Here is a 57,671-nt window from a genome sequence, read left to right as displayed (position 1 = left end):
TTTGCTCTTTATTCTGAATAAAATAAGTTGACTTCACCTGTGAAGTCAAGGATCTAATACGATTTAAACTCCTATTATTATGCCTCTTCTCCATACTATTCTTACCGGGTGCCATTTTATAGCTTAATAAATCAGAATAATATCTATTAATTAGTTTATAAACCTCTTGGGATTTTCTGTCATAATTAACCTTTTTATTTCCTTTAAGGATAGATACTGGTTGTTCTATAAAATCCTTAATCGAATTAGCCCCTTTAATATTGAGCTCTATAAGTGAATCATATTCCATTCGAACCTGAAAATACTTATCTTTTTTTTCGATAATGGTATCCATTTGCAGAACAACATCATTTAGCTCATTATACTTTAACTTGGTAATTCTAGACTTAGATTTAGTAGTTCTTTGAACGTGAGCCAACAAATTAGTAATTTTCTTTTTTTGACTTTCAGCTCCTCTCACCGAAAACACCTCACTAGTTCGAGCAACATCTAAAATCTCAGCTGCCGCTCTGTTTAAGTCTGATTGTAAAATTGCTCGCCTATTATTCTCATTAATAGTTTTTATAGCAACTAAACCAATAACAACAAAGAATATAAAAATTAAAACATAACCGATTGTCAATCTCAGCCCAACCTTAAGGTCTGTATGTCTAAGCTTAAATTTCATTTTAAAACCTTTTAATTTACTAAAAATCAATCATCACACCCCCAAATTATACGGAGATTAAACTAAATATATCCATCTAATTAAAAGCATTAATTTTGTTATGTTTTTCATCTATAGGTATCCCATCCTTTTATAGCAAAATGGCAGTATTTCCTATAAATAAACCAACAATAAAATTTGATAATATAAAATTACCAATGAATCTTCTCTTTATATTAAAACATTAGTCCTAATAATTGAAAAATAGAATCAAAACTGAAATGTATCCTCTTTATGATGTATTTATTCAATTGATAATAATTCTAAAAATAAGCTTATTACCAACTTGAGAGCAAAACTAGTATCGCAAATTTTATTTAACACCAAAAGAAAAAGCACCACCTAAATGCTTTCAACAAGCTCTTCAGATACTGCTAAATAAGAGGAAACCTAAATTACCAAAGGAAATTAATACTATCCCAGAGATTACAACTCATTCACAATTAGCGTATTTTCATATCTATTGCGAACATATAGTTTATGCAAAGTGGAAATTAGTCATTAGTATTTTTCATCTTTAGCTTATAACCTAGTTATGGTTTACTTGAGAAATAAATACCGAATTCAGCAATCGTTGATTTATCCTTTGATTGATGAATAAGCACTCTACATTTGGTTGCAGTAATTGTTTCAAAGGTATGTTCTTTATTGCTTCCACATGTTTCATTCAAAACCAAATCCTTCCATGAAGCACCATCCCAATATTGAATTTTATACTTATTTATATTCACACCTACTTCATTAATAAGCACCTTGTTAAAAGTCTGCGGTTTTAACCAAGCCACTTCCAACCATTCATCATTTAACCCATTGGCTTTCCATGCAGTTCCTTTATCACCATCATTTGCATTAAAAGCCTCAAAACCTGGATTTTTTTCGTTTACAATATGCATTGATGATGCACTCATACGACCAATGCTTGATAAATTATCAATTGAGCCAATAGGGTCAGGAAATTCCGTTGTTGGCATTTGATTTACAGTAAAGTTATACTCGCCTGATTCTACCTGATAAACCATATAGTTTCCCACAGCTTTACTCTTTTCCTCACCGATAAAAGTGATACCCTCTGGTTTATCAGCAGGAATGCCACCTTCTAAAACATCCTTATCATCTGCGGCTGGAATATAAACTTTTGCTGTAGAATTAACAGGAATTTCGATATGGTAGGTGGCGTTGATTTCTGAACGTTCCCAATTCACTGCAATTTTTCCATACATGGAGTTGAATTCTGTATTGGCGAAAGTAAGATCGCCAACAGGGCTAGGCTTAATGATAAAGTTCTGCATCCCATAGTTATCTTTATCTGGACGAATTCCTCCGAAACCTTTGATAAAATAAGCTCCAATACCCGTGTAACAAGTATGAATTTGGCTATTACCCACTGCCGACCATCGCTCAGGCCAAACCGTTTTTCCTTCTCTCACAAAGTAACCATAACTTGGGTGACGGGTATCTTGTAATAATTCATAGATTAAATCCATACGCTCACCATACTCTGCAAAATAACGCGTATAAAGGGCCTGACCCGAACTACCGGTATCGTAATATGGAAATTTATAAAGTACATTATCTTCCAATCGTGCAATCACTTTTTCTTTTTCTGATTCTGGGGTTACACCTGAAAGTAAGGCAAATGCCTGATCGACTTGTTTTCCATCAAGGTATTTTCCCGTAACATAATCATAAGATAACTCATGCGTCGCTTTTTGTTGCACTTTCAAGCGATTAGCATACATTTTTGCATCTTCAATCTTTCTTAAAGCCTGGGCCGTTTTTTGCGCACAAGCTAACATATAAGCATAAGCACAGTTGTTAAAATGTGCGGCATCTGGCGAGTTGCTACTGTCCCAAAACTTGCCTTTGGGTGTACACCAATCACCTAAACCAGGCATTTCACGTTTGCCACGTGTGCCAATTTTAAGCGCACCACCCGTTTCTGAATCAGACGCATTATGCATCCAAGTCAACCATTTTTGCATTGAGTCATAATTATCCTGAAGGATTTTCTCATCGCCCATCATTTTATAGGTTTCCCAAATGGTAATAGGACTATTGGCTTTCCACATTAAGAATGGTCGATCTTCTTCATTTAATACCGCTCTAGCTCTACCATCAGGAAACTGGGCATCACGCATGTATTGTGAATACTGATCCATATAAGCACCTGTTTCAAAATTAGGAAAGGCATCGCCATACATGGCCGCCACGGTAACTTCACCCCAGCCGCGTCTTTCTCGGTGCGGACAGTCCACCAAAATACCATCCATAGTATTGGCAATGTAGGTATTTAGGTTAATTTGATAAATTTGATTCATCAACTCACTAGAAGACTCAAACTGGCTAATTTGCTTGCGATTATTTGTAATCACATAGCCTTTAATATCTTCCAATTTAGGCGTGTAATTTAATCCATAAACGGTAATCCATCGTCCAGCCCCTACATTAAAACGGTTAGTAAATTTTCCCTTGCCCGATTTTCCAAAAATGTATTTACTCTTCTGTTTCCAATTCATCACAAGCTCTGTCTGGTCAGAAATTTCAAATAAAACAGAATCTCCTTCTGTTCCATTGAATAAATTCATTTCGAAAAAGCCGGTATAATTCTCACCCATATCAATGCGATACGTGCCATCTTTATTATCCTTAATTGCAATTGGCTTCACTTCCTTAAATCGCACCTGAGGCTCAACCATTTGAGCACTTAACTTTGCTTTTATGGGTGCATATTCAACTCTTAATGTCTTATCCTTACGCCCATTAAGTGCAAACGAAATATTATGACCCTCTGGTAGTTTTGCATTTAAAGCTGTAGGATCATAAACCACTGCACTCACCCACTCACTATCATCATAAGCAGCCGTATTCCAATCCTCTTCTTTTATTCGATCATCAATAGTTTCCCCACCAAAGCGTAGAATATCCCAATCGCCATAATATTCGCTATAGCTTTTTTTACACTTCCAGCTTGTATCAGTACCCATACTTAAACGCTCCTCTCCCAACACAATTTCAGCTTGAGCTTTAAATACAAACGGTATATTTCTATACTCCCTAATTCGTCTCCAACGCGCCCAACCTGCCGCATGCCACACCGCAATAACATTATCACCTTTTTTTAGATAATCCTTGATATCATACGTTAAATAAGGAATACGTTTTTTCATGTAAGATGAAACTGGATTCATAACATTCTCACTTACTTTGTGACCATTTACATACAATTCATGATATCCGAATGAACCCACATAAACATAGGCCAAAGAAGCTTCTTTTGCCAGTTCAAAATTCTTACGATACCAGTTATGGTCCGTTTTTTTCTGGTCTTCTTTTAGAATCCATTCGCCCTTCCAATCCTTGGCATCTAAAATACCGATGGTAAATTTAGCAGCCTCACTCCAATCTGAAACTTCGCCATTCATATCCCAAACACGTACCTTCCAATAGCATTCCTGGTTCGACATTAAGACTTTACCAGCGTAAACATTATTTACCGATTTCGAATCTTCTGCCTTGCCAGAATCCCATAGGTCACCCCTATCACTGTTCAATATTTTAGGGCTGCTAGCCACTAAAATCTGATAAGCCGTTTGTTTTTGTCCTCGGGTTTTATTGGCATCAATTATTTTCCAGCTTAAGCGCGGATTTACATTATCGATACCTAAGGGGTTGATGCGGTATTCGCAACGTAGATCGAATACTTTTATCGAACTTTTACATCCACTAAGCAACACGACAAATAATATAGACAAAAATAGATTTAGATATTGTTTAACGTGAGTTGAATATGACTTTTTCATTTTTTTTAGAAATTATAAATTAAAACAAGCTTTCGGAACATCGACCTATTTAAGCAAATTATATTTAACAGATTTTCACCACCTCTAAATCAAGTATATGACCAAGTTTATCAATCTTATCAGCAATATGTCCTACTCCAATGGCACAATGGTGAGCTGGTCCTTGCTTCGACCATTGATTCATGAATTTTTTGGCGCCTATAGAAAAACGATAACGGCTATTGGTGTTACCAATTTGAAGAATAGGTCCCTCAACAGACTCACCTTCTGCTACCAATAAGAAAACCGTTTCCTTATCTTCAACAACTGAAAGTATAGTTACTGGTCCATGCTGCACCGTCATTTGAATGGATAAGCCTTTACCAGGTTTTCCGTGATAAATAGGTAATGGCACCAATTGCACGTTTCCTTCAGCAATGGCAAAATGAGCAGGGCCGTCATGGCCTAACATCACAATATCATCATTAAAATCCATAGCATAGAATTCAGAGAACGAACCTCCAACACCGAATAAATCCATAATTTTCATGGCTTGTGCATTCTTCACTTCACACTCGCCAGCAACGGGAATATTTTTACCCGTTAATAAAGTATTACCAGCAATTACAGAAGTCACAATATCCTCATAATCATTACCCGCTTCACCTTCGTAATAGTAGGCCATAGAACCAAGTTTATGAGCTTCTACCAACTTATCCAAAGCAACAGAAGTTCGCGCAGCACGCGTAATTTCATCTTGCTCGCAAGCTTCAACAACTTCAAATGTGCTATGAAATTCTTTAATCTTTGCATCAACTTCGGCGTCAGTAGCTTCATCGCGATACTTTTTCACCTCACACATCTCAACCAACTCAATGTGCGTTCCAAAGGCTGCCGCTTGTTTAGTTAAATCGGTATAAACATCTAACATACCACAGTAGTAATGTCCAAGTACACCCAATCGATTTGTGCGCATGGCAGCAGCTACTTTTGCAGCATCAATCCAATCTTGCATTTCATCCCATACAGCTTGCTCGCCTAAATAACCTGTAATAAACTCATAGCCAATACCTGCTCTATTAAATACATTAGCTAATTCAGGTACCGAACAGGCCTGACAATGTGCTAACCATTCGCCAGTCATTGCACCACGATCACCCATTTTGTTGAAACTCTCATAATCAATAGCAGCTACAGGCTGTATATTTAAAATGACAATAGGGCAATTTAATTTCTGCGCTACAGGCAATACTGTTGATGAAAGAGCATAAGTAGAGACGTATAAAAAGACGATATCTACATCATTCTTCTTTAGGTAATCACCTGCTTCAACAGCCTTTTCAGGACAATCAACTAAACCAGCATCAATCACATCGGCACCAAAACTTTCCATTTTATTAGCAATCTCTTTTTGGTAACCTTTTAATCTTTCTAATAATCCTTCAAACTGATCCCAGTATGTATCTAAGCCAATTCCAAACATTCCAACTTTAGTCATTTTGTATCTTTTAATTTATATTTTTTCGCTTATGCTATCCGTAAAGTAAGTTTCGATTAAAACTCATTTCTTCACTCACATTATTAAGACTTTAAACTCAATCAAAAATCAGTTAATTATCCTCCTTTATCAAGAGACAATCTGATATTAAAATAGTACAATATGATATTGATTTTTCACTAAATAACGAGAAGGCAGATTACCAAAAACTAAAAAACCCGCTTTATACCCTTATAAAAGAAGCATAAAACGGGTAACAGTAATAGCTCGGTATACTATGGAAACGATCCGAACTATCCTATAAGGTTATCCTCTAATAAGCAAAAGCATATGTTCCTGAACCTAATTCTAAAACCACAGAATTACCAGAAGTACTTTGCTTAATCTTAGCACATAACTTTTTACCATTAAGGGTAATGATTTTTCCTTTCGCATTTGGCAGAGTGACAGTACCTGTTGAATTTGCAGGAATAGTTACATCGTATACAAATTGCTCATCATTAATTTTCCAAGCCGACTTAACCTCACCATAAACGGTATTTAACTCATATTTAGCATTGGTTAATCCTCCACCTGGGTGCGGGTGAAACAAAATATGCTTATAACCTGGATTCTTCACATCGATACTAATACCAGCGACATGACTATACAACCACTCACCAATGGCTCCATAGGCATAATGGTTAAAGCTATTCATTCCATCAATAATAGTTCCATCAGGCTTTTGAGTATCCCAACGTTCCCAAATGGTAGTTGCACCCATGGTAACAGGATATAACCAACCGGGATACTCTTTACGGTTTAACAACATAAATGCTAAATCATCGCGACCAATGGCAGATAAACTGCTATTTAAAATTGGTGTTCCTAAAAAGCCAGTTGTTAAATGTTTGAACTTTTTCACATCCTCAGCAAAATAGTGAGCTGATTTTTCCTTCAACTCCTCAGGAATTAAATCAAAAGTTATAGCCAAAGCATAAGCAGTTTGGGTATGAGATACCAAACGACCATTTGGCGTGATATATTCTTGAGCAAAAGCAGCTTTAATTTTCTTTGCTAAATCAGTATACTTTTTAGCATCTTCTGATTTACCTAAAATTTCTGCTACTTGACTCATAATCGTTGTTGAATGACAGAAATAAGCTGTTGCAATTAAGTCTGTCTCAGTATAAGCACCTGAGTATGCAGGTTTATCTGAATGAAAAGCTAACCAATCGCCCCAATGGAAATGCTTTTCGTTCCAAAGGCCATCACCTTTTGATTTCTTATCCATATAGCCAATCCAAGCTTGCATACTTTTATATTGCTGCTCTAGGATACGTACATCACCATATGCTTTATAAACTGTCCAAGGAACAATTACCGAAGCATCGGCCCAGCCAGTAGCTCCTCCTAATTTATTATTCCACATATCTGGAATAATATTAGGTACCTGACCATTGGGTTGTTGATCAAGTGCTAAATCTTTTAACCACTTATCGTAAAATGGAGCTACTCCAAAGTTATACGAAGCAGTCATACTAAAGGCTTGCGTATCTCCTGTCCAACCTACACGTTCATCACGCTGCGGACAATCGGTTGGAATATCTAGGAAATTATCTCTTTGTCCCCAAAGAATATTACTTTGCAATTGGTTTATTAAGGAATCAGAACAAGAAAAATTACCCGTTTGCTTCATATCTGAATGAATAACAATACCTGTAATTGCATCCTTAGTTACCTCACCCGGGTAATTCACTAATTTCACATAACGGAAACCATGGAAAGTAAAATGGGGCTCATAAACTTCTTCTGCCCCACCTTTCAAGGTATAAATATCTGTAGCTTCAGCAGAACGAAGATTAGTGGTAAAAAAGTTCCCTTCCTTATCTAATACCTCAGCAAACTGAAGAGTTACTTGATCTCCTTTTTTACCTTTTACTTTAAGGCGTGTCCATCCTACCATATTCTGACCTAAATCAAGAACAGTTTCTCCTTTTGGAGTAGTAATTATTTCAATAGGTTTAAGCTCTTCAATGGCACGAACAGGTAATCCGTTAGAAGCAACTAAAATATCTTTAGAATGATCTAGTATTTCTACCTTCTCCCAATTACTAGCATCAAACCCTTTTTTTGCCCAGCCATCCATCTCTTTGGTGGCATCGTATTTTTCACCATTATAAATATCCGATTCAATAATAGCTCCATAGGAAGTTCTCCAATTTTTATCAGTAACAATAAGCTCGCTAGATCCATCGGCATAAGAAATTTTGAGCTGAGCTAGAAGTGCAAGTTGATCGCCATAATAAGCTCTTTCTCCATCCCAACCCAGATAACCACGATACCATCCATCACCAAGCATAGCTCCAATCGCATTATCTTTTTGAAGCATATCAGTTACATCATATACTTGATATTGCAAACGCTTTTTGTAACTCGTAAAACCTGGTGTAAAAAGTTGATCGCCTACTTTATTACCATTTATAAAAAGTTGATATAGACCAAGAGATGTTACATAAACCCTTGCAGATTTCACTTCCTTGGTTGTAGAAAACTCACTTCTATAATACTGACTCGGAAGAGACTTATCTGACTTCAACTCTGCTTTGGTAATCCATGATGCACTCCACTCACTTGGCGAAAGAATTCCCATTTCCCAATATGATGGCGCACTCCAGTCACTTGCTTTTCCTTTATTATCCCAAACTCTCACTTGCCAATAAACACGCTGCGATGATTTTAAAGCAGGACCAGCATATTCAATATTTACGGACTGATCACTCTTCACCTCTCCTGAAGTCCAGATTAACTGATCTTTCTTGGTTAAGTTAGCAGAAGACGACGCTAGCTTAATTTCGTAAGCTGTCTGCATCACATTTTGTTTATCCGAAAACAATTTCCAACTAAGTCTTGGTTTTTCAACATCAATACCTATTGGATTAACATGATACTCACAAACCATTTCACCCACTTTTGTTTTGGCGGAAACAGCTGTTACAATCGTAGTAAACAACAGAATGCTGAATAATTTAAATGCTAATTTCATTTGGTTATTTTTTAATTAAACTACGCAAGTTTAACTTACGCAGTTATTTAAATAATTCACAATGAATTACTCTACAACAGTTAGAGTAACTGTTTTCAAATCTTCTGTTCTTGACGAAGCTCCAACAGAAATTGTAAAAGTTCCGGGTTCAACTACTTTTTTCATGTCTTGTGTTAAAACAGCCAGATTTTCTGAATTTAATTCAAACTCTACTGTTTTTGTTTCTCCTGGCTGAAGGCTTATACGCTCAAATCCTTTTAACATTTTAAGGTAACGACCAACCGATGCATAATCATCACGCACATACATTTGCACTACCTCGTCTCCAGCACGTGTACCTGTATTGGTAATATCAACAGATACTTTGGTGGCATCCCCCACTTTAACCGCAGTCTTCACTAATCTTGGTGTACCATATTCAAAAGTGGTATAACTTAAACCATACCCAAATGCAAATAATGGTGACTTATCACTAAATCTATATTTACCTTTACCTGAACCAATAAAGTCTGGGCGCTCAAGATACGTCACAGGAACCTGCCCTACCGAGCGTGGGAAAGACATTGTTAGTTTACCTCCTGGGTTTACATCACCAAAAATAACATTGGCAACCGCATCTCCTGCTCGCATACCACCATACCACGTTTCAAGTAGAGATGGGATATTTTCAGCAATGTAGTTAATACTTAATGGACGACCATTAATCAGAACAACAATAACAGGTTTTCCTGTTTTATGGATGGCTTCTACCAATTCTTTTTGAACGCCATACAAATCAAGATCTGCACGATCTCCACCTTCTCCACACGTTTTATGAGAACTACCCACAACCAAAACAACAGCATCCGACTTTTTTGCAGCAGAAATAGCTTCTGGAAATCCTTCTTTTGAAAAACTATTAATATCGCAGCCTTTGGCGTAGTTTATTTTTACTTTATCCCCTACTTTTTTCTTAAAACCATCTAAAACTGAAACATAGTATGGTGGTAATCCTGAATATCCTCCCAGTAATTTATAGGTTCCTTTTTGGGGTCTTTTTTCGTGGGCGTTAGGTCCAATAACAGCTAATGATTTAATTTTTGATAAATCAAGAGGTAAAAGATTATTATCATTCTTCAACATGATAATAGATTTTTCTGCTATTTCCAAGGCGAACTCACGATGTTCTTCACGACCCGCATTTACAGTTTCCTCATCAATCTCTAATGGTTCAGCATCAAATAACCCTAATTTATATTTGGCGCTCAAAATACGTGATGTGGCTATGTCTATATACTTCAATAATGAAGGATCCTGCTCCACTGTATCCTTTAATATATTTGAGTGATATGTTGAAAGTTTAACGCTCTTACCAATAACCAAGTCCATATCAACACCAGCTTTTAATCCTGCGATAGCTGCTTTAGTCCTAGTTTCAGGAATAAAATGCATGGTTTCTAATCTACCTACATCATTATTATCAGAAACAATAAAACCGTCGAAACCCAACTCATCTCGTAATATATCCTTTAATAACCAAGTATTCATATGACAAGGAACTCCGTTAAAATCTTGGTGACCTGGCATAACAGAACCTACTTTAGCTTCTTTTACAGCCGCCTCAAACGATGGAAGATAAACCTCGCGCAAACGACGCTCAGACATATCACTAAATCCACCATTGATCCCTCGACGATTTTCAGGATACCCAACAAAATGTTTGGCCGTTGCAATAACATGGTTTTCATCAAATTGCTCATCTCCCGTACCCTGTAAACCCTGTATAAATGCAACTCCCATTCGAGAAACCAAATAAGGATCTTCACCATAAGATTCTTCAACACGACCATAACGAGCGTCTCCTGCATAAACATCTAAATTAGGAGAGTAACAATGAGTTACACCTAAAGCACGAGCTTCTAGCGCCGTTTGAGAAGCCATTTTTTCAATTAACTCAGGTTCCCAAGTTGAGGCACAGGCTACCGCTTGCGGATAAACAGTAGTATTACCATAATAGTCAAGAACAAGCCATAATCCATGTAGTGCTTCTCCATATTTCATAATAGGGATACCCAGTCTGTCATTGGCAGGTGCATCCTGAGTCAACTCGGCTATTTTTTCCTCTAATGTCATTTGACTTAAAAGTTTCTCAACTTTAACTGCAATTTCTGCATCTTTTTTGCTCAACTGCTTTGTTGGCTTTTGCTGACATCCAATAAATAGGATAACTGCCATCAAAAAAATTATACTTTTTTTCATTATTCTATATTTAAATATTATTCAATCTTTATTTTATTAATCCACAAATAATTCATCTATATAAGGTCCACTTTGTCCTGTAGTCTCCAGCTTTATGCTATTGGCTCCTGATTTAAAATTGACTATCGTATTCACAAACTTCCATTCTTTTTCCCAGCCTCCTGTTGGCTTAAACTCGAAGGTTCTAACATATTCATCATTGACAAATAATTTCATAGGATGTAGTTTCCCTTCGTTATTGTGCATATACCTAAAGCGAATACTAAAATCTCCAGCCTCTCCATCATTTTCCTTGTACCAGGTAATCGCACCTTCTTGTCCATCAAAAACTACAAAACCACTACCCTTATAACGATGTGCTTTGTTACTTACTTTTATATCACCCTCCAGTAATGCATCTTCAGCAGAAATATTAACACCTCTTCCTTTCCACATATCTGCCGAATTTTCATCACCCCAGAACAAGCCTTCCTTTTCACTAAAAGTTTCACTCATACTTAGAACTACTTTATTATTCTGCAGAACAACAGCCTTCACTGTAGTACCATTTGAAACTTGAAAAGGTGCGCTATACGTTTTACCATTCGTTACTGGGTCGGAACCATCAATGGTATACTTAATGTTCAGTTTGGAGAAGCTTGATTTACCTATTATTTGAATTTGTTGTGCATCTATCGCAATTTTATTAGATAGATACAAGGCTTTATCTCCAAGTATGGAAGCCATAATAACAGAAGCCTCAGCAGAATTATCATTTTCTTCTAGAAATAACCTTGTTTTCCCAAAGAACATTTTCCTAAAATCCGATTTTGTTCGACTTGTTGGATCAATAGGATCTCCATTTTCCATGGATACCTTTAAGATATCTCCTTGCAGATTATAATACACTCTGTTTTCTGCATAGGGAAATAAATTTCCTTCACTATCTAATCCCTCAGAAGATAAAATATAACTAGCAGAGAAACCATCTTCCGCTTCTAATGCTTCAACGCAATGTTTTAGTTTAGATACTTGTCTACTAGTGTTTATTTCAATATGTTTTACTTCTTTGCCATTTACATAGGCGATAGCTTCTAATTTCCCTTCCTCGTATGGCACCATCCAGTCACACTGCATCTCATCCCAAACTGTACCTGGCTTATCTTTTCTTAAGGACTTTCCGTTTAAAAACAATTCTACTTCATCTGCATTGGAATAAACCCAAACAGGTATCACAGTTCCTTTTTTCATGCGAGGATGCGTCCAATGAGGAAGCATATGCAATACTGTTTCATTAGTCCACTGGCTTTGGTAGAAATAATACAGATCTTTTTTAAAACCTGCCACATCCAGTGCCCCTCCCATAAATAAATTAAAAGGTAAACCGCCATGAACTAAACCGGCCTCTCCGTAATAATCAAAACCTGTCCAACGAAAATGACCGCTATGCCATGGATTATCACGCATCTGCTCCCAATTTTTTCGGGCACAAATCCTAACCGTAGCATTATCATACGACGAGTTAAAACGTTGCTTTCTGTTCTTCCACTGTTTTGGATCAATACCTTCGTAAAAGAAAATCTCTTTTTCCGTTAAATTTGGCAGTGGGTAAGTATTGGGTAATTCGTTATCACGCCACCATGTATGCGTACGATAATATCCTCTGGTTTGCCATGTATGAGGTGCTTCTGTAGATATAAATGGCTTATCAAAACGTTTGTTCTCTATAAAAGATTGATTTTCGGAACCTCCATTCACACCTATAATATCCATATCTTCGCTATTACCAGCACCAGAAGTATATAAACGGGTATTATCAATACTTCTGCTATACTTTACCAATTCAGGTGCAATATCACTATGCGTTTCATTACCCAAACTATAAACAAAAATACTTGGGTGGTTACGGTCTCTGGTTATCCACTCCTTGATGTCACGTTGCCACCACTCATCAAAAGCCTGCTTTCCATAATCTTGAGGAGCTTTTTTGTGCCAGCCATCAAATATTTCATCCATTACGAGCAAACCAATTTCATCGCAAATATCATAAAACATAGGAGGTGTTGGGTTATGAGAAGGACGTATTGCGTTCAAGCCCATATCTTTTAATAGTTGCAATTTCCAACGTAGCATAGGTTTTGTCCATGCTCCTCCAACTGGGCCACCTTCCCAATGTTCACAGGCTCCTTTTAGCTTAATATTCTCACCATTTAACCAAAAACCTGTGGCCTGATCCCATTTTATCGTTCTAAATCCAAAGTTAGTTTTAACTTCATCAATTACTTTTTTCCCTACCAACACCTGACTAATAGCGGTATACAAAGTTGGTATTTCCGGGCTCCACAACTGAGGTTTATGTACTTCCGTTTTTAAACTCAACAGTTTAGTTGTACTTGTTACTTCTTGTTGTGTTGTTTCTAGCACTTTTCCTTCTGGGGAGAATATGGAAGTTTTAACCCATGTTCTTTTAGCCAATTTAGTTGTGACATTTAGGTTTATCTCCACATTAACTTCAGCTTTTTCGTCAGTAATTTTAGGCGTTGTAACGAAAACACCATTAGGTGAAATATGCAAAGGGTTTACCTCTATTAAATTTACAGGTGCGTAAATTCCACATGGGTGATACCAACGCGCTGAAGGCTCTAAACTATTATCCACCCTAACCGCAATCGTGTTTTCACCTTCTTTTAAATATTTTGAAATATCGTAACGAAAACTAATATAACCATAAGGTCTTTTACCTAATAAGGTACCATTAATCCATACTTCACTGTTCATATATACACCATCAAAGCTGATATAAGTGATATTTGAAAGACTTTCTTTTTTTACAAGAAACATTTTACGATACCATCCAATTCCTCCATCGTGGTATCCTCCACCTTGCCCTTGTGCTCCTTTTTGCTGAACGCCTTTTTCAAAGGACCAATCATGAGGTACATCCACACCAGACCACGCAGAATCATCGTAACTTACTTCTGAAAAAGCTAGCTCATCTTTATCAAGAACAAATTTCCATTGTCTATTAAAACTAACTTCTTTGCGTTGAGCAGAAGCACTTAGTGCGAAGATTAATAAAAGTGTAATCAACGTTAAGTAATTTTTTATAGTACAATTCATTGTTTATAATTCTATAGTTTTATATGCCTTACTTTGAGAACTTGCTATTACTTTATTTCCTTTATAGTTGAGTTCTTTACCCTCACCTATGTATAGGCTAATAGTCGTTTTCTCATTATTATCTTTGGTTCGAACAATTGCAAACCGTCCTTTAAATTTTAGTTTCAACTTTTTATTTATATAAATCTCATCAGTATTGTCTTGAGAAATTATATAATCGGTAATCACAGCAATGCCCACTTTAGAAACTACTTTAGCTCCAACAATCTTGTCACCATCTTTCAGTGGCTCTATGCTTTGAACACTTGAACTGGATCCAACAGAAGGCTCAAAAACAGCAACGAATGGTCTGTTCCAAGCCTCGCCTTGCTGACGAATAGCCAATACTTGTGTTTCCCTTTTTAAATATCCATTTCGTGCTTCACGGGTAGGAGGCGCCAATGCCGTTGTATATTCACGTTCAACTCCATTTGGAACGAACATGTGCATATAACGATTGTCGTATTCAATATCAAAACGAATCTTAACAGCATCCTTTATTGGAGAAGTAACTACCGTATTTTTAAAATATCGCCAGCCTGGAGAATGGACAACATCACCTATATCGTTTTGGTATCGATCAGTTTGCTTAAAATCCTGTGCCTTACCATTTTTATTAGTCAGTTGTGTTTTGTCGCCAATATTGTGATATATATAATCGTGAAATTTGTTTATATCGTTAGACTTTGAACGAAACATATCGAAGTAATATGCTGTACTATCACTCGTTCTAATCGTACTGAGTGTACGTTGTTGATTGCAGTTATTTACCTTATCATCCAAGTGCTGCATGGCAAAACTAAATTCATTAGAAATTGACTCTTGTAAATGGGCTGGTTCTGCAGCAATATTTACACATTTATTTTGCCATACATGCGCTTTACCTTTCCATGAGCCTTCATCTAAACCATGTGAAGCTCCATTAACAATAACCGTATTATTTCCAGCATATAATCTAAAATAATGCTCGTGTAATGGAATTTTTCGTTCTCTCACTGTAGCTGGCAAACCTGCGTTTGGAGCCATAACATAACCTGCGCCATATAACTCCATTGCTATACCGGTTAAATGTGAGTGTACGTAATGAGCTCCTCCAATAATTCCGCATAAGCCAAAATTTTCATTTTCGTTGACAACGGTATTACGTTGCAAAGCAACTCCTGCATGTTCTACAATTACGGTTGGTCTATTAAAGTTTATATCTCCAGTAATAGTATTTGGAATAGGTAAGCCCCATAACAATTCAAGCGCTTGAAAATTGTTGAAGATATGATTGGGGTTGATGGTAGGATTATAACCTCCTTTTGCATCATAAGAGCTTCGCAGGGCTAGTTCTGCTTTTTTCTTTAATTCAGGATAGCCTTTTCTATCTGCAATGGATAAGGTGTATCTATATAAATCACCTGTGCTGTCATTATTCCTTTTTGAATCGCCGTAGCGAACAAAAGTTCTATTTGGATTTCTTAAATAATCAAACAAAAAGTTACCTTCAAATACATGTTGATAATCAACCGTTACATTCATATTGGGATAGACTCTATCTACAATATTTAATACCATGGTAACAATAGGCATAAAGCTATAACTCAAAGATTCTGGCCAAATACCTTGTCCCGAAAACATAGGTAGAATGGTATGTTTAAATGAATTTTGATGCCAGGTACCTGTTTCCCAGAAGACATTAAACAGGCGTTCGCGCTCCACATCATCATCAATACATAAAATCCCAAACAAAGCTCCAGAAGCCGTTAAAATTGGATGATTAGAAATTTTTCGACCATGTTTATCAGGCCTACCATATTCCTGTAGCACATTACCCACCATATTAGCAATGGCTTTTTGAGCTTTTGCATTATCAAAGGCTACTTGTTTTCCTGTTGCCTTTTCATACACAGTAACGCCTGGTTTAGTTAAATAGTTATGAATAAAATCATAAGTTATGGCAAATGGTCCATAGGTTGTTCGTGGATCGAAAAATTCATACCCACAAATAGTAGTTGTTTCAGGTGTTCGAGGAGCAATTTCATCTATATACGCGACTAAAATATCAGCTGCAAAAGATGCATATTTCTCATCCTCTGTTAAATAATACAATACTCCAGCATCAGAGGCCAGAGCCAGTACTTTATTATGTTTTGCGGCCAAAGGACTAGCCTTGCGCTCTTTGTTTTCACGATCGTGCTTAGCAAACTCAGGAATCATATTAAGCACTACACTAGGATCTAATTGATGCTTTGCCAAAGGACCATCTACGTGTTTATGCAATTGATCAACAATACTTTTGGCCCAATCATATTTTTCAATATTATTTAATATTTGCACCTTCTCTTCTGAGGTAGCCCAAATCACAGGTCGCTGTAATGTCTGAGCAGAACTTAGTAAACTCCCACATATAGCAAAAGTAAATATGATAGCTTTCTTTAAATGTAAATTCATAGATTAAGTCCTACTACTTTAAATAAGGGTTTAAATATTAAAGGCACTGCAGCAAATTAATTACTGCAGTACTATAGAAAACAAACTAAGTTGTGTTACTTAATTATAAGCTTTTGAACTTCTTTACCGCGTTTGGTAATTACTTCTAACATAAACATCCCCTTTACATTAGTTTCAACACTTACTTTAGTTTCTGAATAGAAATCTCCATTAGATATTAGAGCACCATTTAAACTATAAAGGTTGTATGTAGCCTCCTCATTATTAATTAATTTAATGATAAACGTACCATTAGATGGGTTAGGACTTATCTTTAATATATTTTCTACCTGCGACTTTACACTAGTAGTATTCCTATAATTAGCAGTAATATTTAAAGCTGAAACTACTGTTATAGTCAATGGATTTTCTGTTCCAGTATAATCTCCAGACCACGATTTAAATTCATAGTCAGTATCTGGCGTAGCAGTTAAGGTAACTTGCGTATAAGGATCATACTCGTCTAACTCTGGACTGAAGCTTACTGTACCATGGTCAGAAATAACAGAGATGGTATATGTTTTTGCTTTCCAAGTAGCCGTTACCTCCATATTTTCGGTAACCACAGTTGTTTCATCAAACACACTTCCTGTACCTGTTACCCAGTTTACAAAAAGCTCTTCTACACGAGTTGGTGTTGTAGGCAATTTACAAGTACCATCATTACCTGAATAAACATTAATCAACTTCTCGCCATCATTAAATGTTACTTTATAAGCATCTGAAGTTTTAGTCAACTCAAAATAATCTACCTTAAAACCATATTCTAAGAAATTAAACTTTAGTACATGAGTACCTGCTTCTAAATAAAAGTTTCCCACTTTTTTTACTTCATAGTTTGAGCCTGTATACCCTAGCATAAAGTTACTGATCAAAGTAGTATTTTCTTCTGGTAGAGATACCGTAAGTTGATTTACTTCTGCATTACGCGTTGTTTGGTGACGCACATCTAAATCATAATTTCCTGATGTTGCAACATCAATGGTAAACTCTAACCATTCTCCCGTTTTAATATCTGATACAAGCCCACTAGAAGTAAGATCTACCTGGTCATCGCCTCTATAAATATAGCTGGCATTAGTTCCTGTTTTATCCCAATAAGCAATATCCTTACCTCCATTATCGTAATGTTCAAACTCCACCTTACCTGGTATTGTGTGAGGCTTATTATCACTTGTATAAGCCCATTGATTTGGAGTAAGAACAGTAAGACTGCGCTCCTCCACTTCTCCTTGAGCATCCTTCGCTACTATTTTAATTAAATAAGATAGATTGTTCATGTTAGTCAGTTCTGGAACCGATGACCATGCATAAGGAGCTTCCGTTAGAGTACTAATACTTACACCATCTACAAAAAGTGTTGCTTCAGTAAAGTCGGTTCCTATAATAGCTTCAACCGATAAATCTGAGCCCTTCGCTATTTCTTGATTATTTTCCAAATCCTTGAAGCCAATCACTCGACTCATATCTGCAGCAACTTCAATTACCTTTTGGCCTTTTTTGTCATTATCCGCATCTAAGCTATGCTCACCATAAACTAAACTGGTTCCTTCGCCAATATATAAGGTAACGTAAGCTTTATCCAATTTTTGCTCTTTACGAACTACTGCAAATCTCCCTGTAAAAGTTATACCCTCTTCAGCCAAAGCAAATACTTGAGATGCATCTTCTTGACAAATTATAAAATCAGTTACTACCTTATCTCCAACCTGACTATACACTTTTGCACCAACAATTACATCACCTGTATATAAGTGCTCTACTGATTTAACACTTGTATTAGCTGATTTTGATGGCTCAAAAATATGTACGTATGGTTTATTCCATGCTTCTCCTTGTTGTCTTACTGCAATTATTTGGGTCTTTTTATCCTCGTAACCACCTTTTGCTTCTCGTGTTCCTGGCCCCAAAGCTTTGGTATACTCACGTGCTACACCTGCAGGTGCAAACATGGTCATATAAGTATTGGTTTCATTTAAATCAAAACGTACTTTGGTTGCTGCATCAACAAACTCTGTTACTTTGGTTTCTTCAAAAAAGCGCCAACCTGGAGATGCATGTGTATCTCCAATATCATTTTGATATCTGGTAGTTGCACTCACAGACAATTCCTGCTCATCACTATTGAAAATATGCATTTCATCACCTAAATTGTGATAGATGTAATCATGAAAATTATTTGTTCCTAAAGATTTAGATCGGAACATATCAAAATAATATGCTGTTGTTTCGCTAGTTCTGATTGTACTTAAAGTACGTTGTTGCTGATCATCATTTACATGATCATCTAAAAATTGAGTAGCAAAACTAAAATTTGGATTTATTGCATCTTCTAGGTGTTTAGGTTCTGCGGCAACATTGACTGTAGTAGGCATCCATAACTGAGAATCTGAATTCCAAGCACCAGTTTGAATACCATGAGAGGTTCCGTTTACAATCATAGTGTTATTGCCTGCGTGACGCCAGAAGTATGTTGTATGTACAGGGTCACTTCTTTCGGCTAATGTATGAGGCAAACCACCATTTGCAGCCATAACATAACCAGCTCCATATAACTCCATGGTAATACCTGTTACATGTGAATGCACATAATGGGCTCCTCCAATAATTCCACAAAGGCCGTAATCCTCATTGTCTTCCTCAACATAATTACGCTGAAGCGCTACACCAGCGTGTTTTACTAGTACGGTTGGTTTTTGAAAGTCGATACCTTCTTCTATAATATTAGGAACATCTATTCCCCAAAACAACTGATCAAATGCCCTGTAATTACCAAAGGTTGTAATTGGTACGATAGGATCATAACCACCGTCGGCATCATAGCCTTGTCTTAGAGCAATCTTTGCTTTTTCTACATAATCAGTTAATCCTCTTCTTTTACTAAGATTTAAGGTATACCTATATATTTCTCCTGTTTTATCTATATCTCTATGAGAATCTCCATATCGAACAAATCTTCTGTTAGGCATCCTAAGGTTATCAAACAAAAAGTTTCCATCCAGAATATGGGTATTATCATCCATTACATTTAGTTCTGGTTTTAAGCGATCCACAATATTTAGCACCAAAGTAACATTCTGCATAAAACTATAACTTACTGCTTCTGGCCAAATACCTTGTTCTCCGAACATTGGTAAAATAGTTTTTGTGAATGAGTTTTGTTCTTTTGTACCTACGTTCCAAAACACATCAAACATTCTTTCTCGTTCCGTATCATCGTCCACACATAAAATACTAAATAGTACGCCAGGAGATCTTAATATAGGATGATTACTAACCATCTTACCATATTTTGTATCAGCGCCACCATGCTCATGTAAAGCATTCATCGCAATATTATAAACAGCCTTTTGTGCTTTAGTATGATCATAAGCCACTTTACTTGCTGAAGATAACGTGTAGACTTGTCTGCCAGATTCCTTTAAATAATTATATAAAAAGTCATAGGCTATAGAAAACTGAGCATAACCAGCCCTAGGGTCATAAAAATCACTACCACTCATGGCGGTATTATGAGGACTTCTTGTTTCGAGCTCTTCTATATAATTCCAAAGAATATCTGCGGCGAACTGCGCATACTTTTCTTCTCCTGTTACATAATATACCATAGATGCATACGAGGCATAATTTAACACTTTAGAATGCCCTGCGTTAGCCGAACTTGCCTCCGCTTCTGATAAATTATCATCTGAAGCAAATTCAGGAATAGTATTAAGAATTGTAGCAGGATTTGATAAGTGAGTATCTACTTTATCCTCTACTGCAGCTTTTGCTTTAGCAACAACACTTGCCGCCCAACTATAATTTTCAATCTTTGCTAAAATAGCAGTTTTGTCTGCTGGAGTAGTCCAAATTGCAGGATGTTGTAGGGATTGAGCAAAAGAAGAAACTGCCAATACACATAAACATAATACCCACCCAACTTTTAAATTCACTGTTTTCATATGTTACCTTTTACCACACATAACGCTAGCTAACTTTACTTCCCCACAGCAACATTAAGCCAATTCGTTATATTATATTAATATATAGTCAATAATACTCTTGTTTTCTTATTTAGTCACTGTATAAAAAGTACTCCTATTACTAGGAAATTGCTTTTCTAACAACTTTTTCATTCTTTCTTCAACCCTTTTATATTCTGGGTTTCCTGAAAAATTTTCTTTGGCTACCTTTAGGTTTGCTTTATAATGATATAATTCAGCACCCTGTAATTCTTGAGTTTCGCCATTTCGCCATTCTGTATAACGCCACTCATTGTCTGTACAGGTTAATCCCATCGTTTTACCTCTAGCGTATAAACTGTAAGCTCCTTTATTCCATTTCAGTTTTGGATTATCTACTAATGGCATTAAGCTTTTTCCTTCCAGCGTATGGGTTTCTAATCCACAAAAATCGGCAGCTGTCGCAAATAAGTCTACATTCTCCACTAAAGCATCTGTTGTAGCATCAGTTACTCTGTTTTTATAACTTGTTTCTCTGCTAATGATCATAGGCACATGCACATCTATTTCAAAATTAGTATGCTTACACCATGCCCCGTACTCACCAAGTTTCCAACCGTGATCACTCATGAGTACAATCATCGTATTTTCGCGTAAATCCAATTCTTCCAAGGTCTTCATCACACGCCCCACCTGCGCATCTATATAACTTACACAAGCATAATAACCATGTTTTAAGTCTTTAGATAATTCATCATCTAAAAGTCCCTCTTTAGGAATGCCATGATAGTTGCGTAACTCTCCCCATTTGGTCAATGCAAGCCTATGCATACCTTCTGGGGTGTTTTTATTTGGAACAACTAAATCTGACTTATTATATAAATCCCAATACTTTTTAGGTGCATTAAATGGAAGATGCGGTTTAGTTAAACCTACAAACATTAAAAACTTATCATCTTTAATTTGCTGAAGCGTTTTAATTGCCTGAGTAACTGCGCGACCATCTTTATATGCATCATCGCCAACATCTGCACATTCAAAAGCAGGACCATTCCCTTTTATACCAGCTTTTTTCAAACTATCGATAATGGCTAAACTTTCTGGTTTTATCCAAGAATTAGTTTCTTTTGGATGATGGATACTCCAACTTTTTACATCATCGTTACCATGATGATATACTTTTCCTACACTAACTGTTGTGTAACCTTTTTCTTTAAAAAACTGAGGCATAGTAACCATATCCTTATGTACAGAACGTAGCTTTGTGAATATGGAATAAATACCAATAGATTCTGGACGCAAGCCCGTTAATATACTCATGCGCGAAGGTGCACAGATCGCTTGTTGGCAGTATGCTTTGTTAAACATAACCCCATCTTTAGCTAAGGCATCTATATTTGGACTTTTAACAACTTCGCTACCATAACACCCTAATTCAGCACGTAAATCATCTACTAAAAAAACAAGTACGTTGGGTTGTTTTTGAGCGAAGCTAGCCACAACACTAAAAGCGATTAAAACGTGTATTATAATTACTCTCTTCATTTAAATTTTGTAATTAATTTATGGAAGAATAACGCTTTGATAGAACAATTTATATAAGCTAATTATCCACTCCTTACCAATTACCAAATTTATTACTGCATCACCTCAAGTTGTTGAAAGAATAACCCAAATACTTTAAATGTGGCATCATATATGAATTTATATATCACTATGACGTATAAATTCAACTCTAACATCATGTAAACCCATGAGTCCTACAAGGAGAATAATGTTTTCTGCAATGCTTTTTATTGGTTTTCTTCAAACTCACTTTTATCGGTGCAATCACTCAAAACCATCGCTATTGAACTACAACTAACTTTTTACTTATGGTTTTATTCTGGCAATCTGCCAATAGAATATATAACCCTGCTTGTGCTATTTCAATGCGCGTATTATGGCAAAAACTTCCAGAAGTAACTTGTTTTCCATCCATTGAAAAAACGCTGTATTGCACTTCCCCTACTTCACTTGTTTCTAAACTAAAGAATCCAGATGATGGATTTGGATAAACCTTTAGGGATAAATAATCTTTTATTTTAACAGAGGTACTTTTCCTAAACACAGCTTTTATAAGCATATCTTCAGTTATTGTAATCGTTAAAGGATTATCTAAACTAACTACATCCCCTGCCCATGAATCAAAAACCCAACCATCATACGCGGTGGCTTGCAAGGTAAATGCTTGCCCATTATAACAGGCACCACTACTATAGTTTAAAAACCCTTCGCCTTCCACCTGAAAATCAACATTCAACAAATTAGACGAAGCATGAGGAATAAATTCAATACTATTTATTGTTACAATCCCAGTACCAACTTTATTACCTGTTTCAATTTGAAAATTACTAATCACGCCACTCCAATTAGCATTAGCACCTAAATTTACGGTATACGTGCTAAAGTCTGTTTGATTTATACTTGGCGAAAAACGGATTTGATACTTTTGTGAATTCTTATAAAAAGCAAAATAAAAAATATCACTTTCGCTTTCGTTTTTTAGTTCAATGCTAATTTGATCATACAAAGCGGCTGAAACAGATTGACTATAAACAACCTTTGGGTAGTTACCATCGAGATTAAGTGTTAAGAGATCATTTGCAATCATAGGATTTGCTTGCGAGAATGTAAAATCCTGAAAATCGGTATCTGAAGTCCACTTTAGTTCGGCAGGTGTTATTTCTTGAGCTAATTCAGATGCAAACCGGAACTCAAACTTTTTAAATGCAAAAGAACCTAGGCTCGTTACCAACTTAATCATAGAGCCTTGCTTACCATCCGTGCGCTCAACACTGGTGATGGTTTGCCATTGACCAAAGGCAGGATCATTACTAAACTCAAACTGATCATAAGCAGCCACACCCTCTTCATTAAGTGTGCGGGTCGGATCTCCATAGCGGTTAAAACCACTTTTAATCCATCCCGATGCAGGCTCATTGGCTAAAAACGACTGCAATTGATTATTTGTCTTATCATACGACAAACTTCGGTAAGCCAGATCTGTTCCTACGGGTTGATCAATCGTAAAACAAAGCACCACATCTTCGGTGGATTCATCATCCATAGATATTGGGTTATAGTTATAAATTAATGCATCAAAGGCATCATTATTTATACTCTTACCAAAAAAAGCATTCAGTTTATTATTTGAATTTTTAGGTGTCCCGCTAAGCTGTGTTTCATACCTAAGCTGACCAATCATGGCATTAAGCATTTCAATATTTGCCGGATCAGCGCTGCCTGGTCGGTTGCCCCATCGGTATATCGACTCAAGCCCTTTGTCGGCATATTTATAAAACTGCTGAGCAAATTCCAACTCCATTATCTCTCTATGAGCCGACATACAATTAATTAAACCATTACCATCCTTACCATTCATAGTAGTAATGGTACCGTACTCCATCACCTCAAGTTTGGCGTCAGTATTCCATTTAGGATGATTCACCAAAGGAGCAAATAGTATTTCATATTTTTGAGACACTAGTCTATCCTCATCCCTTGTAGTAACCAAATAATCCGACACTCCCCAATAATCATAGCGTATATCATTATCGTAACAGTAATCTATAAGGTCATTGGCAAACGATTTAATGGCCTCGCCCTTATAATTAAGTACCGTACCCTCCTTATATACAAAATCAGGTTTGCGCGTATGAACCACCACTTTAGCCTCAGGCAACACGGCACGTATGGCACGTTCGGTATTGGCAAAATGAGCTATAAAATCTTGTTCACTTCCCTTCCAATGATCAGGCGTTTCAATTTCAGAGCCTACCCTAAAATGCCATGACAGCACCAATTCTTTCCCGTAAGTATCAATTAACTTCGTCATCATCGCCTTAACAAAGGCATGGTAAGCCTCTTTATCAGCCGGTGGCAGCGAATTACCATAGTGTGTCACACGCTCATCTTCACGAAAGTGAATACCATCCGTTGTCCCAGTTGGTATAAATGTATAACCATGCTGAAACGCCCAAGGTGGCTGATCAACCACGATCTGATGAATGCCGACTTGCGAATGAACTATTTTATCAAGACGCGAAATTAAACGCTCCCAATGATATATGTAAGTATCCGTAGAAGCATCGTAAGTACAAGGATCAAAATCCAAGTTGGGTACATTTTCACCATCTACCACCTTATTTATACCACCAATCATACGTACCAAGTTCACCTTTAGGTCAGGGCGCACATTGGCCCCATTCTTTGGGCTGATGCGATTGGCCACCGTCCAAATAGGATAAAACGCTGGTTTTTCTAGATCGTCATTCGTAAAATCAGTCGACACGGTAAGCTGCGCAGATAATGCTATGCTTACAATAAACATACTTAGGGCAATCATTAATTTCTTCATATATATCCTTAATTATTTACATAAGGGGTTTTGGTTTGATGGCTATATACAGGCCAATAGATCGTTAGTTTTTAGATTAGAGATAACAGGCTGACTTACAAAATACTTAAAATCAACAAATTAAACACGACCTCAAGCAACTCCTTATGTTTTAAAGATCATCATCTTAAGAAGCTTAACGAAGTACTACAGGCCATACGCGATGAAAAAGTAGAGGTTTCAGAATTCGTGGAGGATCGTTGTTAAACTCGAGATATGTATTAAACATAGAGTAATATTGTAACAAAAAAATGGCGCCCAAAAACAGGACGCCATTCTATTATTTACTTAATTCTTTGTGAAAGATTAACGTTTAACTTTTTTTGTTACGCCATCAAATTTAATGATATATAATCCTTTTGAGAAAGCAGAAAGGTCAATATTATAACCATTTCCTGAAGCAACAACCGTACCCGAAATTGAATATGCTGTCCATTCTGTACTCTCAACTAACTTAAACACACCTGCGTTTCCTGCCACTGGATAAACATTGTTACTTGAAACTCTAACATTTTCATCAGCACTTAATGGTAGACCTACATATCTAAATGCAAGTTTTCCAATAGCCGAGCCATCCAAACCAAATTGAACAGGGTCACCTGCTGCGCTTGGAGCTGTAACATATCTTGAATTAGTGCCCCATGGTGTTTTTATAAACAATGCATCGTTGCCACCTTGATTAGAAGTCGTTTTTCTCCTTTGAAACTGGTCTAGACCTGAATAATCAAAATCTAGAGGTGTTACACTTACCGGCTCACCTGGTCTAGCAATAAGCGTATAATTTGGATGATCTCCTTCAACTCCATTTGTAGCCATGGTAAACGTTCCAACGCCAGGAACATAAGCAGTAATCTCCAACAATCCATTGTCAGCTGGTGTTCTATGGTCTACTATAGACCAAACTTGTCTTGGATCATCGCTTGGTAATTCTGCAGCCCACTCTAATCCACCGGTAGCATTAATTGTCATCCATAAATTCTGACCTGATGCGCCAATTTTATAAGTACCTGCTTCAGTCCACTCATCATTTTCCCCTTGAGCTTGAACTGTAATTGTAGCAAAAAGCATTAAAAATGCCACTAAACTCATTAAGCGTAAAGATTTTTTCATTTTTTTCAATTTAATTGATTAGTAATAAAATATTAATTTACAGTAAGTATTTAAAAACGTTATGTAATTTTAAACTACTTTTCGTAATCATCTACATCTTACTGATTTACCTTATCCAAATTTATTACTATAGTGAGTTTTGTTGTTGAAAGAATAACTCAAAAACTTTAAATGATACATCATTATTGCATTTATATATCAATATGATGTATAAATACAATGATGATCTATTTATTCTTTATTTGATGTATTGCATTCACTCAAGAAAAACACCTATTCTACCATCAGCTGAAAGAATTACATGTGTAATAATTAAGGCATTACATTTTTGGATTAATAGAGTCTAATGCGAGATTATTGCTAAAGCATATCTCCACTCAAAATTACTTAGGAAGCTGAACTACTTTATACGAACGAATTAACACGGGTCCAATCATTCCAGAGGGTAGTAATTCTGAATCTTTATTCCAGTGCCTAAAAGAAGAAAAAGTTTGACGTTTACTTGGGCGTGGAGTGTTATTCAACAGCCAGTTTGGCCATTGTTTAATATTTGCACCTCTCCTTTCAAAATCTTTTGTAAAACTTTCATCTCCTATCAAGCGATTTGTCCATAGGTTAGTTACTTTAACTTCAAGCTTATTTACACCAACTTTAACGTTATTATCTATATTAATTCTATAAGGTGCCCTCCATAAAACACCCATATTTTCTCCATTCAAAAAGACTTCTGCCATAACAAACACACTGCCCAAATCAAGTTCTAGTGAGTTTTGCGGTTTAAGCAATTCTTTAGGAAGGTTAAACCGCATTGCATATGTTGCCGTTCCAGAAAAATGTCGAATCTTCTCATTATCTGATATAGACCATGAATTCAGTTCCTTCGTTTTTTCTTTTATCGTTGCCTTATGTTGTATTGGAAATTGCAATTCCCATAATCCAGTTAACTCAATCGCCTTAGGAACCGAATCTACCTTTATGGTTTTATGATTACCGTACGATGAAGTATAGTTTAATTCGCCAATATAAGGGGTTAACCAAAGATCTTCACCATTCATGGAGATTAACTTAGATGTTGCGGACGGCTGCAATAATTTTAAGCTACCTCCTTTAGGAATATTAACCGTATGATTTTCTCCTTTTGCCATATATACCACACGTAAAGTTTGTTTTTGACTGCTAATCCCCTCCTCTTTAATAAAACTGTCATCCACAGGCATTTCATATAAGCCTGATGCAAGTTTCGACTGTACTTGTTCAGTTACATCATACACTGGATTATTGGGTGGAATGCCAGCTATTCCTCTTTCAAACTTTCCAAATACGGCCTTAATAATTTTTAATTCTTCGCTATTATTAGCAGCAATATTTACAAGTTCTTTTTCCTTGGCATAAATCTCATAAAGTTTATCTCCTAATTTATATTCTAAGCGCAGTTCCTTTTTATAACCAGGAGCTGGATCGCAAGAACAAAGACTTCTGTTTGCAATAACACTTAAAGCATTATTTTCCACCTTCTTTTTTACCTCCTCCGTAACATCCACCAAGCCATCGGGTAAAAACACGCCATATTCGGCTTTAATAATTTTTAAATCTATCAGAGGCTTTAAATCCTGCCTTTCACAACGTATTGTAACATCGCTTATGTGCGCGAAAGGTGATATTGGCTCTCTAAAAACTACAAATACTGAACCTGCCTGAGCTAATTGAATCGTTACTGAAGTTGTTCCATCACCATTCTCTTTCCATACTGTCGCGGGTAATATTTCTCCCGTTTCAGCATCCCAAAGTTCAGGTTGCTTATTTTCTATTCTGAAACGGCACTTTATGGTTCGCGGTTCTTTTCGTGAATTTAACACAAAATAAATATCCGATTCTTCCGTCTTTCTATGAATAAAATCTACCTGATCGCTTCCTCCGTCTTCAATGGTGAAATCGGGTAGAATCCTTCCACTTTTTAAGAACTTAACTACCGAGACTTCTTTTATAAGATTTTCTTCCCACAATTGTTCCGACAGGGTTGATACTTCCACATCACTATTCGGATAATTCTTTAAACTAGGCGATTTTGCTGTTTTATTACCAAGTATTGTTCCTCCAGACCTAGCTAATTTTTCAATTACTTTTAATGTTTCTGGAGTAATCCATATCGTTTCTGGAAGTACTAGCACATGATATTTTGCTCCATAAGGTGTACAAATCAATCCATCTTTTACACTTAATTCTTGTAATTTATTTCTACCGATTAAATCGTAGTCATATCCCCAGGACTTTATTTCAGGCATTAGTAAACCATCATTAGGTGACGACTCTCCTGTATACAACAATATATCTGCACATGGCGTTCCTGACTGAAGAAGGAATTGCCCACGAGCAATATAATCTAGAAAACTTGAACCCTGATTCCACCAAGTATTCAAACGGTTAAAATCAATACCAAAGGGGCCTAAAGCAAGACCGGGCGCAACATTCCATGGCTGATGTACATACGTATGAAAGATAAAACGATTGATGCCCTGTGCCCATGCCATATCGCCGATTGCCTTTAAATCGGATGGATGACGCGACCACCCTCCAATATCCGTAAAAGCTTCTGCTCCAACAATCGAACTGCCATTTAATTTGGCAATGGAGGCAACAAATTTAGGAGAGTCAAAAAAGGCTAATTCTCCACTCCAAAATTCACTCATCACAATATCTCCAGTTGCACCTACTTGCATATTATCAAAAGGTCCCCAATACGGCTCTACAGAAAAAGTCATCTTATGCTCGTGGCATTTATCCCTAAAATAAGCATAGTAATTTTCAGCCATTAAATCGCCAATGGTTCGTCTAAAATCCGATAAAAAGCGTTCACTTATCTCGCCACTTTCCACATAATAGCCTGCCAATGCTGGAAGAAACAACTTACAATCGTAACCTCGCAAGCGATTAAATGAAGTATCAAAACCAGGTGTCCAATTAGCACAGCCTACTTCGTAACTATCAATAATGCAATTTTTAAGCACCGACCCTACCAGCGTATCCAACTTTTCTATTATTGGACTTATACCTCCTTTCCAAAATACATCCACAGCATCTCGGCTCATTTTATCACACTCCAACCCCTTTCCATTATCAGGTGCAGCTATATTTTTTTTACCCGTTGGCGTATGGCCAATTCGTAAAATAACCCATTCACCTTCAGGAGCGTTCCATTCCAAAAAGCCATCATCACCAAGGTTTGATGTTAAATCTATTATAACTGACTTTTTTATTGTAGCAGATGTTGGTATTAACTTTGTTTCCGGCTCTAGATGATTACGAATTCTGCTGGACAGACTTTTATAATCTATATCATTAATTCTTAGATTACTTTCTGGTTTTGGGAAAACCAATACTGCAATGTCTTTGTAATAATTCAGATTAGTTTCAGGCTGTGGTAAATGCCCTTTAAATGGTTTTCCTCCTTGATGAGTAACTTCGCTATATACTAATGTTTGCATGGCATATTCAGGAGTAATCCACGGACCACCACTCGACGACCAACCTGGGCAATTATGAAACGCTAACTCTAGGTTTAAGCGCTGTGCTTCTAGAGCTGCAAATTTAAATAACTCCAACCACTCTTCGCCTAAATAAACAGCAGATCCTTGAGGAATCCCTATGTTTGCATTGAAAATTTGAGCCTCTTGTATGCCCACCTTTTTCATCGCTTCCAGATCAGCAGTAATTCCCTCTTTGCTTATGTTCCCATTCATCCAATGCCACCATGTTCGCACTTTTGCAGCTGGTGGTGGATTTTTAAACCCTTGTTTTAATCCATCATCTGCCAAGGTGACTTGAAAAAATAGCAATAAAGAAATAATGGTAGTTGGAATATTTATGAAAGAAGTAACGCGTCTCATACGTATTGGTATATCTGGTATTTTTATTTTTGGAGTATAATAAGTTCCAACTCCTCTTTAATTATGGAGGTTCTTAAAACGCAAAGAAGAGGCTTATTGTATGGTATTAAATACAGTTTATTGGATAGGTACTTTTTATAAATACCTACCCAATAAACAGTTTTTATATTCAGATTTACTGAGGGATAAGTTCAATTAATTTTACAGCATGTGGTTCTAATTCTACCTTTAGTGTTATACTTCCATCATCCGCTACACCAATTTTTGAACTACTAATAGTTTGTGGTAACTGCGACAAAGTTGTGTACTTAGCTTTGTTGGCATCAAATACGTCTTCCCAACCGTCATTAAAGTAATCATCTGGCCTATTTCCATAAATTCGCCCGTTACTTTTATTAGTTATACCCGCGGCTCTTACATCACTATAAAGTTCATGCATAAAAGTACCATGCGTTTTATCTACAGTCCATTCGTTCATCTTCCAATTTTCACTACCATCTACTATGGCTCCTTCAATTTTAGGAAACAAGGTTTTCTTAGCTGTGCTGTTTCTTGTTGTATTATGGTTATAGATTAACAAATAGATTCTACCGTTTTTTACTACTGGTATAGCGCCAACATATCCCGAAACATTATGGGTAGCAGCAAGTCTATCTCCATCTTCCATCTTCAACAGCATGGTAGTTACATTTCTTCTTGATGTAGACAAGCCATCAGTTGATTCTTGACCCCAATCATAAATTTCAGTTACTTTATATTTGTATGCTAAATCAGCAATAGTTGCATACCAACTAGCACCAAAATCGGTTGCATCACTTAAACTCAGTCCTCTATTTCCATTTTCATCCCTTAAAACTCCAAACTCCTGAATATCGAAAGGAATATTTGCAAACTGAGAATAACTATTTAATTTTTGTCGATATGGCTCAACTGTTTCTGGAAACTTAATGGTATTATTATCTATTTTTTCATAGTAAGAAAGGCAAAAATAGCTCATTCTAGTTCCAGTTTCTCCTGTTGCATAGTTAGTGCCATTCGCACAATGGTCAATTAATTCAGTAGTAAATGTGGCCACATTTTCTGTTAACATATTACCAGGGCCAATAATCGCATCAGGAATTAACTTTAGTACTTCATCCACAGTAATATCATAGTGCTTAAAATACTCTTCTTTGGTTCCATTCCAATGGTGTGGCGTATAATTAGGCTCTGTTCCCACTCTAAAACGCCAAGTTTTTACTTCATCATAACCAAATTCGTCAATCAAGGTTTGTAGAAAAGCATTAATGTATTGTCGCCAAACATCATAAGCATCAGGAGGATTAGTATTTCCGTAGGTATTTTCTTCCTGAATAGCATTCATTTCCCATGGTACATTATCTAATACAATTCTTGGCTTAAAACCAGTTGCCATAAATCCACGCATACTGCTTAACAACCCCGTAAAATCGGTTATAATATTGCCCTGATCATCTAACCCTTTATAAAAATCGTTTTTATGATCGGTTCTTCCGCCCAAAACCCTTACTAGGTTATAGCTTTTTACATAAGGCTTTATACTTACTAAACCATCTGTAAAACCTGAACTAACAAATCTAGTTTGATTAATCATTGGACGAGTAGACCAAAAATTATACATCTGCCCTACTACAGCATCTGTATTAACGTTTATAACTTTAGTTGGATCAACTACTATACCTTCGTTATCGTTAGGTGTTTCCTCTTCTGGCTCCGATGGTTTTTCTATACCCTCATCACTTGAACAAGCCACAAACATGAGCATCAATACTAACACTCCTCCAACTTCTCTTAAAAATCTGACTTTCATTGATAAATTCTTTATTTATTAACTAAAATTAAACACAACAAAGACTTCAGAACTCATTATAAAACCACATAATGATTTATTGTAAAGTCCAAGTGCATTGATCTGATATTTTTTCTTTTTTTAGATTCGCCTTTACTTCAATGATATTATTTCCTTCCCTAAGAATTACATTATCCCAAATAAAAATTCCATAGTCACCTTGTGTTTTACCCAAGGATATACCATTGATAAAAAGTTCCACTTCTTTACAATTAGAATAAACTCTAACCTGAGTTTTCGCCTCATCACGCACTTTGTACCTATTTTCAGTGATGTATACAAATTTATCCTCCTTGTTCCAATTGGCTTTATAGAAATAAAAAGCATCCTTTTTAATCTTTCTATCAAAAGTTACTAAACCTTTATCATTCTCACCAATGGTCTCTCCTTCGGAACGATGCACAGCTCCAAAATCAAACATATTCCATATAAAACTTCCCCAAACATACGGACGAGCATCTATCACTTTCCAATATTCTTCATGATAATGCGCTTGCCATTTTTCTGGATGCCAGCGTCCTGGAGCTTTAGGTTTTTTAAGTTCATTCTCATGATGAAAAGCACTTGCACCTGCTCCATATTCGCTTAAACCAATTTTAAAATCTGGACGCTCTTTGTGCACGCCATCCAACCAAACACTAATATCTGAAGGCACACCTTTATACCATCCAAAATAACGATTCCAAGCAATCAGATCCGTAATTTCATGAAGCTTGTGATCACCTGTATTACTGGCAGCTGTAGTAATTCTACTCGAATCTTCTTGCTTAACCAAAGCTTGTAACTCATTAACATACTCAATTGGATTATCACCAGTAGTCTTTAGCTCATTATACAATCCCCAAAAACAAATGGAAGGATGGTTATATTGCTGACGAATCATTTCGATAAGTTGTTGCTTACCATTATCCTTAAATGATTCCTGATTCACGAAACCCTTGTCGCGATATCCTCCTGGCCCAACAAATGGTATCTCTGACCAAGTTACAAAACCAGCTTTATCGAGCATATCATACACGTATGGGTCATTAGGATAATGCGATAATCGTATAGCATTGGCTCCCATCTCTTGCATCATGACTAAATCCTCATCATGATGTTCCTTACGTAAGGCGTTACCAACTATTGCTCTATCTTGATGACGACAAACTCCTCGTAATGTAAGATGTTCTCCATTCAGAAAAAATCCCTTATTGGCATCCACATGGTAATATCTTAAGCCAAGAGCTTGCGTAACTTGATCACTAACATGATTACCTTTTTTTAAGGAAACTTTTACTTGATACATAAAAGGGTCTCTCACTCCGTTCCATAAGTGAGGATTATTAATTTCAAAAGGTATTTTCACCTCCGTTTGATGCGCCGACACATTAATATCTTTTTTAAGAATAGTCGATTTACCATCCAATACGCTTAGTTCCAATTCTAGTCCTTTTAAGTTTTTAGGATTAGATATTTTAACCAAAGCTTCTACTTGTGCCTGATCGTTAGTAACTTTTGTTTGCGTGAGATAAACCCCAGACGAAGCGTAATCTAAAGGTGAAATAATGGCTTGTTCTGTAATCATTAATTCTACATCACGGTATATTCCTCCATAAAAATTAAAGTCTCCTAACAAAGGCATAATATCTAATTGAGGCGCATTATTAGCTCTTACCATAATGGTATTTTTATCCCCATATTCAACTTTATCGGTCAACTCAAAATTAAAAGCAGTATAACCACCTCTGTGCTCACCTATATGTTTTCCATTAATAAAAACATTGGCAATGGTATTAACCCCATAAAACTTTATGAATAAACGTTTCCCTTGCCATTCTTCTTTTATAAAAACTTCTTTTTCGTAATTTCCTATTCCTCTATAATAGTCCAACGTTCCAGAATGCGCATCAATGGCATTCCAGGTATGAGGAATATCCACTCTTTCTGAAACGTTTCGTTTAACCTCATAACCATAGGTGAAAGCCCAATTATTATTTAATAATTTTATTGTTCTTTCTGCCGATAAGCTAAAAGTAATTGTAAGTAGAAGACCAATTAAAAGTATGTGTTTCAACATTTTTTATGTTATTGGTAAATTATTTTATTCGTTATCGCTACTATTCAAATTTACACTCATCTTCATGTAAATTATTGAATAGATAAACCAATTACTTAAAAGCTAGCTTCAAAATTGAATGTATATATCAATTTGATGTTTATTTTCAATGTAAATGGATCTTCAATTATTTAAACAATAATTGAACCAGCATGAAGAATAAATACCTCTTACGTGCTTATTAATTAATAAACATGCCCCACTTAACTCAAACAAATATCCCTATACCTACACATGCTCAATGTGTTAAAACATCATATTATTTAAAAATAACTTTTTGCACGGATCGGGCTTTTGAGGTAGTTATTTCTAATAAATACATGCCTGTATGATAATCATCTAGTTGTAGCTTAACTTCAGAATAGAATGTACCACTAACTACCTTTGTTCCACTTAGCGAAATCAATTTATAATTTGCAGTACTACTTTCTCCTAACTGAACATTTAATACACCATCACTAGGATTAGGGCTTACTTTTAAATTGGCTATTTCAGGCAGATCCTTTACTCCCAACTCATTTTCAATTACAAGATCGGATAGTTCAATTGTATTAATGGAGAACTTTGGCAAACTAACACTCCCACTTCCTTCCTGAATTATACTTAAGGGGTCATCATCAAACGCCAAGGCCATTTCTTCATCCATGCTCGAAAAAGATAAAGCCTTATGTACAAAATCACCCATGTAATTAAGGTCATCAATATTTATTTCGAAAGGAACTTCTTGATCTGTTAGATTTACTACAAATACAGTAGTCTTTCCCCTTTTTAAAACTACTCTTGCATTTACAGCTTTAACACCTTCTACTATATTTGGCACATCAACATATCCTTCAATTAAAGTACTATATTCTAATACTGAACGCGTAATTTCATAAGCCGAACCAAACAGCGTTTTCTCCAAAGGATATTTTATTCTTTCTTTTTCCTTATCATTATGATCTATGTATTTTTCCCAAACGAGCATTGAATTCAACTTACCGTTGGTACTAAACCAGTTAGCTCGGTTAAAGATATCCTGATTTTCACTCATCATTAAAAAGCAATCTACAGCACCTAAGGCCGATACTGCATTAGGACCACCAGACTTAACACCCCATTCTGTTAACCAAATAGGTTTAGATGGTGCTACCTTATGCGGGTACTCAGTAATTGATGCCAATAAGTGCTTGCGAGCAGTAAGGGCGGTACCAAACGCTTCATCGCTATTTTCTGCATTATCTGGATCCGACCCCACATATGTATGTATCGATATGGCATCGAAATAAGATTGATCACTAGTTAAGTCTGTATTCCAATTAGGGTTAGCCCAACTATCTCTACGTAATAATGGTATTGAAACACGAATGCTTGGATCTTCTGCTTTTAGTGCTGCAGACATCGATTTAGCCCTTGCAATATAATCCTCCGCATTAGGAATAATAGAGCTACGCTGATTTGGGTAAAAACATTCATTTCCCAACTCAATGTCTTTCACTTCAAAACCTCGCTGAATTAAATCATTATATCGTAACATAGTTTCAGGAGAACCATTGCTAAAATCAGTACCATCAGCACTCATATTAAAGGTCCACATCATATCAAAACCTTTTCCTGAACTATTTTTTTTGTTCGTATTTAATTCTGTAGCCCCATCTATACCAACTTTAATATTGTTTGTATCAAACACATAAATATTGGCAAGCATACCCACGGTTTGCTCTTTTAATGTGTTATTAGTTCCTTGTTTATAATTAAATTTTTCGTCTCCATAAAGTCTTGTTACATCACGTCGCCAATCGTACCAATTGGACCAAAGACCATGAGGAAAACGTATCGTAATTGGATCGAATTTATTTACAAACTCTTTCTCTTCTGTTTTTGTAAAATGATGAATATTAGTACCCAATAGTAAATTATTGTATTTTTCTTGGGACTGACTTTTTATATTTATGCTAGCGTTTAAGTTAGCAGGTAAATCAAACGGATATGTTTGTGCTAATAGGTTAGTGCCTAGCACAATCAATATTATATGAATTAATAATTTTACTTTCATCGAATTATTTTTTTGTTCGTTCTGATCAGGTGACTCCAATAAATAATCTATCTACTTTATATTCAACCTTAACTTACATACCAAAGTAAGTGCATATTCCCATAAGCATTTATCGTATTAAAACGCCTGTAAACGGAATTCATATTTTTTAAACGAAAAGGATGGTAAGCTTGTAGAGATATTAATAACTGACCCCTTTTTCCCATCCGACCGTTCTGTAGTCTCTACTTTTTCCCATGCTGTAAATTGCTGAGGGTTTGGATTCTTATATTTTTCATAGGCCTCCATACCTAATTTATTCAGTGTTTTTTCTGGATTTCCCATTCGGTCATAACCTTTAATTATCCAACCTGATTCTGGCTCATTTTTCAAAAAGTTCTGCAGCTTATTCTGCTCTTTTCCATAAGCCATATTCCTACAATACAGTATGGTTCCAACTGGCAAATCCGATGTAATCGCAATATTCAGCTTCTCCTCCTCCTTATATTCTAAAGAATGTGCGTTAAAATTATAAACCAATATATCATAAGCTTGTGTACTGTCACACTTACCAAAAATGGCTTCTATCTGGTTATTTGCAATAATTGGTTGGCCTAGTGTTTCATAATTATAATGGGTCATACCTTCCATGGTATTTAACACACTAATACCCACAGGATCTTCACTGCCTAATCGATTTCCCCAACGATAAATATACTCGGCTCCTTTACTTTTATTTTTATAAAACTGATTCGTAAAGGCTAGTTCAACAATCTCTTTATGCGAAGTAGCACAGTTCACAAAACCATTGCCTAATGCATTCATCGATGTAATGGTTGAATATTCCATTAAATCTAAAGTTGCATTTGAATTCCATTTTGGGTGTTTAACCAAGTCACCAAAAAGCTCATCGAACTTTTGATTCATCTGACGATGACTATTATTTGAGATAATCACATAATCCGAAATTCCCCAAAAATCATACTTTACATTATTATCATAGCAATATTCAATTAAGTCATCTACAAAAGACGCATAGGGCTGTCCCTTATAATTGAGTACTTTTCCTTTTTTATAAAGAAACCCTGGGATTCTGGTGTGCAGCCCCACTTTTGCATTGGGTAAAATGGCTCGTACAGCTTTTTCTGTATTAGCAAAGTGTTCAATAAATTCTTGTTTTGTTCCTCTCCAATGGTCATGTGTTTCTATTTCAGATCCTACCCTAAACCGCCAGGTCAAAACTGTCTCTTCACCATAGGTTTCAATCAATTTGGTCATTAAAGCTTTAATAAAATCATGGTAAGCCTGTTTATCTGCTGGAGGTAAGGCATTACCATAAATGGTCATTCTATCATCTTCTCGAAAATGAATACTATCACACTCTCCTTCCGGGATAAATGTATAACCATGTTGAAAAGCCCAAGGTGGTTGATCCAAAACAATTTGAAGAATGTCCGATTGTGATTCTACAATCTTGTTTAATCGATTAATGAATGGTTTCCAACGGTAAACGTATGTATTGGTTATGGAATCATATAAACAAGGATCAAAGTCTAAATTCTTAACTAACTCACCATTTTCTCTTTGTTGAATTCCTCCGATCATCCGAACCAGATTAATTTTCAAATCAGCTCTTAAATTTGAACCCTTTGTTGGACTAATTCGATTGCCTACCGACCATACATTATGTAGTGGTTCTCCCTTGAAATCATTACTTGTAAAATCAGTGGCTAAACTGACTTGTGCTTCCATACTCGCAAAACATAATGCACAGAACACAATTACAGCAAATATTTTCAATTGTTTTAATCGACCCATATTATAAGTTCTAAGATTTATATATCGTCATATCCTCCCATCTGCATAAAGCAGTCAATCGTTATAATTAACTATAAAAACAGCGAGAGAACTTTTATAACATCAGATACAAATGTATTTGTACACACTCTCTATTTATTGAAGCCATCCCTCAAATACCTTAAACATATGATCAAACTTTCAATCATATACCTTAGTGGTGTTTATATTCAATTAATAGAATAGTCCAAATAGAGACAAAAAAAAGCTACAGCCTAGCATATAAATACTAAACTGTAGCTATGATCTTGTAATAACTATTTCCTTTTGGCAATGACCACATACATGCGGCTTCCTTCTGGTGCGTCACCATCGCAATTACCTGCCATCACAACACTTTCTCCAGCTTTTACATCACGCTTAAACAAAGACATGGTTACATCTCCAAGCTTGAAATTTTCACCGGTATCCTTATACTCTTCTCGTAGAAATTCTGGTCGAGAAACTCGGTCATCATGACCTACATATAAAGTAATATCTTCTCCTGCTAAAAATTGCAGTAAATCACGAGCCCAATAATGGCTATCTGAATTGGGCATACGAACATATTCCGCTCCATGCAGATAACTAGGAATAGTAGTGTAGTTATCATTTAAATCTGTATAAGCCTTTTTACCCCAAAATACATTTTTCCTTAGCATAGCAGGAGAATCGCCCGTATAACTAAACTTTTTAAATATTTTACTTTTATTGCTTACTCCAGGAACATAAGGTTCTATATAAGGAACGTGTGCTGGAAGAGGTTCGTTTTTAGTAGGATCATTAAACACCTGAGGCATTTCTGTAGTTAATCCTCCTTTAACATCAACTGCTATACTTTTTAATTCAATTGAAGCTGACTTTAAGCCATCTCGTTTAGCTGTAATAGTAACCTTACCAGATTCTAATAAAGATCGAATTGCGACTCTATTAATACCTACTTCTGTATCCAGATATAGGTTGTTAGTAGAATTGGCTTTACCACTATTATATCCACCTCGCCAAATAGCTGGGCCAGATATGGTAAAATCAACCCTTCCTTTATCTAAAGGACAACGTTGTCCGTCTTTATCAACCACTTCAACATCAATTAAAGCAATATCAGATCCATCTGCTCTCCATCCATTAGGACCAGTGATAGAAGTTAATTTAATGACAACTGGCTCGCCAATTGTCTTCTTCACCTGACTTGTTCGCAATTCCCCATCGATAAATGCTTCTGCTTTAATACTGCCAGATTTCCATTGTACTGCATCGAATTTATATACATAACCATTGTCCGGTACCGTATCTACTCCTATCAACTCATCATTAACAAACAACTTAACGGAAGCGCAGTTAGAGATAACATACATCGTTTTCTTCGTATCTTCTGAATAATTCCAATGTCCTACGATATGCACCTGAGGCTCTGGTCGCCACATGGCTTTTAAGGCATAAAATGCTTCTTTAGGTAAACGTACGCCATCAACCTCTCCGCTTGCGCGTGTTACTTCTGTAGGACAACGACCTCCATGAGGGCCATCGCTAAATATCCAGTTTGCTCCTCCACTATGGTATGGTTTTTTACCCATTTTCTTCCACCAGTGTTCAGCCTGACGCACGGCAAACTTCTCGCCTGCGAATTTATAGGTATTACGTTTTATATTTGGATGGTTAAAGAAGTTATCATCTCTTGAGTATTTATCCCACACTCTTCTTGGTCCCTCATCTCGGCAATATTCACTTTCAATAATAGGCAAATTCGGATATTCACCTTCCCAGCCTTCTGTACCTATTTCTATGCTGATATATTTGTCTGAACATTTGGCATTGTCGGCACGACGATTACCCATTAAACGTTTCCCATTAGGGTCATAGGTATTGATGATATCTAAAATTTCTTCGTAATGTTCAGCTGATTCGGCCCAATTACCACCTTCCCAAATCATAATTGAAGGGTGATTACGGTAATAGATAACCATATCACGAAATGCAGCAATACGTATATCCCAGGTTTCACCCTCATCTTCTGATTCTCCAGCAACTCCTGGCATCAAAGTAACAAACCCGTATTTGTCGCCCATAGCAATCTCGGCAGGCGATCCTGCACAGTGTCCCCATCTAATGAAGTTTCCTCCAGCTTCATCCATTAAACGATAGGTAAAGTCGCGCAACCAGTCAGGTAAAGCAGCTCCTAAACCAGCCCAGGAGTTAGTTGGTTTCTGTCCCCAACCATGCAATTTAGCATGTTCTCCATTTATCTGAAATCCTGCATCTTTATTAAACTCAAATTGTCTAATTCCTAATGTAGATTCGTAAGTATCTAAAACCGCATTCTCATCTTTTAAAACGGAAATAACTTTATACATATTTGGATTACGGGGATACCAAAGTTTTGGATTTTCAATGTTCATCGAAGTTTTAAGTATTGCCTTTTCGTTCGCATCTAACGACAGCCTTACTTCACCTTTTTGCACCATTCTACCTTCACTATCCACAACATACGTTTCAAGGAGTATATTTTTATCTTTAGCATAGTCGTTTTGCACTTCTGCTTCAACGTTAATTGTAGCATGCTCTGCGCTCACATCTTCAGCATAAACGTAGGTTCCTACTGTTTGCAAATTGTCGTATAAAGGCAAAGTGATATGCAAAGGATCCATTGTGTGTAAAAATACATTTCGATATATTCCGCCATGGGTAGGATGCCAGTGTTCATGATTCCATACCAAAGGGAAGTTATCTCTAAAATGATCGCCTCTATCATTATTGGCCTTAACTGCAATTATGTTTTCTTCTCCAAACTTAATGTATGGCGTCAAATCAAATCCAAAAGGAATAAATCCCGTTTGGTTTTTACCCAAATATTCTCCATTGATATATACATCAGCTATCTGGCGTACTCCTTCAAATTCAATAAATACTTTCTTACCTTTTTCTGATTCTGGAAGGGTAAAATATTTACGATACCAAACCGTTCCTCTCCATTGGTTATCTTCTCCATCATGATGCCCATGACTTAAGTCGTCAAAGGTATCGATATCATTATAGGTATGCGGACAACTTACACTAGACCAATCTTCATCGTCGTATTTTACCAAATGAGCATTCGTTGGATTTTCTTTAATAAATTTCCAATCTAGATTAAAATTATACTTCGTCCTCTTCCCTAAAGGAATGTCCTTAGCGTGCTGCGAACTGCTGCACGCGCTTAAAAGCAAAATGCTTAAAAGTATCCCTAAAATTTGAGTCTTTGTTCTGTACATTTTCTTCATTTCATTCAATTATATTATTCATTTCCTTATTTTCACTTATAGGATTCTTGCACCAAATAGCAAGTAAAAAATACACACACTAAAGATATGGACAAGGGATAAGCCCTAGAAGGGGATATTATCCATTCCTTACCAATTACCAAATTTATTGCTGCAACGCCCCAAGTTGTTGAAAGAATAACCCAAATATTTTAAATGTGGCACCATAAACGAATTTATATATCACTATGACGTATAATTTCACCCCACGCGTCACGTAAATATCACCACACACAAGCTCCACGACTAACTAAATACCTAAAAACCACGCACCCATTAGCATAATATACCCACAGATTAAACCAAGATAAATCACTATAATTCTTAATCTCTACTACTTCTGATGCACTGGATATAGCAAAACCTGCTTGTAATTCAGGAGATGTATTAGTTCAATATCTTTGTTTAATAAATTTTCATTAAAAATGCTACCTGCAATAGCAAATAAAGGTTTAAGCTCTTGGTCGATAATTTCATAAACTCCACCTATTTCTTTATATGGCCAGTCTTTATTTCCTTCAGCAAAAGGCCGAAGAAACTCAAAAGCTTTTTGTATGCTTCGCCCATCCGCAGAAGAATAATTCCATAAATCTACTCCTAAAGGCATACCTAGTTCTGCCACCATGCTCATAAAAAGTAAATTCTCCGAAGCATAATGAACCGACCTTGTCCTTCCAAGTTCTCGTGGCTGTGTTCCATCAGGTTTTATTTGTGTAGCAATGCGTTTTATTTTTGCCGCTTCAAGCCTATCTTTTGCTTCATCATTCAAAGCTAAATAGCGAGCCAAACCAACCATTTGATAATCGTAGCAAGTAGAATGGTTTTGCAGGCCATTATCATTTTCGATACCCATAGGATTGGTTTTAAGCCACTGATAATAGCTTCCAAACCAGTCATTCATTTTTTCCATCTCCTTATTTGAAAGCATCTCATTTTTAGCCAATAGCTGAACAGCAGTAACAACAACAGAAATCCTTTTCCATTCTATTATTCCTGCTCGCCTACCATCTACTTCGCCCGGAATCGCCTGTCCATAATTTACATTAGGATTTACCCTTGTTAAGTCATCTAAAAACCAAGCTTTAATTATTTGTTTAGCCTTATATGCATAGCGCTCTTCCTCAGAAAAATAATATGCCATCCATAACGTTTCTATTGCATCAAACATTTGAGATAAACGGGCATGGTCAAAGTCATCACCATAATACATCGGGTTAATTTGACCGTCTTTTAACATCCAGGGAAATCCATCACTTGTAGATGGATTTGGCCATCGATATGGCGCAATACTCATGTAATCGTGTTTATCGCCACTTGGCGGCAATTGTGTTTTATTGGTAACCGGATTAACAATTCCCTCCAATTCGTTATCGGCCTCTTCAATGAGATAATGATATGCGTTAAGATAAAAAGTATCGTTTTTTGAAATGTAGTCTTTGACTTTTTCTAAACGTTGTTGATTCACATATATTAACCCGTCATTTTTAGTTGAACACGCGCTTAACATCAATAATATTGAAGCGATTAGTATTACGGGCAACTTAAATATATTTTTAAAAATCATTCTTTTACTGTTATTAATTTATAATGGAATAACCATCAGGTAAGCCTAGTATATGAGCATAAATTTCCTTTGTAAAATTCTAATTTGATATCACCAAATTATCAAATAGGTTAGTATTGTACGAGCTACCCAACAAAACATAACCAGATGGACTTTCGTGATTTACCTTTGCTGCGAATTCTCCATCTACAAAGGCTTGAATCTCTTTACCTCGAAACTGAAGTTTGATCTTGTGCCAAATGGCTCCATCAAAATTATCGATGCGCCCTTTTGCAAGTGTTTTTTTGTCAAAAACAAGTTTCCAACGCCCACTTTTTTCAAGCATAAAACGATAACCTTTCAAATAACTTCCCTTAACTCTGCCTCCGAGTTCTACATTACCACCTTCTATAAAAACATCAACACTGCAAGTAAAATCTTTCCAGTTAACATCTCCCACCAAGGTGTTCGGTTTAATGTTTGAGCGCCGATAAACGCGCATCCAATCGTAACCTTGTTCCGGATTTATTTGCTTTAAACAGTTGCTTCCATCTTCTCTTTTTGCAATAACGAAGCTACCTGTTTGATCCGAATGATATTTTGGCAAATCACCTGCTTCCCTATCCTCATAGTCCTCTTTGTAAGGGAACGGGAATGCAGTTTCTTCAGGTATCTCATATTGTCCTTTCTGCTGCCCCTCTGTAGTTGTTAATGAGTAAATACATTTAGGATCAAGTTCAATGGTAAATGCTCTATTTGTAGGTTCAATGCTTTTCTGTTGCACAAACTGATCATTTTCATCAGATTTCCATACATGCACTATTTTATCCGATAAGCCTTTACTGATACTTACCTCCAATTTTTCAGTTTCTTCTGTACATATAATCATACTCCAGTTTGAGCTGTTTTTTTCTTTTAGAGTAACACAGCTGCCCTTGTAGGTAGATGCATGAAACAATCCGCATCCTTTATCTAAATATTGCCAGCTATGTGGATCGGCAAACTGGGTAGTATGTGCAGTAGCCCAAATGGTTGGCCACACTTCGTAATAACCACTCCAAGGGCTATTCGCTATCATGGCTCCTGCTTTATCCCATGTAACCGATTTATAAATGGAACCAATGGGTGCCCAAATTAAGGTTTTGGTTATTTTATCGCGTATATAAAATTTGTTGTACAAACGAGCTAGATTTAGAGCACCTGCACCTCCCCAATCTTTACCTGTCCAGCTCCAATCTTCACTAGCCCAAAGTGAAGTACCCGATGCCTTTGCTTTTTCAGTCGTTGGACGTCCACGGCCATCCACCATATCCTCTGTAAACTCTCGCCCGCTTATATAATGATACCCAACAGCCTCAATGACCTTTTCAAACTCAGGATCTTTTTCTAGTTCTTCAAATATTTGCCAGTCACCACTATTATCGTCGGGACCTTGAATTTTCACATTTTGGTAGCCTCTTGCATCCAACAATGGTCGCACATCATTCACCAGCCAATTGCGGTCGGTATAGTTTTCGTTTTCGGCTGCTGCCACCCAATCCATATCCAAACCCCAATCGCGTTTAGCCACATCTAAAAATGAAACAAAATACTCGGCCGACTCTTTGGTATAGATATTTGGTTTTAGATAAGCAGGAAAACTCCAGGGCAGGTATTCTAAAATCATATCCGCATTTCTGTCCTTGGCTTCTTTCAACAACCAAAATTCGTATCCCCTAGATACGGGATTCTTCAACTCCTCACGAGTAATAGCATGCGATGGTTCTGAACCACATGTTGAGTTTTCTCCTCCACCCATTTCTACTTTAAGATGCTGAAAACCTGCTCCAAATTTAGGTTTGAATAGAATATCTAGAATTTGGCTACGATGAGGATCAGTATAATCGTACAACAAATCTGTGGAACCCCCAGCACTTACGCCACCAATACCTTCAAATGTTCTACCCTCATCATTGGCTTTTAAAGTGATTTTAACTACGCCATTTTTCTGATCAAAAACAGGAGGTTCAAAAGCTTTTTCAGGATTCTCAATTTCACCCATTTCGAACCAAGCCGGCTCGCTATGTTTTGCACCCCTATTGTTACCCCAAACAATAACCTTCCAATACACTTTTTGGCCTGAAGTTAAGGGCTCACCCAAAAACGCAAACGGACCCGTTTCTGATGTACTCGTTGGACCCGTATCCCAAATATCAGGATATTTGAGCCTTTCAATACTCGTGGCCATACAAATCCGATATCCTCCTTGCTCCGCACTTTTATTATCGCCTATAAATGTCCAACTAAAACTGGGCTTTGCACTTGTTATCCCGATGGGATTGGTTTTAAACTCACATTTTAAATCCTTCACTTCAATGGCCTGTGTCACCGAACACAAGCATAAAAATAATATTACAATTAATCTCATATCAAATTACTCTTAGTTAGACACTTAATTTATTCTACTTCGACTACATTAAAGACCTCGATTTCCTCAGGTTCTAGAAAGAACTTTTCTTCATATTTCCAGATGTTTTCCGGTCACAAAAATCAGCTATTTCGTTTGCAAGAAGAAGGAAGTAAGACACACTCAAGCACATCATTCCTTTAACATTTCATTCAATCAGCCTATAAAGCTATTCTTGTATTACTTTTTCAGAAAGCATTAGTTGTACAGGACCACATAATCCTGCTGGTATAAGCTTAGATTTTTTATTGTAAAAATTGGTAATCGTAAATGTGGAACGTTGGTTAATAGCGGCTGCCTCATTGTTCAAAAACCAATCAGGCATCATATCTGCTTTGCGGTCGAATCCTGTTTCGTTTGGAAACTGCTCGTCACCAATCAAACGGTTAGTCCATTGATTAGTCACTTCTATCTTAATCGTGTTTTTACCTCTTTGTAGCGCATCAGTTACATCTACCCGATAAGGGGCCATCCATATTACACCTAGGTTCTGACCATTGATGAAAACCTTAGCTGCAATATTTACCTCACCCAAATCTAAGGCGACTCTTTGATTTTCTGCCAACATCTTTTTATTCACAAGGAATTCATTTTCATAAATGGCAGTGCCCGAATAGTATTTCACCACATCAGCCGAGTGAGTCGTCCAATCAATAAGTTGGGGAAAATCATAACTCTTTTGTTCCGTTTTAACCTCAGGAAAAGTCACTCTCCAAGCATTGTTAAGCTCTATTGACTGGGAATTCACAAGGGTTTCTTTTTGAATCTTGAGATCGTTGGTCAAAGTAAAGCAAGTGGCATCGAGTGGCTCTGGTGATGCAGAAGGGACTCCTTTTGCCGAAGTTCTAAACACCACAAAAACGGACTCCTGAGATTCCAAATCAACCCATACCTTGGTCTGCCCATTAGCTTGTGCAAATTGAGCTGATTTCACTACTTCACCCGTCATAGGATTCCATAACTCGGGTAGCTTTCCATCCACTCTAAAGGTGCATTCGAAACGCTGTGCCGCAGAATCAGGATTAAAGAAGAAATAAAGGTCTTGTTTATCCTCCATACTGCGATGTGCAAATGATATGTCCATTCTTCCTTTAACTGTAAAATCGGAACTTATTTGTTCTGCCTTCATCATCTCGTCCCACACAAATCCGTCATACACATTATCTTGTAGGCGCAAGTTAACTTTGCATTGCTCAAAAGCAGCACTATCAGATGAAGAATTGAGATAGCCCGCTACCCACTCAGGCGTTTCTCCAATAATAGGCACTCCTGCTTGGGCTATTTCGTCGATACGCTGCAAGCTTTTTAGCGAAAGCGTTTTGCAATTTTTCAGCACCAAGGCTTTATACTGTGTTCCTTCGGGTAAAACCAAAGCCTTATCTTTAACCTGAATACGGTTAATCAACACATCAGCATTTACACAGTCGAAGTTGCTTCCTGCAGGCAAAGCAGGTTCAAAATCATTACGCAGAAAAACAGAGTTAGGCGAACCATCGCCAATAAACACTAAAAAATCTGCTACGGGTTGACCTTGGCGCAGTAAATACTGACCACGCATAATGTACTTGAACCAAGCTGCACCGGCATTATCCCACCAAGTTTGTACCCTGTCGAAATTAAAGCCCCACCGCCCCATCGTCATACCTGGACTTACATTAGGATTGGCCTGATGTGCAAAACGGTGAAACATAAACTCATTGATACCAAATGTCCACGCCAAATCTCCCGACACTTTTGCCCTGCCTGGGTGACCTTTCCAATTGATTTGAGGATTAGAAGTAAAGGACTCCGCAGAAGTCACATTTTTGCCATAAATATGTGATGCCGACACAGCTGATTGTACCATCGTCATTTCACGATCCATCCAAAATTCACCCATATTAATATCTGCCTTTGCCCCTACATCGAGATCATTTACTGGGCCAAACCCATAAGGTTCTATGTAGCTTTTGATACCGTCGGTGGTACACAGTTCTGCAAAATATCCGAAGTAATTATCAGTCATTAACTGGCAGTTAAGCTGGCGCACATCCCACAAAACAGCTTCTGACGCTTTGGCACTTTCTACAAAACGTCCAGCATACAAGGGTAAGAAATCAATAATATTATAATTGTATTTTTCATTGAAGATCGATACGTATTCCTTGGTCCAGTTCTGACCTCCCATTTCGTAACTATCTATCTCTAGGTATTGCATCGCATTGGGAGCTATATCCCGGGTATTATCTATCACTTTCTTTGAAAAAGCATCGTAATGAACCTTGAACGCCTCACGGTTAAATTTATCACACTCTAAACCACGACCAGAATCAGAAGCTGGGTTATTAAACGCGCCAGTAGACGTATAACCAAATCGTAGTATAGTCCAATTACCTTTGGGCAAAAAGGCTTTCAAAGTGCCATCTTCCTGCAATTTATCACTAAGATTAATTATCTGATCTTTAGCAACAACCATATCTGCAGCAGGCTCCCCAATTGGCGTCATCGCATGATCCTCAGTACGCCCCATGCTGATGCGTCCCATGACATTATGTAGGCAATGTGTAGAAAACAGTTTGGCTTCGTGAAGTGACATAGTTTGATTAAAAGTAACCCTAAAGTACTTTGCACTTATAGGTTCAAAGCTATCGTTAATTGACCACTCGCGCTTTCCTGTTCGTACAGTAAATAATTCCCGCACATCAGTAAAATCAACACCATTATCAGAAACTTGCAATGTTGCAATCGGATCGCGTTGATTACAAACGATAAAGACTGAACGTATTTTCTTCATGTCTGAGTAGGCATATTGAATCCAAGGCAATGATTTTCCTTGCTTTTTAAGAACAGTACGATCATCCAAACGATTATTCATTAAAACTAAAGGCTCAAGGTTTGTATCCGAAGAGGTAATAATAGGTTTATTCTGAACATCGTCCATTTCAGAGGGCAAGGCGGGATATGCTACGACAGCTATATCACGGTAATAATCTTCGCGAGTAGTGGGCTGTGGCAAGCGCATCGCAATATCGCCACCTGTGGTTTGTACTTCACTACACACCACCATTTTCATGCTCTGCTCGGGAGTAATCCAAGGGCCACCACTCGATGACCATCCATCGCAATTGTGTACGCCAAAGCTTAAACCTAAACGCTCACATTCCTGAGCTGCATGACTTAACATTTCATGATGTTGTGGCGAATTATACTTAATCCTTCCATCAGGAATTTTTTGATCTATATTAAATAGTAAAACACCACCAATTCCCACTCGTTCCATCGCTTCAAGATCTTTAGTAAGACCCTCTTTGCTCATATTGCCATCCATAGCATGCATCCATGTTCTGGGTTTTACAGAGGCAGGTGGTTTTTTAAAGTTTTGTTCTAAGTTGTCTTGGAGTGACTGTCCAAAAGAAACATTGAAACACAATAACATTGCAAAGCTAAGTGCAGTATAAAATTTCATATTAATACCTTTTTTATTACGCATCTATTCTTTATTCCCTACTACAAAAATCGATTTCACAGGAGGAAGTTTAATTTCCACTTTGGTATAAACTTTTGTATTGATAATAACTTCTTCTCTCGTTGTTTCTTCTATAATTTGCCCATTGTGCGGATTCCATTTTTCTGATTGCAACTTGCCACGTAGCAGCACAGTTGTTGAAATAGTTTCATCGCTCGAATTTGTAAATAAATAGATATGCTTCCCTTCTTTTATTTTATGGATATAATTTAGCTTTCCTAGATCCGTCTTTAATTCTGGATTGTCAGCAAAAATAACATCAGGATAGGGTTGATACTCCTTTAAAACACGCCCTATTTTTTCCTTATCTGCTCGACGAATAAAAATAGAACGTCCACCCTGTGCATTGGAATTGGTTTGGGTAGCATACTTCTCCTGTTTTGTTGGATCTACTCCAAAAATAGCCGCTACTAGTGCTATAACTTCAGCATCTTTACCAAGTTCTATTGCCTTGAACGGCAACTGAGTAGTCGCAACAATAGCTCCTCCGTCATCATAAAAAGTCTTTAGTTTTTGAAGTGTTTTTAAGGAGATGACATTACTCCCTGTTAACATCATAACACTGTATTCCTGAAAGTTATCCGAATTATTCAACTTTACTTTACCATTAACAACACTGTATTTATCTTCTATAAAAAACTCAGGATGTACAAAGGTGAAATCGCGACGAATATCATTCGTCAGCCAATCACTGATAGTCTGATAATCTGTTTCAGGAGATACATAAAAACCTTGTCTTATATTATCTGGATTATCGAAACAGAACCAACCTGCCAATCCTTCAAATGGATACATTACGCCAATTTCACTTACACGGCGTCCCCCTCTAAGTAACATACTACTTCGCCCAACATAATTAGAGTAGGCTGGTAATGCATCTGCTAATTTCTCGCTGTATGGAGACACTAATGGCGAAATGTAAACTTTTTTAGGATTGTACCACATGCCATGAGGGATAACCATATTTACCCCACGAGCAAATAAATCCATCATAGCCCTATACATCATCAAAGAATCGAAAGAGTGTTCCTTATAAGCACCATAAATCTCAGTAGCCACCATAGGGCGATCGTAATAGTCGGCAGCAGAGCTAATCAATTTATGCCCATCTTGCCCAAATTGATATCGAATAATGGCATCGGTTAGCGGAATTTGAGTATAGCGGTAAAACTTAAAAATATCCGCATTCATATCAATGGGCGTCGGGTCGTAATTACCCGGAGGATGTCCAGTACTATTCAGTCCATTAGCCTCGTTCCACTGCCCCACTAATTTAGGAAATCCTTCGGCCAGTAATTCAGCACGTGTATTAAAAAAAGCATTTCGAATAGCTTCTGTATCTGATCCAATATTATACCACAAAGCAGGATAATACGGGCGTGGATCAAAACCGTTTAATTCTTCAAACTTTTCATTGAAACGCCCCGTCCAATTGCGTGGATGCCTCCAAAAACCAACATCATCGAAAAAAGTAGTTTTTATGGTGTTTCCAAAATACTGCCCAAAGCGCTCTTTGTACTTTTCGTAGGTTTCATTGATCATATGACGCACTGCCACAGTATCCATAAAATCCATACACAAGTATTTTTTATGGAAAGAATCTTTCATCAAAGGAAACAGCATTATGCTCCAATTACCACTCGGAACTTGCCATTCTATAATTCCATTTTTAACAAACGAACTGATTTCTATGCGTTCTTTGGTTTGTTGGTTGATTGCCACTGCCGCCATGAGCTGAACACCCGGAATGCTGTCGGTAAAAAGCGCAGGGCCTTTCAGAACATGTTCAATTTTATCTAAACGTTTCATGGTGTGGTCAGGATATTTTTCTTGCATTTTTCCACCAGCCATTCCACTTGGAAAATCATTATCGTCGTAGAGTATGATTTCCATATCTAATTCCTCCGCTATGTCAATCATATCCTGATAACGTTCAAAATATTTATCCGAAAGGAATTTTGGAGAAGTACCTGGGCGAGTAGAACTCTTTTCGGCCAAGGGTAACAAACTGACGCCTGAAAACCCAGCATCCTTTGCATCTTTCATCTGCTTGCGGATACCTTCCGTGGTTAAATCCCCATTAATATGCCAAAAAGGCATCGGTTTAAATTCACCGGGAGGATTCTTAAAGTTTTTCTCCATCGATGACTTGCAACTATATGCAGATATCGATAATAGTATGAGAAAAGTGATCTTCTTAAATAGTATATTTTTCATCTGTTTAAATTTTTTTTAAGAAAATGTGCCAAAATTTTCTGCACATTCAGAAACTCGCTTATCTTTTTTAATCATCCACCTGTGTGTACTTTATGAATAATACAGTTAATGGTCGTTTCACTGTTCAAATAATTTATCCGTTCGATAAATCAGTATCAAATAATCTTCATTTTAATAGCCAAGGAAACTCCAGGGCAGGTATTCCAATATCATATCCGCATTTCTGGTTTGGTTTTCTTTCATCAACTAAAACTCGTACCCCCTGGACACAGAACCCTTTAATTCCTCCCAAGTAATGGCATGCGATAGTTCATAACCACAGATTAAATTTCTATCACCCTGGAGACTACAATTTTCACTGGTCCCAACAAACCCGATGGCAACAGCTCAGAATCTTTATGCCAATGTTTGTAAGCTGCAAAGGTTGATCTTTCCGTAGGTCGTTCGGTATTATTTAAAAGCCAATCGGGCCATTGCTTCACATTGGGTCCTTTTCGCTTATAATCCAGCTCCATCTGTTCATCGCCAATCAAACGGTTTGTCCATAGGTTGGTAATTCTCACCTCCAGTGTATTTTCGCCGGCTTGCACGTAATCATCAATATTAAGCCTGAAAGGAGCTTTCCATAATATGCCCAAAGGTTTTCCATTAACAAATACTTCGGCTATTTCCTTCACGCTACCCAGATCTAACAGTAACGAAATATCCTCTTTAAGAAATTTAGAAGAAAGCTCAAACTGCTTTTTATAAGTGGCTGTACCCGAAAAATAACGAATAGCATCATTGCCTGATGTTGACCACGAGCTTAATTGACTGAAGATAACATCTATAGACTCATCCTCTTTTGCAGGAAAACTCACGTTCCAATCCCCAGTTAATTCTATGGGTTTAGGAACTGATTTTACCTTTATGGTTTTGCTTTTACCAGCCGAACTACGATAAGTCATTTCCCCTAAATAAGGTGTTACCCAAGAATTAACGCCATTCTTATGAATCAATTTCGACTCTATTGTAGCCTGCGTCAATTTCAAAGTTTCTCCATTGGGAACATGAGCGTATTTTTCCACCCCATTAGTAGTGTACACAAGGTGCAAAGCTTTCTTAGTAGAAATATATTTTCCTTCAGCAAAACTGTCGTTTACTGGAATTTCGTAAACCCCTGTCGCCAACATCGATTTTACTTTATCGCTTACATCATAAACCGGATTGTTTGGTGGAATACCGCTGATTCCAGGTTCAAATTTACCAAATACGGCTTTCATAATTTCGAGTTCTCCTTTATCAGAAGCAGTAATCTCCAGCCATTCTTTCTCCATGGCATTCTTTTCCAAAAAGATATCGCCAATTTTATATTCTATGCGTAATTCCTTGTGGTAGCCTGGTGCTGGATCGCAATCGCAAAGACTACGGGTGGCTTGAACATTCAGACTGTTATTTTGAACTTTATTTTTGATCACTTCTGTCATATCCACCAAACCGCTAGGCAAGAATGTACCGTATTCAGCTTTTATGATTTCTAAATTGGGCAATGGTTTTGCTGCCGACTTCTGTAGTTTCTGGGTTGTACTCAAAATATGTTTTTCTGACGACACAGGTTCTCTGAATAGAACAAATACCGAGGCTTCTGATGCAAAGGGAATTGTCACCGTGGTAGTACCATCGCCATTATCCTGCCATACGGTAGCCTTTCCTATTTCACCAGTTTCAGCATTCCACAATTCGGGCTGTAAACCTGACACGCGAAAACGACACCCTAGCTCACGGCTTTCTTTGCGCGAATTGACTACAAAATAAATATCAGCATCCTGGCTCTTACGGTGGATAAAATCAATCGCATCATTACTTCCATTTTCTATTGAAAAATCAGGAGGCAGTGTACCATTTTGTAATTCTTCAACAATAGAATTCTCTTTAATGAGTCCTTTACTCCATAATTTATCGGCCAATTGTGCTACGCTTTCATCACAAGAAGGATAACTATTAAGGCTTGGTGATTTTTCTGGTTTTGATGCAAGTATAGTTGCTCCCCCATTAACCAACCTGTCTATTGTTTCAAGTGTCTGAGGTGTCATCCAAGATGTTGATGGAAGTACCAGAGCTTGGTACTTGTCGCCTAAAGGAGTACAGACCAATCCTTCGTTGACTGTTAATTCATTTATTTTATTAGAACCTATCAGGTCATAATCATAACCTAAAGCTTTAATTTCAGGTATTAACAAGGCATCGTTAGGCGATGCTTCGCCAGCAAACACCAATACATCGGCTACGGTTGTACCTTGCTGCAACAAGTACTGACCACGAGCTACATAATCGACAAAGGGTTTGCTTTGATTCCACCAAGTATTTAAACGATTAAAGTCAATACCAAAAGGCCCTAAGGTTAAACCTGGCGCCACATCCCAAGGTTGATGCACATAACAGTGAAATACAAAACGGTTGATGCCTTGTGCCCAAGCCAAATCACCCATCGCTTTTAATGCACCTGGATGTTGCTGCCAGCCACCCATATCAGTAAAAGCCTCTGCTTCAGCAATGGAACTACCATTTAACTTAGCAATGGAAGCTACAAACTTTGGTGAATCGAAAAAGGCTAGATGTCCGCTCCAAAACTCCGATAAGACGGCATCTGCTGTAGCACCCACTTGCATATTATCAAAAGGTCCCCAGTAAGGCTCAGTGGAGAACTGCATGCCGTGTTGATGACATAATTCTCCAAAATAACCATAATAATGTTCAGCCATTAAATCGCCAATGCTACGACGAAAATCCCATAAAAAACGTTCTGTTTCTTCTCCACTCTCAATATAATAACCGGCTAAGGTTGGCAAAAACGACTCGCAATCGTAAGCTCGAATTCTTTTGAATTCACTAGAAAAACCAGATGTCCAATTTGTAGTCCCCACCTCATAACTATCAATATGGCATCGTTTAACGACTGAACCAATGAGCGTATCTAGCTTATTCACGATGGGCATGATAGCTCCTTGCCAATATACATCCACAGCCTTGCGACTCATCTTATCACATTCCAAGCCTTGTCCGCCATTTGGTGCCGCAATATTTTTCTTGCCCGTTGGCGTGTGACCAAGTCGCAGAATCACCCACTCACCTGCAGGTGCATTCCATTTTAGTGAATCATCAGGGCTTAACTGCGATGTTAAATCGATAATATCTGACTTTTTTACGACTGCCGAAACTGGCACAGATTTATCATCTGGCCCTAAGTGATTTCGCACTTTACCCGAAAGGCTTTTAAAATCCAAATCATTGATGCGTTCTTCGCTTTGTGGCTTTGGAAAGGCTAATACGGCAATGTCTTTATAGTAGCCTAGGTTTGTTTCTGGTTGTTCTAACTGACCTTTAAATTCCTGACCTCCTAAATATATAGTTTCTGAATACACAACTGTCTGCATCGCATATTCTGGCGTAACAACAGGACTGCCCGATGATGACCAGCCTGCCCCATTGTGGAAGCTCAGTTCAAGTCCCAAACGCTGTGCCTCCAAGGCGGCAAAATTAAAAAGATCGAGCCATTCGGGACTCAAATAAGACACAAACCCTCGGGGTTGACCTAAACTAGCGTTGAAAATGAGAGCACCTTGAATACCCACATCTTTCATCGCCTCCAAATCGGCAGTAATGCCAGTTTTAGTAACGTTTCCGTTAATCCAAAACCACATCACACGGGCTCTTGCCGATGGTGGTGGGTTCTGAAAATTCTGTTCTAAAGATGTATTTTCAGCCTGTAGAATCGGCATGAACAAACATGATAGCAGAGCTATTAGTGTAAATTTAGTTATTGATTGTCTCATTTTCAACTTAACTTTTTAATTTGCTGAAGGCACTTCAATTTTATATTCTACGGTAGGTAATAGATGTAGCAAACTGCCCTTCACCACACTCAAGCCATTCAGTTTCCAACTCATTGCCCTGTGCATTCCATAGCTTAACTTGTGATATATTATTGATATTCAACATTACATGTGCTGAACTATTAAAAGGAATTCGAACTTCATAGATTTATCACTGTAAAAGAGACCAGGACTAAACAGGTATTTACCTGTCATTAACGAGGTACGTGACCAAGTACAAACGGGAATATTAGAGATGGTATTCGTAAAACCAGAGCTTCATTTGCTAAATCGTCAATCTTAAGTATAATCACCTAGTGATTTCCTACAAAAACAAGGTCTTATGCTCTCCGTTGATCGATTAATACAAATACAACATTGTTTTTAAACCTTCTTTTTTTGATTGATAGGATACCATTTGAAGTAATCCTGCTAATAATAAGTTTCTCATTCTATTATATATTATAATTTCTAATTCTTGCTATTTGATCGTTTCAATATGCACAGGCCCTATTAATCCAGACGATTGCAGGGCGCTTTCAGGCGTAATTTTATCGATGACTATCCAAGTATATTTTTCATCTTTTGGTCGCGATTTATCTCTAATTAATTGGTTGCGCCATAGGTTTACCACTTCAATTTGCAGTTCGTTCTCCCCTGTTTTTAGGGCATCAGTTATATTTAGTCGATAAGGCGACATCCACACACCGCCAACATATATATCGTTCAGCTTCACTTTAGCCATTACCGATACTTTTCCAAGGTTAAGGAATAGATCCTGATTTTGAGGAAGTGATTCAACATTGAAACTCGTGGTATAAATGGCCGTTCCTGAATAATACTTTATTTGCTCATTGCTTGAATTTCTCCAATCTATTAACTCATTAAAAACAACTGGATCTTTAGGCACAATATCTCTATTTACGAAATCAACCTTATAAGGCCCTTCAAGAGCACTCATCTTTTCATATTCAGGAAAATTGCTAGCATATGCAGGTTTTACATCAGCGTTCTTATCATCATTGGTAAATACCACAAACCAACTTTGAGCAGCTTCCATTTTTAAGGGTACTTTGATGCCGGTAGCCGTTAATTCGTAGTCGCTTAAAGCTCTTATTTCACCGCTTACAGCATCCCATAATTGTGGTTTTAGCTTTTTATCTGCTCGGAAAACGGGAAATAGCTCAATGGTTTCATCACTCTGATTGCATACAAAATAAATATCCATTCCGGGCATATTTCGGTGTATCCACAATACCGATGCATCGGCAGGAACATCCACATCTTTAGCCAGGTTTAAGTAAGCAAACACTTCGAGCAATTCGTAACCATCCATCACTTTTCCTTGACCATATTGCACAGCCATTTTGCCTTGATTATAAGTGCCATTCCATAACTTTTCGGCGATTTCTTTCACTTGCTCATCGCACGCAGGAAAATTCTGCAAGCTGGGTGATTCTTGTGGTTTTGGCCCTAGAATAATACCGCCCTGCTTTACTAACTCCTCTATCTTGGTTAACAATTCGGGACGCATGGTGGTGAAAGGGGGTAAAACCATCACTTTATACGACATGCCATCGGGGAGTACAAATCGGCCATCTTTAACCGACATGCGATTCATAATAACCTCAGCATTTATGTAATCATAGGAATATCCTTTGGGTATTTCGGGCACTCGCCCACCCGTCATAATTGGGGCATCTTCGCCAATAAAATAACACACATCGGCCACATATTTTCCTTGCTGCAACAGGTGTTGACAACGGCGTAAATAATCGAAATAGGTATCAGCCTGACTAAACCAGGTGTTGTGTCGGTTAAACTCGGTACCAAACCAAGCATTCATGCCGGGTTTGCGCTTATCGTCGGGTTGCTGAATATACAAATGCAATACAAAATGGTTAATCCCCTCGGTTAAGGCCCAGTCGCCACGTTTCTTGAGCAAAGCAGGGTGCCTGAGGTAAGCTTTACGCGAAGAGGTAAAAGCTTCGGCAGAAGTAAGTGGTTTACCATAAGTATGCGAGGTAGAAGAAGAGGCTTTACATTCAATATTTCCTAGTGTACCTTCGTTCCAAAACTCACCGGCTATCAAGTCCGACTGTCCACCATACATCATAAACTCACCCGGGAAACCCCAATGGCCGTAGTTTTCTAACCATACTTTTAGATTATGCTTGTTGCTTGCTTTTCGTAGGCCTCCCACATATTCGTAAGCTACATCATCTGCAATTGTTCGACGTAAATCCCAAAGAAAACGCTCTGACTGCTCAACGCTTCCTACTATTCTACCTGAAAGCGCAGGCAAATACTTTACAGGATCGTATCCGTACTTTTCTTTGAATTTAATTTCGTAAGCATCGGTCCAATTTTGTGATCCTTGCTCGTAACTATCAGCAACCACGTATTTAAACGCCGACTTGCTCTCTTCTGGAATTCGTTTTAAAAGCTCCCCAACAAAATTATCGAAGTGGTACTGTGCCAAGGCACTGTTCATTTTATCAATCTCGTAACCAACACCCTGTGGTGCTGCAGGAGCATTTTTAGTGCCCGTTGGTGACATGCCCATTCTTATAATTGTCCACTCCCCTGCAGGTGCATCCCATTTTAGCACTCCATTTTCATCCAAACTGTTGCTAAGATCAATTACCTCATCAGGATTCAAACACAAGCTCTTGTCTTTAAGCGCTTCTTGCCTGCCAAATATGTAGGTATCCCAATTGGGTTTAGGTGTAGAATGCATCTTCCCCAATTGTTTCTCAATGT

The 57,671-nt window shown here is 37.2% G+C and carries 23 protein-coding genes (2 of these 23 only partly in view); all 23 read right to left on the bottom strand.

The annotated features are described in order from the left end of the window. Window positions 1-667 carry the start of a methyl-accepting chemotaxis protein gene (locus tag A8L32_RS11630; protein WP_075590588.1) on the bottom strand. 1,205 nt of this gene lie to the left of the window's left edge, so the window shows 667 of its 1,872 coding nt (coding positions 1-667); the start codon lies at window positions 665-667; its stop codon lies off the left edge, out of view. A 572-nt stretch (window positions 668-1,239) separates the two neighbouring features. After that, the gene (locus A8L32_RS11625) at window positions 1,240-4,506 is read right to left on the bottom strand and encodes a family 78 glycoside hydrolase catalytic domain (RefSeq protein WP_083631295.1); all 3,267 of its coding nucleotides are present in this window, start codon (window positions 4,504-4,506) and stop codon (window positions 1,240-1,242) included. A gap of 64 nt (window positions 4,507-4,570) precedes the next feature. Beyond that, window positions 4,571-5,983 (bottom strand): L-fucose/L-arabinose isomerase family protein, encoded by a 1,413-nt coding sequence (locus A8L32_RS11620; protein ID WP_066630771.1) that lies wholly within the window; start codon window positions 5,981-5,983, stop codon window positions 4,571-4,573. Window positions 5,984-6,296: 313 nt separating this feature from the next. Next, window positions 6,297-9,008, bottom strand: a complete 2,712-nt coding sequence (locus A8L32_RS11615; protein WP_066630770.1) for an alpha-L-rhamnosidase — start codon at window positions 9,006-9,008, stop codon at window positions 6,297-6,299. A 66-nt stretch (window positions 9,009-9,074) separates the two neighbouring features. Next, complete coding sequence (locus A8L32_RS11610; protein ID WP_066630768.1) at window positions 9,075-11,246, bottom strand: beta-xylosidase; 2,172 nt, start codon at window positions 11,244-11,246, stop codon at window positions 9,075-9,077. A gap of 36 nt (window positions 11,247-11,282) precedes the next feature. Continuing rightward, window positions 11,283-14,345, bottom strand: a complete 3,063-nt coding sequence (locus A8L32_RS11605; RefSeq protein WP_066630766.1) for a sugar-binding domain-containing protein — start codon at window positions 14,343-14,345, stop codon at window positions 11,283-11,285. Window positions 14,346-14,348: 3 nt separating this feature from the next. Further along, entirely contained in the window at window positions 14,349-16,820 is a 2,472-nt protein-coding gene (locus A8L32_RS11600; protein ID WP_066630764.1) for a hypothetical protein, read from the bottom strand. Between the two features lie 95 nt (window positions 16,821-16,915). Continuing rightward, window positions 16,916-20,803: an InlB B-repeat-containing protein gene (locus A8L32_RS11595; RefSeq protein WP_066630763.1), complete on the bottom strand. Its 3,888-nt coding sequence runs from the start codon at window positions 20,801-20,803 to the stop codon at window positions 16,916-16,918. 108 nt (window positions 20,804-20,911) lie between these two features. Next, the gene (locus A8L32_RS11590) at window positions 20,912-22,348 is read right to left on the bottom strand and encodes a sulfatase (protein ID WP_066630762.1); all 1,437 of its coding nucleotides are present in this window, start codon (window positions 22,346-22,348) and stop codon (window positions 20,912-20,914) included. Window positions 22,349-22,649: 301 nt separating this feature from the next. After that, a complete protein-coding gene (locus A8L32_RS11585; protein WP_066630760.1) occupies window positions 22,650-25,202 on the bottom strand; it encodes a T9SS type A sorting domain-containing protein in 2,553 nt (850 codons plus the stop codon). Between the two features lie 345 nt (window positions 25,203-25,547). Next, the gene (locus A8L32_RS11580; protein WP_066630758.1) at window positions 25,548-26,351 is read right to left on the bottom strand and encodes a T9SS type A sorting domain-containing protein; all 804 of its coding nucleotides are present in this window, start codon (window positions 26,349-26,351) and stop codon (window positions 25,548-25,550) included. Between the two features lie 383 nt (window positions 26,352-26,734). After that, the gene (locus A8L32_RS11575; protein ID WP_066630756.1) at window positions 26,735-30,235 is read right to left on the bottom strand and encodes a glycosyl hydrolase; all 3,501 of its coding nucleotides are present in this window, start codon (window positions 30,233-30,235) and stop codon (window positions 26,735-26,737) included. Window positions 30,236-30,410: 175 nt separating this feature from the next. Beyond that, entirely contained in the window at window positions 30,411-32,063 is a 1,653-nt protein-coding gene (locus tag A8L32_RS11570; RefSeq protein ID WP_066630754.1) for a GH39 family glycosyl hydrolase, read from the bottom strand. Between the two features lie 76 nt (window positions 32,064-32,139). Beyond that, window positions 32,140-34,161, bottom strand: coding sequence for a beta-glucuronidase LacZ4 (gene lacZ4, locus A8L32_RS11565; protein ID WP_143525080.1), 2,022 nt, complete (start codon window positions 34,159-34,161; stop codon window positions 32,140-32,142). A 298-nt stretch (window positions 34,162-34,459) separates the two neighbouring features. Beyond that, window positions 34,460-36,235 (bottom strand): T9SS type A sorting domain-containing protein, encoded by a 1,776-nt coding sequence (locus A8L32_RS11560; protein ID WP_066630753.1) that lies wholly within the window; start codon window positions 36,233-36,235, stop codon window positions 34,460-34,462. A gap of 117 nt (window positions 36,236-36,352) precedes the next feature. After that, window positions 36,353-38,032, bottom strand: coding sequence for a GH39 family glycosyl hydrolase (locus A8L32_RS11555; RefSeq protein ID WP_075590586.1), 1,680 nt, complete (start codon window positions 38,030-38,032; stop codon window positions 36,353-36,355). A gap of 296 nt (window positions 38,033-38,328) precedes the next feature. Then, entirely contained in the window at window positions 38,329-41,298 is a 2,970-nt protein-coding gene (locus tag A8L32_RS11550; protein WP_158027234.1) for a sugar-binding domain-containing protein, read from the bottom strand. 382 nt (window positions 41,299-41,680) lie between these two features. Next, the gene (locus A8L32_RS11545; RefSeq protein ID WP_083631293.1) at window positions 41,681-42,910 is read right to left on the bottom strand and encodes an alginate lyase family protein; all 1,230 of its coding nucleotides are present in this window, start codon (window positions 42,908-42,910) and stop codon (window positions 41,681-41,683) included. A 79-nt stretch (window positions 42,911-42,989) separates the two neighbouring features. Further along, a complete protein-coding gene (locus tag A8L32_RS11540) occupies window positions 42,990-45,296 on the bottom strand; it encodes a glycoside hydrolase family 78 protein (protein ID WP_075590584.1) in 2,307 nt (768 codons plus the stop codon). A gap of 208 nt (window positions 45,297-45,504) precedes the next feature. Continuing rightward, window positions 45,505-48,780, bottom strand: a complete 3,276-nt coding sequence (locus tag A8L32_RS11535; RefSeq protein ID WP_158027233.1) for a glycosyl hydrolase — start codon at window positions 48,778-48,780, stop codon at window positions 45,505-45,507. 24 nt (window positions 48,781-48,804) lie between these two features. Beyond that, complete coding sequence (locus A8L32_RS11530; RefSeq protein ID WP_066630743.1) at window positions 48,805-51,057, bottom strand: glycosyl hydrolase; 2,253 nt, start codon at window positions 51,055-51,057, stop codon at window positions 48,805-48,807. Between the two features lie 323 nt (window positions 51,058-51,380). Further along, the gene (locus tag A8L32_RS11525) at window positions 51,381-54,815 is read right to left on the bottom strand and encodes a glycosyl hydrolase (RefSeq protein ID WP_198931765.1); all 3,435 of its coding nucleotides are present in this window, start codon (window positions 54,813-54,815) and stop codon (window positions 51,381-51,383) included. A gap of 574 nt (window positions 54,816-55,389) precedes the next feature. After that, window positions 55,390-57,671: the 3' portion of a glycosyl hydrolase gene (locus tag A8L32_RS11520; RefSeq protein ID WP_198931764.1), read on the bottom strand. 985 nt of this gene lie beyond the right edge of the window; only the last 2,282 of its 3,267 coding nucleotides appear in the window; the start codon falls outside the window, past its right edge — the gene reads right to left on this strand; the stop codon is at window positions 55,390-55,392.

This window comes from Labilibacter marinus, assembly GCF_001659685.2.
Lineage (GTDB): Bacteria > Bacteroidota > Bacteroidia > Bacteroidales > Marinilabiliaceae > Saccharicrinis > Saccharicrinis marinus.
This window is presented reverse-complemented; position numbering and strand designations above follow the sequence as displayed.

Bases quoted from the DNA above. Each gene is read 5' to 3' on its own strand.
- A8L32_RS11625 (WP_083631295.1), bottom strand. From the start codon at position 4,506: ATGAAAAAGTCATATTCAACTCACGTTAAACAATATCTAAATCTATTT.
- A8L32_RS11620 (WP_066630771.1), bottom strand. From the start codon at position 5,983: ATGACTAAAGTTGGAATGTTTGGAATTGGCTTAGATACATACTGGGAT.
- A8L32_RS11615 (WP_066630770.1), bottom strand. From the start codon at position 9,008: ATGAAATTAGCATTTAAATTATTCAGCATTCTGTTGTTTACTACGATT.
- A8L32_RS11610 (WP_066630768.1), bottom strand. From the start codon at position 11,246: ATGAAAAAAAGTATAATTTTTTTGATGGCAGTTATCCTATTTATTGGA.
- A8L32_RS11605 (WP_066630766.1), bottom strand. From the start codon at position 14,345: ATGAATTGTACTATAAAAAATTACTTAACGTTGATTACACTTTTATTA.
- A8L32_RS11600 (WP_066630764.1), bottom strand. From the start codon at position 16,820: ATGAATTTACATTTAAAGAAAGCTATCATATTTACTTTTGCTATATGT.
- A8L32_RS11595 (WP_066630763.1), bottom strand. From the start codon at position 20,803: ATGAAAACAGTGAATTTAAAAGTTGGGTGGGTATTATGTTTATGTGTA.
- A8L32_RS11590 (WP_066630762.1), bottom strand. From the start codon at position 22,348: ATGAAGAGAGTAATTATAATACACGTTTTAATCGCTTTTAGTGTTGTG.
- A8L32_RS11585 (WP_066630760.1), bottom strand. From the start codon at position 25,202: ATGAAGAAATTAATGATTGCCCTAAGTATGTTTATTGTAAGCATAGCA.
- A8L32_RS11580 (WP_066630758.1), bottom strand. From the start codon at position 26,351: ATGAAAAAATCTTTACGCTTAATGAGTTTAGTGGCATTTTTAATGCTT.
- A8L32_RS11575 (WP_066630756.1), bottom strand. From the start codon at position 30,235: ATGAGACGCGTTACTTCTTTCATAAATATTCCAACTACCATTATTTCT.
- A8L32_RS11570 (WP_066630754.1), bottom strand. From the start codon at position 32,063: ATGAAAGTCAGATTTTTAAGAGAAGTTGGAGGAGTGTTAGTATTGATG.
- lacZ4 (WP_143525080.1), bottom strand. From the start codon at position 34,161: ATGTTGAAACACATACTTTTAATTGGTCTTCTACTTACAATTACTTTT.
- A8L32_RS11560 (WP_066630753.1), bottom strand. From the start codon at position 36,235: ATGAAAGTAAAATTATTAATTCATATAATATTGATTGTGCTAGGCACT.
- A8L32_RS11555 (WP_075590586.1), bottom strand. From the start codon at position 38,032: ATGGGTCGATTAAAACAATTGAAAATATTTGCTGTAATTGTGTTCTGT.
- A8L32_RS11550 (WP_158027234.1), bottom strand. From the start codon at position 41,298: ATGTACAGAACAAAGACTCAAATTTTAGGGATACTTTTAAGCATTTTG.
- A8L32_RS11545 (WP_083631293.1), bottom strand. From the start codon at position 42,910: ATGATTTTTAAAAATATATTTAAGTTGCCCGTAATACTAATCGCTTCA.
- A8L32_RS11540 (WP_075590584.1), bottom strand. From the start codon at position 45,296: ATGAGATTAATTGTAATATTATTTTTATGCTTGTGTTCGGTGACACAG.
- A8L32_RS11535 (WP_158027233.1), bottom strand. From the start codon at position 48,780: ATGAAATTTTATACTGCACTTAGCTTTGCAATGTTATTGTGTTTCAAT.
- A8L32_RS11530 (WP_066630743.1), bottom strand. From the start codon at position 51,057: ATGAAAAATATACTATTTAAGAAGATCACTTTTCTCATACTATTATCG.
- A8L32_RS11525 (WP_198931765.1), bottom strand. From the start codon at position 54,815: ATGCCGATTCTACAGGCTGAAAATACATCTTTAGAACAGAATTTTCAG.